Genomic DNA, 52,371 nt, shown 5'->3' with positions numbered 1-52,371 from the left:
CGACCGCCGACGGCGTGCGCGAGCCGCAGAACCGCCGCGTCGAGATCGTGCTGCGCTAAGCCGCATCACAGGACGGATGTTGAAGGGGCGCCGCGAGGCGCCCCTTTTCATTTCCCGCCGAAGCGGAGAGCGGTCCCGCCCTTGCGATCACATCCGGGCCGGCGGAGCGCCCGGTGGGTCCCCGATGGGTGGGATGTCGGGGGCATCCGGCGTCGGTCCATCGGGACCAGGCGGGTCCTGCACCGGTGGCTCCGGCAGGTCCGGTCCCGGTGGCTCCTGCGGCGGCGGCGGAATGGGCTGGGGCGGGTCGGCTGGCGGCAACGGCAACTGCGCGTGCCACGTTTCCACCGAAACGGAAAACTTGGATGGGCCGGCGCAAGACATCAGATCCTCCATGCTCGTCCTGCCTGTCCAACGGCCCCGCTTCCGGGCGGTTGCCGCAACCGAATGGCGCCACTGCCCGCCCAGCGCCCGTTATGTTGCATCGCACAATAAGCCGGGCCTATGCTGCCCTCGGAGGAAGCGGCTGGTCACGGACCGGATGTATGGGGTTCCGATGCAACGTCGAGCGATCTTGCGCCATCTTTCCACCAGCCTGCTGGCCATGCCGGCTCTGCTGCCTTCCCGCCCCGCCCATGCCTTGAGGCCTGTGGATGTGGAGCTGGTGCTGGCGGTGGATGTCAGCCGATCCGTGGATCCCGAGGAGCAGGAGCTTCAGTTCCGCGGCTATGCCGCCGCCTTTCGCGATTCCCGGCTGGTGGAGGGCATCCGCAACGGGCCGCTGGGCGCCATCGCCGTCAGCTTCTTCACCTGGTCCGACTGGAACATGCAGGAATTGCTGGTTCCGTGGATGGTCATCGATGGCCCGTCCAGCGCCGGCCGCTTTTCCGAGGCATTGGAGGCGGCGCCACGGCGGGCGCATCTCTACACCTCCATCTCCGGCGCGATCGACTACGCATCCGACTTGTTCGGCCAGGGCTACGAGGGAACCCGGCAGGTGGTGGACATCTCCGGCGACGGGGTGAACAATTCAGGCCGTCCCCTCGCCCAGGCCCGGGCTGATGCGTTGCGGCAGGGCATCGTACTGAATGGGCTGGCGGTGCTGGACCGCACCCCGCCGCCTCCGCAATTCGCGGCCCTGCAGCCGCCACTCGACGATTATTACCGGGACGAGGTGATCGGCGGCCCTGGCGCCTTCCTGATGGTTGCCGAGGGGTTCCGGGCCTTTGATGGCGCCGTCCGGCGCAAGATCATCCGGGAGATCGCCAGCCATCCCGGCCCGGGCCCCTTGGTGGAACGCGCTTTCGCCTGAGCGGAAGCGGCATGCGCCCGGCGGATCACCGCCACGCGGCGGATGGGAGCAAAAAACGCCAGGCCGCTCTGGCGTGATGCGCCAAGGCGGCGCAGTTTTGCCGCCCAAGGGCGGGAGAGCACGGCGCGGCATGCAGCAACACGACCAGGATGGATTGCCTCAGCCCCAGCGAAGGGGCGCCGTCATCGCCATCGCCGTGTCCATCGCTCTTTCCGTCATGGACAGTTCCATCGCCAACGTGGCCCTGCCGACGATTGCGGCGGATCTGCGCGTGGAGCCGGCAGAGGCCATCCTGGTGGTCAATGCCTATCAGATCGCCGTCATCATGTCCCTTCTGCCGCTGGCGTCGCTGGGGGAGAAGCTCGGCTATGAGCGCATCTATCGCTGCGGCCTGATGCTGTTCATCGCCAGCTCGTTCTTCTGCGCCATGGCCGGCTCCCTGACCGAGCTGACGTTGGCCCGCGTGGCTCAGGGCTTCGGGGCGGCCGGGCTGATGAGCGTGAACACGGCGCTGGTCCGGCTGATCTACCCGCAGCGGCTGCTCGGCCAGGGCATGGGCATCAACGCCCTGGTTGTGGCGACCTCATCGGTGCTGGGCCCCGGCGTGGCATCGGCCGTGCTCAGCGTGGCCCACTGGCCATGGATCTTCGCGCTGAACATCCCGATCGGCCTTGCGGCGCTGACCCTTGCCCTGCGCTTCCTGCCGGCCACGCCACGGGCTTCCAGGCGCTTCGATGCCGGCAGCGCGCTGCTCAGCGCCGGCACCTTCGGCATGCTGATGACAGGCGCGGAGCAACTGGCGCGCGGCGCCCCACCGGTTCGCGCGCTTCTTCTGCTGGCCGGCGGCGTTCTGTGCGGCATATTGCTTTGGCGCCGGCAAAGCGGCCGCGCCGCGCCGCTCCTGCCGGTGGACCTGTTGCGGATCCCGATCTTCGCCCTGTCCGTCGCCACCTCGGTGGGGTCCTTCATGGCGCAGATGATGACCTTTGTGGCCCTGCCCTTCTTTCTTCAGCACGACCTTGGCCGCACGCAGGTCGAGACCGGTCTGCTGATGATGCCCTGGCCGCTAGCGCTGATCGTGATGTCACCCCTGGCCGGCCGCGCCTCGGACCGTGTGCCGGCCGGACTGCTGGGGGGCGTGGGGCTGGCCTGCATGGCCGCGGGCCTGGCCTTGCTCGCGACCCTGCCCGCCGCCCCGAACACCTTCGATATCGGCTGGCGGATGGCCTTGTGCGGCCTCGGCTTCGGGCTTTTCCAGACACCCAACAACCGCACCCTGCTGACCGCCGCCCCGCGGGAACGCAGCGGCGGCGCCAGCGGCATGCTGTCCACCGCCCGGCTGACCGGGCAGACACTGGGCGCCGCGCTGGCGGCATTGTGCCTGCGCATGGTGGATGGCGGCCCGCAACTGGCCCTGCTGGGCGCCTCTTGCATTGCGGCCGCCGCCGCGCTGATCAGCTTCACGCGGCTGCGGGCTGCGCCCCGCTAAGCCCCGGCCCGTTTCTCAGGACCCTGCCCCATGACTGCCTCCTTCAAGACCCCGCCGCCCGAGACCCTGGCCGCGGAAATCCTGCGCCAGACCGCGAAGAGCGGCCCCGGCAAATCCATCTGCCCGAGCGAGGTCGCCCGCGCCCTGGCGCCCGAGGAACATTGGCGCAGCCTGATGACCCCTGTGCGGGACGCGGCCCTCGCCTTGCAACGTGACGGCCGCATCGAGATCCTGCGGAAGGGCAAGCCGGTGCCGCCCGAGGCGGTGCGCGGCGTGATCCGCCTGCGCCAGGCGCCGGAAGCCGGGCCGGACAGGTCGGCTGAGGAGTGACAGGCGATCCATCCCGCCGCCCCGGCCTGCGCGGGGTGGCGCCCTTTCTTCGCGATGCCTGGGCGTTGATCCGCCCTTACTGGAACAGCGAGGAACGATGGAAGGCGCGCGGCCTGCTGGCCGTCGTGGTGGTGCTGAACCTCGCGCTTGTCGGCATGGGCGTCCTGCTGACCTATTGGCAGCGGGCCTTCTACAACGCGCTGGAGGCCAAGGACTTCGCGGCCTTCACCGGCCTGATCCTTTGGGGGCATGGCGGCCCCGAGGGCTTCATGCCCGGCTTCACCCTGGTGGCCGCGCTCTACATCGTGGTGGGCGTGTATGCCCTTTATCTGCAGCAGGCGCTGCAGATCCGCTGGCGCCGCTGGCTCACGGAACGGTTCCTTTCGGGCTGGCTGGAAAGCCGCGTGTATTACCGCATGTCCCTGACCGACCTGGGCACCGACAATCCGGACCAGCGCATCGCGGATGACAGCCGGCTTTTTGTGGATGACACGCTCGGGCTGGGCCTTGGCCTCATGAACGCGGTCGTGACACTGGCCTCCTTCATCGTGGTGTTGTGGGGGCTGTCGGGACCGATGGAGGTCTTCGGCATCTCGGTCCCCGGCTACATGGTCTGGGTGGCGCTGATCTATTCGCTTCTTGGCACCTGGCTGGCGCACCGGATCGGCCGCAGGCTGATCGGGCTGAACTTCCTCCGCCAGCGCGTCGAGGCCGATTTCCGCTACGCGCTGGTGCGCTTCCGGGAAAACATGGAAGGCGTGGCCCTGCATGGCGGGGAAGCGCAGGAGAAGCGCGGCCTGCTCGACCGCTTCGGGGCGGTGATCCAGAATTGGTGGGACATCATGCGGGCCACCAAGCAGCTCACCTTCTTCACCTCCGGCTACGGGCAGCTGGCGGTGATCTTTCCCATCGTGGTGGCGGCGCCCGCCTTCTTCACCGGGCGGATCCAGCTGGGTGGCCTGATCCAGACCTCCACCGCGTTCGGCGAGGTGCAGGGCTCGCTGTCCTGGGTGGTCACCAATTATTCGAGGCTGACCGAATGGGGGGCCAGCGTGGAGCGGCTGACCGGCTTCCAGCGCGCCCTGGCCACGGCACAGGCATCGGCCGGCGAAGGCCTCCGGCGTCAGGCATCCGGAAGCGGCGAGTCCCTTCAGGCCGAGCACCTGGCGGTCTCCCTGCCGGATGGCCGCCCACTGACGGACAATGCCGAGCTGGAACTGCGTGCCGGAGAGGCGGTGGTGATCACCGGCGCCTCTGGCAGCGGCAAGTCGACCCTGTTCCGTGCCCTGGCAGGAATATGGCCTTTCGCCAGGGGCGAGTTGCAGATGCCGGAAGGCGAGGCCCTGTTCCTGCCGCAGCGGCCCTACTTGCCCCTGGGCAGCCTGCGCCGCGCGCTCTGCTATCCGCACGCCGCGGCGGACTATACCGATGAGCAGCTTCTGGCGGTGCTGAACAAGGTCGGGCTTGGCATGCTGGGCGGCCGCCTGGACCATGTCGATGCCTGGGAGCGCCGCCTTTCGGGAGGCGAGCAGCAGCGCCTGGCGATCGCCCGCGCCCTGCTGCTGAAGCCGCGCTGGCTGTTTCTGGATGAGGCGACGGCCAGCCTCGACCCCGAGGCGGAGGAAACCCTGTACAGGACCCTGCGCCGCGACCTGCCAGGCACCGCCATCCTGTCCATCGCCCACCGGCCGGCGGTGCTGCAATACCATGACCGGGTCCTGCGGCTGGCCGGCGGGAACCTGATCCCAGCCTGATGCCTAGGTGGCCTCCTCGGAGAAGTATCCGGGATTGGCCGCCTGGATCTCCTCGATCCGGGCCAGGGTATCGGCCAGGTGCCGGCGCAGCACCGCTTCCGCGCCGGCGCCATCGCCCGCCAGGATCGCTCGCGCCAGCTCCTCATGGTCGCGCAGGATGGCCGCCGCCTTGCCGGGCGTCGGCAGGTGCAGGCGGCGCAGGCGGTCCAAATGCCCGCTGCGGCTGCCGATCAGGGACCAAAGGCCGGTCATGCCGGCTGCCTCATAGAGCAGGCCATGGAACACGCCATCCGCGGCGGCCAGCCCGTCATGATCATCGGCTGCCACAAGCCGCCGCTGGTCCTCCACGCTGCCGCGCAAATCCCCTTCCAGCGCCGCGGAGGGCATTTCCGCCAGGTGGCGCACCACTTCCAGCTCCACCGCCCGGCGCAGGAACAGGGCTTCCCGGGCACTGCGCAGGTCGATCATCGCCACGCGTGTTGAAGCACTCGGAACCACCTCAACCAGCCCCTCCGCTTCCAGGCGGATCAAGGCTTCCCGCACGGGCGTCTGGCTGAGGCTCAGCCTTTGCGCCAAGGCGGAGCGCGACAAGGGCATGCCGGGTGCCAGCTCCAGCGCCAGGATGGCAGCGCGCAACGCCTCATAAGCGAAGCTGGCCGCGCTCTGGCGGCGCCCGAAAGGCTGCAACAGGGACGGATTGGAACTCGGGCTGGGGACAGGCATGGCAGGCTTGTAGCACCGCCACCTAAAATCCGAAATATCGGCTGCTTGTCAGATGACGCGACATGGCGTAGCGTCCGCTCCAACCGCCGCCACAGAAGCCGCGATGAGGAGGAATGCCAAAGGCTCCCTGCGCCTGCGGTTCTTCCCGCCGCGCGTTCGGAGAGTCCCTTGAGCGCTTCCCTGCCGCGAATCCTGGTCACCCGCCGCCTGACGCCCGCCGCCACGGAGCGCGCCCGCCGCGACTTCGATGCCGTGGTCGCCGAGCAGGACATGGACGCCGCGGCGGTGCTCGACGCCCTGCGCCGGCATCCGGCCGAGGCCATCCTGATCGGCCCCAAGGTGAAGCTCGATGCCGCCGCCGTGGCCCAGCTTCCGGCCTGCGTGAAGCTGATCGCCAATTCCTCCGTCGGCTATGACCACATGGACGCGCAGGCGGCGAAGGCACGGGGCCTGATCGTCACCAACACCCCGGACGTGCTGACCGACTGCACGGCCGATCTCGCCTTCCTGCTGCTGCTGGGCGCCTGCCGGCGCGCGCATGAATACGAGGCCATCATGCGGAGCGGCTGGCGGAAGGGCTTCGGCCTGCCGGACATGCTGGGCGTCCGCCCCAGCGGCAAGACGCTGGGCATCGTCGGCATGGGCCGCATCGGCCGGGCCATGGCGCAGCGGGCGCGCGGCTTCGGCATGCGCATCCTGTACCACAACCGCTCCCGCCTGCCCGCCGAGCTGGAGCAGGGTGCCGAATACTTCGCCGATCTGCACAGCATGCTGCCGCATTGCCAGATCCTGTCGCTGCACCTGCCGGGTGGCGAGGCAGGCACCCTGATGGACGCCGCCGCCTTCGCGGCGCTGCCGAAGGGCGCCGTGTTCGTCAACACCGCCCGCGGTTCGCTGGTGGACGAGGATGCGCTGATCGCCGCGCTGAAGTCTGGCCATCTTTTCGCCGCCGGGCTCGACGTGTTCCGCAGCGAGCCTGATTTCGACACGCGCTTCGCCGAACTGCCCAACGTGTTCCTGACGCCGCACGTAGCCAGCGCCACGCAGGAAACACGGGACGCCATGGCGATGCGCGCGCTCGACAACATCGCCGCCGTCACCGCCGGCCGCGGCCCCATCGATCCTGTTTGATCCGGAAACCCGTTCATGACCGCATCCCCCCTGCCCCGCGTCAAAACGGTTGAGGAATTCCGCAGCCGCCGCTGGTTCGGCCCGGCCGATCTGCGCTCCTTCGGCCACCGCTCCCGCGCCATGCAGATGGGCTACAGCCCGGAGGAATGGACCGGCAAGCCCGTCATCGCCATCATCAACACCTGGTCGGACCTGCAGCCCTGCCACTCGCATTTCAAGCAGCGGGTGGAGGATGTGAAGCGCGGCATCCTGATGGCTGGCGGCTTCCCGGTGGAACTGCCGGCGATCTCGGTGTCCGAGAGCTTCGTCAAGCCGACCACCATGATGTACCGCAACATGCTGGCCATGGAGACGGAGGAGCTGCTGCGCTCCCACCCCGTGGATGGCGCGGTGCTGATGGGCGGCTGCGACAAGACCACGCCGGGCCTGCTGCTGGGCGCCACCAGCATGAACATCCCGGCCATCTTCCTGCCCGCCGGGCCAATGCTGCGCGGCAACTGGCAGGGCAAGTTCCTCGGCTCCGGCTCGGATTCCTGGAAGTACTGGGATGAGCTGCGCGCCGGCAAGATCACGGACCAGGACTGGCTGGCGGTGGAAGGCGGCATCGCGCGTTCCTACGGCACCTGCATGACCATGGGCACGGCCTCCACCATGACGGCCATCGCGGAAGCGGTGGGCATGGTGCTGCCGGGCGGTTCCTCCATGCTGGCCGCCGATGCCGGGCATATCCGCCTAGCCAGCGAGAGCGGGCGCCGCATCGTGGACATGGTCTGGGAAGACCTGACGCCGCAGAAGATCCAGACCCGCCCGGCCTTCGAGAACGCCATCGCCGTCGCCATGGCGATGGGCTGCTCCACCAATGCCATCATCCACCTGATCGCCATGGCGCGCCGCGCCGGCCAGGATATCGGTCTGGATGACTTCGAGCGCTACAGCCGCAAGGTTCCCGTCATCGGCAATGTCCGGCCTTCGGGCAATGCCTATCTGATGGAGGATTTCTACTACGCCGGCGGCATCAAGGCGCTGATGAACCGCATCACGGAACATCTGGACCTATCCTGCCTGACCTGCACCGGCCGCACGCTGGGCGAGAACATCGAGGGCGCCAAGGTCCACAACGACGACGTCATCCGGACCACGGACAACCCGATCTACGGCGAAGGCTCGCTGGCCGTGCTGAAGGGCAACCTGGCGCCGGATGGCTGCGTCATCAAGCCTGCCGCGATGGACCAGCGCTTCCTGAAGCACAAGGGTCCGGCGGTGGTCTTCGACGATTACCCCAGCATGAAGAAGGCAGTGGACGACGAGTCCTATCCCTTCACGCCAGACACCGTGATGGTGCTGCGCAATGCCGGCCCGCAGGGCGGCCCGGGCATGCCGGAATGGGGCATGCTGCCCATGCCGAAGAAGCTGCTGAAGATGGGCCTGCGCGACATGCTGCGCATTTCCGATGCGCGCATGAGCGGCACCTCCTATGGCGCCTGCGTGCTGCATGTCGCGCCGGAAAGCTGGATCGGCGGCGCGCTGGCCCTGCTGAAGACCGGGGACATCGTCGAGATGGACGTTGATGCGCGCAGCATCAACATGCTCGTCTCCGATGAGGAGCTGGCGAAGCGCCGCGCCGAATGGAAGGCGCCGCCCGAGCGGTTCGGCCGTGGCTATGGCTGGATGTTCACCAAGCACATCCAGCAGGCCAATGAAGGCTGCGACTTCGATTTCCTTAAAACCGAATTCGGCCACCCGGTCGAAGAACCCGTGATCTATTGAGCCGGAAGCGAGAGATGAGCCTCAACCCCGAGACCCGCGCGAAGCTGAAGACCGTCAGCACCGCCACCCTCGCCACCGCGCTCTACAAGCGTGGCCTCCGCAACCAGATGATCCAGGGCGTCCAGCCCGTGGGCGGCCGTGCCCGCGCGGAGTCGATGGTCGGCGAGGCCTTCACGCTGCGCTATATGCCCGCGCGTGAGGACCTGAACCAGCTGACGGTGTTCCGCGACCGCGCGCACCCGCAGCGCAAGGCCGTCGAGGAATGCCCGCCGGGCGCGGTGATGGTGATGGACAGCCGCAAGGACCCGCGCGCGGCTTCCGCCGGCGGCATCCTGGTCACGCGGCTGCAGCAGCGCGGCGTGGCCGGCGTGGTCACCGATGGCGGCTTCCGCGACAGCGCAGAGATCGGCGCGCTCGACATGCCGGCCTACCACACACGCCCCTCGGCGCCGACCAACCTGACGCTGCACCAGGCCATCGACATCAACGTGCCCATCGGCTGCGGCGACGCGCCGGTTTTCCCCGGCGACGTGATCGTGGGCGATGCCGATGGCGTCATCGTCATCCCCGCCCATCTGGCCGACGAGATCGCGGCCGAAGCGGTGGAGATGACGGCCTTCGAGGATTTCGTCACCGAGGAAGTCCGTGGCGGCCGCTCGATCCTGGGCCTTTATCCGGCGACCGACGAGCAGACCCTGACCGACTTCGCCGCCTGGCGGCAGCGCAACGGGCGCTGAACCGACCCATCCGTCGATGATCCACGGCGCGGCGGCCCAGTCGCCGCGCCCAAAGGAACGCACAAGCATGAAGCTCACCAAGACCGTGGCCGCGGCTTGCCTGCTGTCGCTCGCCACCTTGCCCGCCATGGCGCAGGGCTATCCCAACCAGCCCATCCGCCTGATCGTGCCTTTTTCCGCTGGCACCTCGGACACAGTGGCGCGGCTTGTCGGGCAGGAGATGAGCAAGGCCATGGGCCAGCCCCTGGTGGTGGAGAACCGCGCGGGCGCCGGCGGCAATATCGGCAGCGAAGCCTGCGCCAAGGCGCCGGCCGATGGCTACACCATCTGTCTCGGCACCATCAGCAGCCATGCCATCAACCCGGCGATCTATCCGAAGATCCCCTACAACAACCTGCGCGACTTCGCGCCGATCTCGCAGCTTGCCTCGCAGCCCAATGCTCTGGTGGTGACGCAGGATTTCGCCGCCAAGGATGTGAAGGGATTGATTGACGCGCTGCGCGCCAAGCCGGGCACCTACAATTACGGAACCTCGGGCGTCGGCACATCCGTCCATCTCGCGGGCTCGCTGTTCGCGCAGCTGACCGGGACGGAGCTGGAGCATGTTCCGTATCGCGGCAGCGGCCAGGTCATGACGGCGCTGCTGACCGGCGAACTGCCGATCGCCTTCGACAATTTCTCCTCCGCCTGGCCCTTCGCCCGGGAAGGCAAGATGCGCATCCTGGGCGTCACCTCGCTGAAGCGCAGCGAAACGGCGCCCGACATCCCCGCCGTCGCCGAAACCGTGCCGGGCTTCGAAAGCCTGTCCTGGCATGGCCTGTTCGCGCCGGCCGGAACGCCGCCCGCCATCGTGGAGCGACTGCACAAGGAAGCGGCGGCCGCGCTGGCGCAGCCCTCGGTGCAGGCGCGCTTCAAGGATCTCGGCATCACGCCGGTCGGCAACACGCCGGAGCAGTTCGCGGCCTTCATCGCGAGCGAAACCAAGCGCTGGGGCGACGTCGCGGAGAAGGCGAAGATCCAGATCGACTGACGTCCCGGATCGCGGCAACCATCCGGGCACAAGGGAAGAACGACATGATGAAGCGACGCATTCTGCTGCAGGCCAGCACATTGGCCATGCCGGCCCTCCTGCTGGGCCGCGCGGCGTCGGCGCAATCCTGGCCAAGCCGTCCCATCACCATGATGGTGCCCTTCGCGCCTGGCGGCTCCTCCGACATCATCGGCCGCGCCGTGGCGCACCGGATGAGCGCGACGCTGCCGAGGCCGGTGGTGGTCGAGAACCGCCCCGGCGCGGCGGGCGAAGTCGGCGCCCGCCTGCTGGCCCGCGCCGAGCCCGACGGCCATCTGCTGATGGCGGCGCCGATCAGCACCTTCGCCATCAACAAGGCGCTGCGCCCGAAGCTGGGCTACGACCCGGTGACGGACTTCACCAACCTGACATTGTCCGTCACCACGCCGAATGTGCTGGTGGTCAACCCGGCGCAGGTGAAGGCCAACACGCTTCAGGAATTCATCGCCTGGCTGAAGCGCAGCGGCGCGCAGGATTCCTATTCCAGCAGCGGCGTCGGTTCCTCCGACCACCTGACGGCGGAATTGTTCAACCAGCGTGCCGGAACAAAGGTTGCCCATATCCCTTATGCAGGCGGTGCGCCGGCGACCACCGACCTGATCTCGGGCACCGTGCAGATGTCGTTCCAGAACCTGGGCTTCATCACGCCGTTCATCCGCGACAAGCAGGTGAAGCCGCTGATCGTCACCTCCGAAAAGCGCCACCCGCTTCTTCCGGACGTCCCGACCGCGGCAGAGGCCGGGCTGGAGGATTTCGTGGTGTATTCCTGGCAGGCCATGGCGGCGCCGCCGAAGATGGACCCTGCCCTGGTCCAGCAGGTGCATGGCTCCATCGTGGAGGCATTGCGGCACCCCGACGTGATGAAGCAGATGGACCTGATCGGCTTCAGCATCGTCGGCAACAGCCCGGAAGAGTTCCAGGTGTTCCAGAAAAAGGAAATCGAGCGCTGGACCCAGGTGGTCCAGACCGGCAACATCCGCGCGGAATGACGTGCGGCGGGCGCCAACCGGCGCCCGCCATCCTGATCAGTCGAAGCTGAGGAAGCCCGGCATCGCGCTGATCGGCTGCGCGGCCCTCAGCCTAGCGAGGTCCGGCACCGGCCGTGCCAGAGTCGCGTCGCCGGCCACCGCGGCCTCGATGGCGCCGGCCACCGCGATCACCAGCGCGTCGCCGCCGCGCGGCCCGACGATCTGCAGGCCGAACGGCATGCCGGCGCGATCCACGCCCAGCGGCAGGCTGATCGCCGGATGGCCCGGCAAGGTGGCCGCGTAGGCCAGGGCCAGCCAGTGGAAGTAGCTCTTGGTGGGCTGCCCGTCGATTTCCGCCGGATACAACTCGCTCCAGGGCCGCGGCGACAGCGTGATCGCGGGAGAGATCACCACATCGATGCCGCCCTCAAAGAAGGCCTGCCAGCGGCGGTACATCTGCGTCTGCAGCACCGCGGCGCGCGCCACGTCGGAGGCGCTGTAGTTCAGCCCCTCCTCCACATTGGCGCGCACATTCGGGCCGACCATGTCCGGCGTCCGCTTCACCTTTTCCTCATGCGAGGCCAGGAAGTTCAGCGCCCGCAGGATGGCGAAGGCTTCGTCGGCGCCGCTGCAATCCGGATGCGCCTCGTCCACGCCGCCGAACAGCGGCGACAGGGCGGCGACGCGCTCCGCGAACACCTCCCGGATATGCCGCTCGGTCGGCGCGAAGCCGAAATCTGCTGTCGCGGCGACCCGCAGCGTGGACAGGTCCACGCTTTCGTTGAAGGCGAGGCCGTGCCGCACATCGGCATCCGGCAGTGTGTAGGCCAGCGGGTCCAGCGCATGATCGGCCGCCATGGCGGACATCATCAGCGCGAGGTCGCTGACGTCGCGCGCCATCGGGCCGAGCACCGGAAGGTTGGACCAGCCCAGCAGGCGCCGTTCCGCCGGCACCATTCCGGGGCTGGGCCGGAAGCCGACAATGCCGTTGAAGGCCGCCGGGTTGCGCAGGCTGCCGCCGGTGTCGGAGCCGCTCGCCAGCGGCACCATGGAGCAGGCCAGCGCCACGCCCGAGCCGCCGGACGACCCGGCGGCCGACTTGCTCGGGTCGAACGGATTGCCTGTGGCGCCATAGACGGCGTTGCGCGTGTTGGCGCCCGCGCCGAATTCCGGCGTGTTGGTCTTGCCGAGCACGATGCCGCCTGCCGCGCGCAGATCGGCCACCATCTGGCTGTCGCGCTTGGGCACGTTGTCGCGGAACAGCGGGCTGCCGAAGGTCGTCACCAGCCCGGCAGTGTCATCCAGGTCCTTGATGCCGAGCGGCAGGCCGTGCAGCAGGCCCAGCGTTTCCCCGGCCATGACCTCCGCCTCGGCCTGGCGCGCGGCGGCACGCGCGCCCTCCTCGTCCATCGCCACCATCGCGTTGACCGCGTGGTTCACCTCGCCGATGCGCTTCATGCAGGAGTCGAGCAGCTCGACGGGCGACAGCTTCTTGGTGCCGATGAGGCGGCGCGCCTCGACGGCGGACAGATCGCAGGCTTCGGTCACGCTTGATGATCCCTTGAACACGATTCAGTAGCCCAGCGCGCAGCCATCCTTGCGCGGGTCGGACCCGCCCACCAGGACGCCGCGCTCATGATCGATGAAGATGGCCTGCCCGCCGCCATGCGGCTTGTCGATCAGCGTGCATTCGTGGCCCATGCGGCTCAGCTGGTCCACCACGGAGGACGGGATGCCCCGCTCCACCTGCACCTTGCCGCCATAGGGGAACAGGCGCGGAAAATCGAGCGCGGCCTGCACGTCCATGCCGAACTCGAAGTGGTTGCTCAGGAACATCGTCTGGCCCATCGGCTGGAAATGCCCGCCCATCACGCCATAGGGCATGATCGCGCGGCCATCCTTCACGACCATGCCGGGGATGATGGTGTGCATCGGGCGCTTGTTCGGCGCGATGCAGTTCGGATGGCCTTCCTGCAGGCGGAACCCGAAGCCGCGGTTCTGCAGCATCACGCCGCTCTTTTCCGCCAGGATGCCGGAGCCGAAGCCCTCGAACAGCGAATTGATGAAGGAGCAGACATTGCCGTCGGCATCGACGACGCAGAGATACACCGTGTCCTTGTGGCGCGCCCAGTCGGCCGTGCCAGCCTCCGGCATTTCCTTCATCGCTACGTCGTCGCGGATCAGCTTGCGCAGCGCATCGGCATATTCCGCGCTGGTCAGGCGGGCCACCGGCACATCCACCTGGGACGGGTCCGCCAGGAAGGCATCGCGGTCGCGATAGGCGAGGCGCGCCGTTTCCACATGGCGGTGCAGGCGCTGGGTCGAGAGCGGGCCGGCTTCCGGCGTCTCGAAGCCACCCAGCACGCCCAGCATGGACAGCACCAGCAGGCCCGAGCCGTTGGGCGGGCATTGGAAGACATCGAGGCCGCGCCAGCGCGTCTGGATCGGCGTCACGAACTCCGCGACATCGGCGCCGGCGGCGAAATCGGCCTCGGTATGGCTGCCGCCCGCCGCCTGCAGCGCGGCCACCATGTCGGCGGCGATCTCACCCTCGTAGAAGGCCTTGGCACCATGCTGGCCGATGGCGCGCAGGGTGCGGCCAAGCGCCGGCTGGCGGAAGATCTCGCCCACACCATAAGGCTTGCCGTCCTTCAGGAAGTGCCGCGCGGTGGCTTCCTGCAGGGACAGCTTGCGGACGCTGCTCGCCCAGTCATGCGCGACGCGGGCATGGACGGGGTGGCCTTCCTCGGCCACGCGGGCGGCGGGCTCCAGGATCTCGGCCAGGGACAGCTTGCCATGGGTGGCGTTCAGCTTCACCCAGGCCGAGATGGCGCCCGGCACGGTCACGGAATGGGCGGAGGTGTTCACCATCGCGGTCAGGCCATCGGCCCGCAGCCGCTCCGGCGTGCCCCCGGCCGGCGCGCGGCCGGAACCGTTCATCGCCACCACCTCGCCCCGGCCGCCCGGGGCGTAGAGGCAGAAGCAGTCGCCGCCGATGCCCGTGGATTGCGGCTCCACCACCGCCAGCATGGCGCAGGCCGCGATGGCGGCGTCCATGGCGTTGCCGCCGCGGCGCAGGATATCGATCGCCGTCATGGTGGCGATCGGCATGGAGGTCGCCGCCATGGCATGGGTGGCGTGAACGGCACTGCGGCCGGGAATGTGGAAATCGCGCATGGGAAAAGCCCTCCGCAGGCTGAATCGAGGCTGGCGACGCTGCCACGGACTCGCTCCCGTATCAATGCGCCCACTTCCGCCCCAGGCCCGGCTGCGCTATCCGGAACGGATGGAAGGCACCGCGACGATCGACGATTTCGACCGCCTCGACATCCGCGTCGGCACCGTGCTGGATGCCGAGCCGCTGGAAGGCGCCCGAAAGCCCTCGCTGAAGCTGGTGATCGATTTCGGCAAGGAGATCGGCACCCGCCAGTCCTCGGCGCAGATCACGGCGCATTACAAGCCGGACAAGCTGATCGGCCGGCAGGTGCTCTGCGTGGTGAACTTCCCCCCTCGCCGCATCGCCGGCTTCCAGAGCGAGGTCCTGACCCTGGGCCTGCCGGATGCCGATGGCGAGGTGGTCCTGATCCGACCCGATTTCGCCGTCCCGAATGGCGGCAGGATGTTCTGACGCCATGACGCAGCGCTACTACACCGTGAGCTGGGACCAGCTCCACCGCGACAGCAAGGCACTTGCCTGGCGGCTGGTGGAGAAAGGCCCCTGGAAGGGCATCGTCGCCATCACGCGCGGCGGCCTGATCCCGGCCGCGATCATCGCCCGCGAGCTGGACTGCCGGATAATCGAGAGCGTTTCCGTCATCACCTATGACGAGGAAAAGCTCGGTAAGCCGGAAGTCGCCAAGCCGCCCGCCGCCGCCGGCGATGGCGAGGGCTGGCTGGTGGTGGACGATCTGGTGGACACCGGCACCACCGCGAAGGTGGTGCGCGCCCTGCTCCCCAAGGCCCATATGGCGACCGTCTACGCCAAGCCCGCCGGCAATCCGCTGGTGGATACCTTTGTCATGGAAGTGAGCCAGGACACCTGGATCCTGTTTCCGTGGGACACGGAGCAGCAATTCGTCCCGCCCATCGCGCGCTCCGCCCAGGCGAAGTGAGGATCTGCCCGGCGCCAGGGCGCCGGGCCTTCGATCAATAGCCCAGTTCAGGCCGGACGCGGTTCGGCAACACCTGGCCGGCGCGCATGGCACGGATGTTGTTCAGCAGGATGTCGAGGCTGCTGTCATTGTAGGTATCCGGGTCGTCCGCCGACATGTGCGGCGTCACGAACAGGTTGGGCGTCCGCCACAGGCGGTGTTCCGGCGGCAGCGGCTCCGGCACCGCCACATCGGTCACGGCGGCGCCGAGATGTCCTGAATCCAGCAGGTCGCACAGCGCATCCTGGTCCCAGAGCGGGCCGCGGCCGATGTTGAACAGCATGGCGCCCTTGGGCAGCAGTTCGAAGCGGCGGCGGTCCATCAGCCCCTGCGTTTCCGGCGTCAGCGGGCAGGCCAGAACCAGGAACTCGGCTTCCGGCAGCACCTCATCCAGCCTCGCCTGCGGCACCACCACGTCACAGGCGGAATGCGGCGCCGTGCCATGCCGCACGCCGGTCACGTGCATCCCGAATTGCTTCGCGTGCTCGGCAATGGCGCCGCCCAGGGTGCCCAGCCCGACCACCACCACCTTGCGCCCGGCCAGGACGCGGCCGAAGCGCGGCTGCCACTGACCTTCCCGCTGGCGGTCGGCGAAGAACGGCACATGGTTGGCGAGCATCAGCAGCGCCATGATGCCGAACTCGCCGGCCTTGCGGGCATGGGTGCCACGGTTGTTCAGCAAGGCCGCGCCGGGCGGCAGCCAGTCCAGCGGCAACAGCCGGTCGATGCCGGCCGAGGTGCAGAACACCATGCGCAGCTTCGGCGCGCGGCGGGCGAGGTCGCCCTGCATCATCTGGGCATGGACGATCTTGGTCCAAGTCACCACCACCTCGGCCTCGGCCAGGGCGGGCTCCAGCCCGGCCGGGTCGTTGCTGAAGGTGATCTCGAGCCCGGTCAGATCGGGATGCCGCGCGAGGGCGGTGTCCCATTGCTCCGGTGTGATCGGGAAAAGAAGTTCGTCGGGCGGATTCTGAACATGGATACGCATGCGCTGGACCCTCGCATGGTTCCGATCTTCGTCAAGTCTCCCGCGACATGCGGGGCCCCGAAGGACGCGCCCCGGCACGTCTCCGCCGCCAGAGGGCGGCGGCCTCAGCCCTGACCCTTCATCCGCTCCCCGTTGCGATGCAACAGGAACTCGCGGCCCAGCTTAACCCGCGCCACGCCGTCATAGGCGACAATGTCGGCCGTGGCGTAGGTTTCGCTCCAGGTGTTGGGGATGAAGCTGCCGGTGCCAACCACGTCAATCGGCGCCTTGGCTTCCGCCATCACCCGGCACTTGCTCACCCCGAAGCCGGAGGAGGCCACGATGCGCACCTTGGGGAAGCCCGCCTCGTTCAGGGCTTCCCGCATGCGCCAGATGGCAGCCGCGGAAACGCCGGTGCCGACCAGATGCCGCAACTCGGTTTCCGAGCGGTAGCGGCGGATGGCGCCGGGGACATGGCGCTCCAGCACGGCATAGGATTCGGCCGGATCAAGCCCCTGCAGGAAGCGCCCGCCATGGGTGTCGAGCCGCACGGCCAGCCTGCCCGCAGCCGCCAGTTCCGGGAAACGCTGGCAAACGGCGAGGCTGTCCGTCACCTCCCGGCCGAAATAATCGACCAGAACGGTGAGAGGCTCGTCCGGATAGGTTTCGTGAAACATCTCCGCCGCCCGGACGGTGCTGCCGGCATAGCCGATCAGGGCGTGCGGCATGGTGCCGTAGCCATGGTCCTTGCCGAACCAACGCGCGGTGGCGTCGGTGGAGCCGCCGATGAAGCCCTTCGCCCCTTCCCTCTGCGCTGCCGCCCCGCCGACGGAGGCGGCATAGGCCATCATCTCCTGCATCTCGGCGCCCGCGCAATGCCGGGCATCCATGGCAAGGAAGGCGGCCTGCGGCAGTTCCAGGCACATCTGGAAGGCGTTATGCGCTGCCACGCAGGGCGGGCCGAGCTTCTGCAGGTAGAGCGTCTCAAGGTCCGTAAGCTGCGCGAAGGAGCCGGTCAGGTAGATGATGGGATCGCCGGCACCCACCCATTCCCCTTCCTTGTGCATCAGCTCGATGTCGAAGCGCGTGTCGCGGGCCTCGGCCACCTGCGCCAGCCAGTCCAGCATCAGCCGCGGCGCGGACACCACAGGCCGGCGCAGGAACACGGCATAGGTGACGCGGGCGTCACCGAAACGGTTCACGATGGCCTTGGTGCGGTTGAAATAGGCATCGGTCCGGCTGGCGATGACGGCGTCGCCAGCCGGGCGGCTTTTTTCCGCCGATCCGCTCATTGCGCGGCGATCAGCGGCGCGGTGGCGGGCTGGCGGCGGGCCTTGAGTTCCTCCGCCACCAGAAAGGCCAGTTCCAGCGCCTGTTCGGCGTTCAGCCGGGGGTCGCAGAAGGTGGCGTAGTTGGCGGAAAGGTCGGCTTCCGTCAGCTTGTGGGCGCCGCCAACGCATTCGGTGACGTTGGTGCCGGTCATCTCCACATGCACGCCGCCCGGCCAGGTGCCCTCGGCCGCGTGGGCGTCGAAGAAGCCGCGCAGCTCCGCCAGGATGGCGTCGAAAGAGCGCGTCTTGTAGCTGCCCGCCGTATGGGTGTTGCCGTGCATCGGGTCGGAGATCCAGACGACCTCCCGCCCCGCCTGCTTCACCGCACGCAGCAGGGGTGGAAGCTTCTCGGCGATCTTCTGCGCGCCCATGCGGCTGATCAGCGTCAGGCGGCCGGGCTGGTTCTCCGGGTTCAGGATCTCGGTCAGGCGCACCAGCTCGGCCGGGTCGGTGGTGGGGCCGACCTTGAGGCCCAGCGGATTCCTCACCCCGCGCAGGAACTCCACATGCGCGCCTTCGGGCTGGCGGGTCCGGTCGCCGATCCACAGGAAGTGGGCGGAACAGGCATACCAGTCGCCCGTGGTGGAATCGACCCGCGTCAGCGCCTGCTCATAGGGCAGCAGCAGCGCCTCGTGGCTGGTGTAGAAATCCGTCTCCCGCACCTGCGGCGCGTTGGACATGCCGCAGGCGCCCATGAAGCGCAGCGTCTCGTCGATGCGGGCCGCGAGATCCTGGTAGCGGTCTGCCAGGGGCGAGCGCGCTACAAAGCCCAGGTTCCAGCGATGCACCTCATGCAGGTCGGCATAGCCGCCGGTGGCGAAGGCGCGCAGCAGGTTCAGCGTGCCCGCCGATTGCATATAGGCGAATTCCATCCGCGCCGGGTCGGGCAGCCTTGCCTCCGGCGAGAATTCCGGCCCGTTGATGATATCCCCGCGATAGGAAGGCAGCGTCACCTCCCCTTGCGTTTCCGTGTCGGAGGAGCGGGGCTTGGCGAATTGTCCGGCCATGCGGCCGAGCTTCACCACGGGCAATGAGGAGCCGAAGGTCAGCACCACCGCCATCTGCAGCAGGACGCGGAAAGTGTCGCGGATCGGGTTGGGGCGGAAATCGGCAAAGCTTTCGGCGCAATCGCCGCCCTGCAACACGAAGCCCTGACCCTGGCCGGCCTGTGCCAGGGCCTTCTGCAAGCGCCTCGCCTCCCCAGCGAAGACCAGTGGGGGATAGCTCGCCAGCCGCGCTTCCATGGCTTCAAGCTTCGCCTGGTCGGGATAATCCGGCACTTGCCGAACCGGCATTTCCCGCCAGCTTCCGGGCTGCCAACCACGCACCGTCATGACACTCAGCGTCCTCAATACAGCTTTTAGCCGGACACATTAAACCCAGGCCGAGGCGAAGGGCTACGCCTCATCCGCCATCCAGCCGCATGGCAGGACCCCCCAAGCGAAATCTGGCCGGCTGGAGCAGCCGCCTGACGGCTCCGTTGGCGCTTCCGGGGGCGGCTGCCGCCGCGTTCCCCGGAAGCCGGGGCGCAGCGGCTACAGCGTGCGGTTGCGGGTCACCAGGCGCCCCGGCTTCTCGCCGGTTTCCTTGCCCTTGGCGAAGGTGGCGACGCCATTGGCCCAGACCTGCTCGATGCCGACGCTCATCTGGATCGGGTCCTCGAAGGTGGCGTTGTCGATCACGGTGGCGGGGTCGAACAGCACCAGGTCGGCGAAGGCCCCTTCGCGGATCACGCCGCGGTCGACCATGCCGAAGATCTGCGCGCAGCGGCCCGTCATCTTGTGGATGGCGGTTTCCATGTCGAACAGGCCCAGCTGGCGCGAATAATAGCCCAGCACGCGCGGGAAGGTGCCCCACAGGCGCGGATGCGGCTTCTCGTCATGCGGCAATCCGTCGGAGCCGATAATGGAAAGCGGATGGCGCATGATCCGGCGCACATCCTCCTCGTCCATCTGGAAGGTCACGGCGCCGGCCGGGGTCAGCCGCTCCGCCGCGGCCCGCAGGTCGGTGTTCCAGCTCCGCGCGATCTCGGACAGGTCGCGGCCGGCCATCTCCGGATAAGGCACGGACCAGGTGATCAGGCAGCGCAGCCCGTCGCGCACCTTGTCGGGCATCAGCACGGTGGAGCCGGCCGGATAGGGATACATGTCGAAGGCCACTTCCTGCATGGAAGCGGCGGCCTCGATCAGCGCCAGCGTCTGCACCGAGCGGCCGTAATTCTCTGGCATGGAGCATTTGTGGTGGCTGATATGCACCGGCAGGCCGAGCCGCGTGCCGATGCGTAGCGTTTCCTCGATCGAGGCAAGGATGTGGTCCGCCTCGTCGCGCATGTGGCTGGTGTAGAGGCCACCCGTGGTCTTCAGCGCCTCGCCGACGGCGATCACCTCCTCGGTCGTCGCGGCCTTGTTCAGCGGGTAGTACAGGCCGGTCGAGAAGCCGGACGCGCCTTCCATCAGCGACTGCTTCAGCCGCGTGTGCATGCGCTGGATCTCGCTGTCCTTGGCCGGGCGGTGCACGTCGCCGTTCATGGCCTCGACCCGCAGGGTCTGGTGGCCCACCAGGGCATAGGTGTTCACCTCGCTGCCACGCGTCTTCAGCGCGTGGGCGTAGTCGCCGAAGCTGTCGAAGGTCCACCATTGCTCGTCGCCCAGCAGGTCGAGCGGCGCCGGCGGGCGCTTGTCCGCGTGGCGCATGGGCGCGAGCGAGATGCCGCAATTGCCCACCACCACGGTGGTGACGCCCTGGCTGATCTTGCACAGCGTGCATTGCGGCCCGCACAGCACGGCGCGGTCGTCATGCGTGTGCGAATCGATGAAGCCGGGTGCGATCGCCTTGCCGGTGCCGATCACCTCGCGGTCGGCGCTGGCGCCGCCGAGGTCCCCGACCCCGACGATGCGGTCCCCCGTGACGCCGACATCGCCGATGCGGCGCGGCGCCCCCGTACCGTCGAAAATGGTGGCATCGCGGATGATCATATCGCAGCGCAGCGCCATGGTTCGGTTGTTCCTTCCGGGCAGGCAGACTTCCAACAAGGGGCGGATCATGCGCCGGCCACGCCGGAGGTTCCAGAGCATTGCGGCCAGTTTCCCCGCCATGGCGCCCCGAACCCGCCACATTGCGGCGCATCCTCGCCGCCCCTAGCTTCCCTGCCCAGCGAACCGGAAGAAGGCCGCATCGATGACCCAGACCGTTCCCCGCGACGAAGCCATGGTTGTGGAGGGGCTCCAACAGCCAGCCTCGATCCATATCGACCGCTGGGGCATCGCGCATCTCCGGGCAGAGGGAGAACAGGACCTGTTCTTCGTCCAGGGCTTCAACGCGGCGCGGGACCGGCTCTGGCAGATCGACCTGTGGCGCAAGCGCGGACTGGGGCTGCTGGCGGCGGATTTCGGCCCTGGCTACCTGGCGCAGGACCACGCCTCACGCCTGTTCCTGTACCGCGGCGACATGCAGGCGGAGTTCGACGCCTACGCGCCCGATGCGCGCGCCATCTGCGAGGCGTTCGTGGCGGGCATCAACGCCTATGTCACCCTGGTCGAGGCGGAGCCGGAGCGCCTGCCGCCGGAATTCGTGGCGCTCGGCACCCGCCCGGCACGCTGGGCGGCGGAGGATGTGGTGCGCATCCGCAGCCATTCCCTGACGCGGAACGCCCTGTCCGAAGTGCTGCGCGCCGTAGTGCTGTCCCGCGCGGACCTCGCCACCGACCTGCTGCGCAAGAACCTGGAGCCGATGCGCGAGCCGGTGCGGCCGGAAGGCCTCGACCTTTCGGCCCTGACCACCGAATGCCTGGCCACCTTCAAGCTCGCCACCGCCGCCGTCACCTTCTCGCCGGAACGGCTAGCCGCGCCCCTCGCCGAGTGGCGCCGCTGGTCGCAACTGGATGACCTGGGCAGCGTGGTGCTGGGGGCGGAGATGGAAGGCTCCAACAACTGGGCCATCCATGGCAGCCGGACCGAAAGCGGCCGCCCCATCCTGGCGAGCGATCCGCATCGCGCCCATGCGGCGCCGTCGCTGCGCTACCTCGTGCATCTGGACAGCCCGGGCTTCAACGCCATCGGCGCCGGGGAGCCGGCCGTGCCCGGCATCTCCATCGGCCATAACGGCACCGCGGCCTTCGCGCTGACGATCCACGGCGCCGACCAGGAAGACGTCTATGTCTATCAGGCGGAAGGCGATTCCTACCTCTATGGCGACGGCTTCGAGGCGATGTCGGTGATCGAGGAGGAGTTCGCGGTGAAGGGCCATCCCCCGCAGACCCTTCCCCTGCGCTTCACCCGGCACGGCCCCGTCATCGCCCGCGACATCGCGGCCCGCCGCGCCGTGGCGATCCGCAGCGTCTGGTCGCAGCCCGGCGCCGCGCCCTATCTCGCCAGCCTCAGCACCATGCGGGCGCGTTCGCTGGATGAGTTCCGCCAGGCCGTGCGCCGCTGGGGAACGCCGTCGGTGAACAAGGTCTACGCCGATGTGGGCGGCACGGTGGCCTGGACCCCAGCGGGCTATGCGCCGCAGCGGCCGAACTGGGACGGGCTGCTGCCGGTGCCGGGCGATGGCCGCTACGAATGGTCGGGCCTGCTCGACCCCGCGGAGCATCCCTGGCGTGTCGACCCCCTCCAGGGCTTCGTGCACAGCGCCAATGAGCAGAACCTGCCCGAGGACTGGCCGCATGAGCAGAAGACCTATGGCTATGAATGGACCGAATCCTCACGATCCCTTCGCATCCGCGAGGCGCTGACCCGTGGCCCGCTGCTGACCCTGGCCGATTGCACGGCGCTGCAGACGGATGTCACCTCCCTGCCCGCCCGCCGCCTTTGCGCCCTGATCCAGGCCCTGCCGCGCGGCGGCGAGCCGGAGCTCTGGGCGGCGCAGACCTTGCTGGAGGAGTGGGACCATCGGCTGGAGGCCGACAGCGCCGCAGCCGCCCTGTTCGAGGTGTTCCTCACCAAGCACCTGAAGCCGCGCCTGCTGACAGCGCTGGCGACCGATGCCTCGCTGCGTCCGCTGCTGCTGCCGCAGGACACCGAGAGCCTGCTGCGGGTGATGGAGCAGCCGGATTCCCGCCTCGGCCCCGACCCGGCTGGCGCGCGGGATGCGCTGCTGGCCGGATGCCTCGTCGCCGCCTTCCGCGATTGCGGGGAACGGATGGGGCTGTCGCCATCGGAATGGTCCTGGGGCCGCCTGCATCGGGGGTACTTCTCCCACGCCCTTTCGGCGCTTGGCGCGGATCAGGGAAAGCTCGACGTGGGCAGCTTTCCCCTGGGTGGCAGCGCCAGCACGCCAATGCACACCGGCTACCGCCCCTCGGACTTCCGCTGCAATTACGGCGCCTCGGTCCGGCTGGTGATGGATGTGGGGGAATGGGACCGGAGCCTGTGCATGAACGCGCCGGGACAGTCCGGCGATCCTGCCTCTCCGCACTACGCCGACCTCGCGCCGCTCTGGGCCAGGGGGGAGTATGTGCCGCTGCTCTACTCGCGCGGGGCGGTTGATGCCATGGTGACGCATCGCATCCGGCTGCAGCCGGCGGCCTGAACCGGGCAACCCGGCGCCGCGCCGCGCATCCAGGACACGCCACCAGCAGAATGGGGAGACGATCCATGGCAGAGAAGCGCTTCGCCCCGCCCGGGCCGCTCGGTTTCGGCGGCGCGCCGCTGGGCGACATGTTCGCCAAGGTGACCGAGGCCGAGGCCGCCGCCACCTTGGCCGCCGCCTGGGACAGCGGCATCCGTTACTTCGACACGGCGCCGCATTACGGCGCCGGCCTGTCGGAACACCGCTTCGGCGCCGCGCTGCGCGATCGTCCGCGCGACGAATACGTGCTGTCCACCAAGGTGGGCCGCGTGCTGGCACCGGAACTGCCCGGCGAGATCGCCCATCCCTTCCTGAGCGCCCTGCCCTTCCGCCGGGTGCAGGATTATTCCGCCGCCGGCGCCCGCCGTTCGGTGGAAGACAGCCTGCAGCGCATGGCCATCGGCCGCATCGACATCGTTTATGTTCATGACCTCGCCGCCGACCATCTGGGCGATGCGTGGGAGGACGCCTTCGCCACCGCCCGCGAAGGCGCCTTCCGCGAATTGATCCGGATGCGGGAGGAAGGGTTGATCGGCGCCTGGGGCCTCGGCGTGAACCTGACCGAGCCCTGCATCCGCGCCCTGAAGGAATCCGACCCGGACGTGTTCCTGCTCGCCGGGCGCTACAGCCTTCTGGACCTCGCGGGGCTGGAGGAGCTGTTTCCGCTCTGCGCCGGGCGCGGCGCCCATGTGGTGATTGGCGGGCCCTATAATTCTGGCCTTCTCGCCGGCGGCAATACCTTCGACTACGTGGACGCGCCGGCGGAGCTGGTGAAGAAGCGCGATGCCCTGGCTGGCATTGCCCAGCGCCACGGCGTGGACCTGAAGGCGGCGGCGCTGCAATTCTGCGCGGCGCATCCTGTAGTGGCCTCGGTCATCCCCGGCGCCAAGCATCCCCAGCGAGTAAGGCAGAACGTGGCGCTGATGGCGCAGCCCATTCCGGCCGGGTTCTGGGAGGAACTGAAATCGGCCGGCCACCTCCCGGCGGACGTGCCGGTGCCTGGCTGAAGCGTCGGGCGTTCATGGCGCTCCAGCCTGTTGGCATGAGCGTCTTCACCCGACCGGGCGATTCTCCCCCGACCGGAAGCCCGCTTCAATCCTCCAGCGGCCGCCACAGCCGGATCACCGGCGCCGTGGCGGCCCGGATCGCGGACTGCACCTCGGCTTCCAGCGCGGACAGGAAGCGCGAGCGGTCGGCGCCTCCCATGGGCGCGGGGCCGCGTGTGGTGGCACCGATCTCGCGCAGGTGCCGCGCGACCTCGCGGCCGGCCAGGGCGCTGCCGATGTTGTCGGTGGTCCAGACCCGGCCATTCGGCGCCAGCGCCCGCGCTTCCCGCTGCAGGCAGCGCGCGGCCAGGGGAATGTCGGCGGTGATGCACACATCGTGGCGCCGGATATGCTCGGCGATCCAGTCATCGGCGGCATCAGGCCCCTCCGGCACGATGACGCGGCGGATCCAGTCAGCGGCCGGAAGGCGGATGCCACGCGCGCCGTTCGACACCACATGCACCACCAGCGACAGTCTTTCGGCGACGCGGAAGACCTCATCCCTCACCGGGCAGGCATCGGCGTCGATCCAGAGTTCGGGGCGGTTCTCGGTCATGCGCCCGAGATAGGCCATCATAGCCGGCCTGCCCAGCGTCTGCCGGGGAGGCCGGAGCCTCCCCGGAGCATGGCTACGCGGCCACCTGTGACAGCCAGCGTGTCATCACCGCGCAGGCCGCGGCGAAGTCTTCCATCCGCATCGCCTCATGCGGATTGTGGCTGCCATTCTGGTTGCGCACGAACAGCATGGCGGAAGGGATGCCGGCCGCGGCGAAGGCCGCCGCGTCATGCCCGCCGCCCGAGGCCATTTCGAGATGCGCGATGCCGAGGGCCTCGGCGGAAGCGGCGAGGCCCTGCCGGATCTCCGTATCCATCGGGGCCGCGACCGAGCCGGTCTCCGCCCCGAGTTCGAAGCGCACGCCGCGCCGTGCCTCGATCTCCGGCACCTGCCGCGCCAGCTCGGCGAAGATGGCGTCGACGCTGGCCGGACTCACGCTGCGCACGTCCAGCATGAAGGTGGCCTCGCCGGGGATCTTGGTGAAGCCGGCTTCGGCCGTTGTCGCCAGGGTGCAGAAGGTGCAGACCAGCCGGTGACCGAGCGCTTCCAGCCGCGCCCATTCCTCGTCGAGCGCCACCGCCAGCTCGGCCAGCGCGATGGCGGCGTCGCGGCGATAGCGGCGGGGCGTGCCGCCGGAATGGTTGTATTCGCCCAGCACCCGCCCCTGCCGCAACCGGCGGCTGCCAGGGATGCCAGTCACGATGCCAACAGGCACCGCTTCGGAATCCAACACCGGCCCCTGCTCGATATGCAGTTCCAGGAAGGCGGCGGTGTTGGCGGGCGTGACCCAGGCTTCGCCGCGCGCGACGAAGTCGGGGTCGAACCCTTCCTCCCGCATGTGGTCAGCCAGGCTGCGCCCGCTATCCTGCCGCCTGACCTGGAGTTCCTCAGGCTTGAGGCGGCCCAGGGCGGCGCGGCTGCCGGGATAGGAGGTCGGGAACCAAGCCCCTGCCTCCTCGGCACGGGTGGCGATCACGGTGATGTCGCGGGCGGGCGCGAAGCCCGCCTTCTTCAATCCCGCCACCGCCGCCAGCCCCGCGAGCACCCCGGCCGCGCCATCGAAATTCCCGCCTTCCGGCACCGAATCGAGATGGCTGCCCAGCAGCACCCGCTTCGCGGTGCGGTCCAGGCCCGGCAGGGTCATGTGCAAATTGCCCGCGGGATCGGCGCTGACCTCCAGGCCCAGCGCCTCGGCCTCGCGCCGGGCGAGCGCATGGGCCATGCGCTCGCCCGGCCCATAGGCCTCGCGGGTGATGCCGACGCCGTCGAAGCTCCGCTCCCGCAGCTCGTCGAACAGACGCTCCGCGAGGGCGGTGTCGGGCTGCAGGTTCGGCTTGATCCCGGTGGCCTCAGACGCCACGGACGACGCCGCCATCGATCAGATGCACCCGCCCCGTGGTGTAGGCCGCCTTGTCGGACGCCAGGAAGGCGGCCATCGGTCCGAACTCGCGCGGCTCGCCATAGCGGCCGACCGGGATCGCGGCGGAACGCTCGGCCACCAGCGCCTCGATGCTCTTGCCGGTCTTCTGCGACGCGGCCGCCAGGGTTTCCTTGGTGCGGTCCGTGTTGAAGGCACCGGGTCCCATGATGTTGCAGGTGATGCCCTGCCCGGCCACTTCGCTGGCCAGCGTCTTGTTCCAGCCGACAATGGCGGAGCGCAGGGTGTTGGACAGCGCCAGCCCGGGCAGCGGCTGCGCCACGCCGGTGGAGGCGATGGTGATCAGACGGCCCCATTGCTGCTGCTGCATCGCCGGCAGCAGCTTGTTGGCGATGCGGATCGGCGACAGCACGATTCGCTGGAACCAGGTGACCAGGTCTTCCTGCTTCATCTCCAGCGCCGTGCAGGTCGGCGGGCCGCCATGGTTCAGCACCAGGATGTCCACGCCGCCCAGCGCCGCGACGGCGGCATCGGCCAGGCGGTCCATCTGCGCGCCTTCCGCCACGTCGGCGACGATGCCGACGGCCTTGGGCGCGCCGAGCGCCTCCAGCTCGGCCGCGGCGCGGTCCAGCGTGTCCTGGTTGCGGCCGGAAATCGCCAGCGCGACGCCTTCCTCGGCCAGCGCATCCGCCACCGAGCGGCCCAGCCCCTTGGAGGCACCCATTACCAGGGCGCGGCGCCCCTTCAAACCCAGATCCATGTGTCTTGTTCCCTTGGCCGTTCTGCCTTGGCGGAAGGTGATCCGAACCATCCCCTCTGGCAAGCTGGCCAGAGCGGGATAAGCTGCCTGCCAATGCCGGGGAGGAACAGGCCGCGCGGGCGCAACCCGCTCCGGGTCGCCTTCCCCTTTCGCCATGACCCGCCGGCCCCGGAGTTGTTCTCACATGCCGAAGCCCACCCTGCTGCTGACCCGCCGCTTCCCGGATGCCGTCGAGGCCCGTGCGCAGCGCGATTACGTTACGATGCCGAATCCGAGCGACAAGCCCATGGATGGCCTGGCGCTGGCGGCGGCGGCGGCGCGAGGGGAAGCGCGCGGCATCCTGTGCGCCGCCGGCGATGCCCTGGATTCGGGCACCATCGCCGCCCTGCCCGACAGCGTGAAGATCATCGCCACCTTCAGCGTCGGCACCGACCATATCGATCTCGGCGCCGCCCGGGAGCGCGGCATCATCGTGACCAACACCCCGGACGTGCTGAGCGTGGCGACCGCCGAGATCGCCATGCTGCTGATCCTGACTGCGGCCCGGCGCGGCGGCGAGGCGGAGCGCATGCTGCGCGCCCGGGAATGGACGGGCTGGGCGCCGACCCAGCTCATGGGCGTGACGCTGGAGAACAAGGCGCTCGGCATCCTCGGCATGGGCCGCATCGGCCAGGCGCTGGCCCAAATGGCCCGTGGCTTCGGCATGCAGATCCACTACCGCAACCGCAACCGCCTGCCGCCTGCCGAGGAGGCCGGCGCGACCTACCACGACAATGACACGGATTTCCTCGGCGCCATCGACGTGCTGTCCATGCACATTCCCGGCGGCGCCGCCACGCGACACTGGCTCGATGCCCGGCGCATCGCCCAGCTCCGCAAGGGCGCCATCGTGGTGAACACCGGGCGCGGCACCACGGTGGACGACACGGCGCTCTGCGCGGCGCTGCAAGGCGGGCATCTGCGCGCCGCCGGCCTCGACGTCTTTGCGGGGGAGCCCAACATCTTCGAAGGCTACCACAGCACCCCCAACCTCGTGCTGCTGCCGCATCTGGGCAGCGCCACGGTGGAAACGCGGGATGCGATGGGCTTCCGCTGCCTTGATAACCTGGATGCCGTTCTGATCCGGGGCGAGGCCCCGCTGCATCCGGCGGGCTGACCAGCCCTTCAGCCCGCTTGCCGATGCGCCCGGATCAGGCGCCGCGCGGCCCCGGCCACCTTTCCGGTCGGGCCGCCGGCGCCGAAGATCTGGCCGGCGGCGAAGCAGCCCTCGATCAGCAGCAGCAACGCATCGCCCAGATCCTCGGGGTCCGCTGCGCCCATCTCGCGCGCCATGGCATGCAGGCGGTCGCGCAGGGCGCGCTTATGCGCCTCCGAGACCTGGCGTGCCGGATGCCCCGGGGCAGGATACTCCACCACCGCATTGGTCAGCCCGCAGCCACGGTAGTCCGGACGCGAGGAACGCTCGCCCAGACCTTCAAGGAAGAGCAGGATCTGCTTCTCCGGATCGCCCCGATGCGCGGCCATGGCCGCCTCGAAGCGGCTCCAGAACAGCGCCTCGTAGTCGCGCAGGTAGCAGGCGGCCAGTTCATCCTTGGAGGAGAAGCTGCGATACAGGCTCGGCTTGGTGACGCCTGCCCGCGCGACGATCTCATCCACCCCCACGGCGCGGATGCCCCGCCTGTAGAACAGGTCCCGCGCCGTTTCGCGGATGCGGGTGGCGGCGCGGGGTGGAGCGGTGTTGTCCGCAGCGGCCATGAATGATGCCTCTTGACCATGTTACTGACTGGTACGTAAATTTGCAGCCGAAACGTACCGGTCAGTAACATGAACATAACGCGATCCCGGCCGTTTGGCCAGAATTACGCCTTTGTCGTGGTGGCGGCGATCTTCCTGGCCCTTCTGGCGGCGGCCGGCGCGCGGTCAGCGCCCGGGGTGCTCATCCTCCCGCTGGAGGAGCATTTCGGCTGGGGCCGGAGCGTCACCGCCCTGTCGGCCGGCGTCGGCATTTTTCTTTACGGCATGGTCGGGCCTTTCGCGGCGGCGCTGATGAACACGCTCGGCCTGCGGCGGACGGTGCTTGGCGCCCTCGCCCTGATGTCGCTCTCGGCCGCGGCCAGCTCCTTCATGACGCAGCCCTGGCACCTGTTGCTGAGCTGGGGCGTCTTTTCCGGGCTGGGCTCCGGCGCGGTGGCGCTGGTGCTGGGCGCGACCATCGTGAACCGCTGGTTCGTCCGCAACCGCAGCCTGATGATGGGCCTGCTGACGGCCAGCACCGCGACCGGCACCCTGGTCTTCCTGCCGGTGCTGGCTTGGCTCGCCCAGGAAGGCGGCTGGCGCCCGGTGGTGATCGCGGTCGCCGTGGTCCTGGCGGCGATGATCCCGGTGATCTGGCTGCTGGTGCCGGAACGCCCCGCCAGCATCGGCCAACTGCCCTATGGCGCCACCGCCGCCACTGTCGAGGCGCCGCACAAAGGCATGGTGACGGCGGCCCTGGGCACGCTCCGGCGCGCGGCCGCCACGCGCACCTTCTGGTACCTGTTCGCCACCTTCTTCATCTGCGGCTTCACCACCAACGGGCTGGTGGGCACCCACCTGATCGCCATGTGCGGCGACATGGGCATCCCCGAGGTGCAGGCGGCCGGGCTGCTGATGCTGATGGGGATCTTCGACCTGGTCGGGACCACCCTTTCAGGCTGGCTGACCGACCGCTACGACCCGCGCAAACTGTTGTTCGTGTATTACGGGCTTCGCGGCCTCTCGCTGATCTACCTGCCCTTCTCCGACTTCTCCTATTACAGCCTGGTTCTGTTCGCCGTGTTCTACGGGCTGGACTGGATCGCCACCGTGCCACCCACCTTGCGGCTGGCCACGGAAGCCTTCGGGGAGCGGGATGCGCCGGTGGTGTTCGGCTGGATCGCCGCCGGGCACCAGATGGGCGCGGCCAGTGCCGCCTTCCTGGGCGGCGTGCTGCGCGACACGCAGGGCGACTACCTGACCATGTTTCTGCTGGCCGGCAGCACCGGGCTGGTGGCGGCGGGCCTGTCCGTGATGATGCGGCGCGGGCACGCCGTGGCGCAGGCGGCCTGACCGGACGAACCGGCATGAAAAAGCCGCCCTGGATTTGGTCCAGGGCGGCTAAATCTCCGCAAAAGCCTGTCTTAGCGCGCCACGGCCCGGAGTTGCGGCTTACCGTTGCTGGCCACCAGCTCCTCATAAACGGAGACGTAATCCTCGGCCATGCGGCGCGCGGTGAAGCGCTGCTCGAACTGGGCGCGGACCTTGGCGCGGTCGAGGCTCGGGATGCGCGCCACCGCGGCCACCGCCTCATCCTCGTTATCGACCACGAAGCCGGTCAGGCCATCCTCCATCACCTCCGGCACGGAGCCGCGCTTGAAGGCGATCACCGGCGTGCCGCAGGCCATGGCCTCGATCATCACCAGGCCGAAGGGCTCGGGCCAGTCGATGGGAAACAGCAGCGCATGGGCGCCGGACAGGAACTCCGGCTTCTGGCTGTCGCTGATCTCGCCGATGAACTCCACATGCCCCTGGCTCATCAGCGGCGCGATCTCGCGGTCGTAATAGGCGCGGTCGGCACTGTCGATCTTGGCAGCGACCTTCAACTTCACGCCGGCGCGGGCCGCGATGCGGATCGCCTTGTCCAGCCCCTTCTCCGGCGAAACGCGGCCCAGGAAGGCGAAATAGGCCTGCTCCACCGGCTGCGGGGTCAGGCGGTCCTGCGGCATGCCGTGCAGCACGGTGCGCACCCAGTTCAGGGCCGGGATCGGCAGGCGCTGATGATCGGAGATCGAGACAAAGGGCGTCCGCCCATAGGTCTCGTAGATCATCTTGAACTCGGGCAGGTCGAGCCGGCCATGCAGCGTGGTGAGGAAGGGCGTGGACTGCCGCTCCAGCAGCCCGAGGGGGAAATAGTCGATATGCGAGTGGATGATGTCGAACTCGCCGGCGCGACGGGCCACCATCTCGACCATGCGATGGTAATGCGCCACCCAGTCCTTGACCGTGGGATCGAGGCGCAGCGCCTGATCCCGCATGGCGGCCAGCCTTGCCGAGGTGATGGAATCGCCGCTCGCGAACAGCGTGACTTCGTGGCCCATCGCCACGAGTTCCTCGGTCAGGGAGGACACCACGCGCTCGGTCCCGCCATACAACTTCGGTGGAACAGCTTCAAACAAAGGCGCGATTTGCGCGATACGCATCAAGGCGATCCCTCTTCACAACCAGGCTGGTGCCACTACTTGCGAGGAGCCGTCACCAAGCGCGGCTCGACTTGTTTCCGCCTGTATCGGTCAACAAGATAGGAATTGAATATGGCGAAAGCGAGGCTGGCATGACTGCGAAAGGCGCGGCCCCGCTATCACCCTGGCGTTTCCTTTTCCGGCATGTTCGCCCCCGCCTGCTTGGCCACTTGCTGGTGTTCGCCGCGGTGCTGGCCGCGGTGTTGTGCAGCATCGCCGCGCAGTTCGGCCTCAAGCAGTTGATCGACCTCATCGCCGCCGGGCCAGGTGGTCCCGCCGCATCCGCCGTGTGGCGGGCTTTCGCCGTCCTGTGCCTGCTGATCGCGGCCGACAACCTGCTGTGGCGCGTCGCGGGCTACGCGGCCACACACAGCTTCACGGCGACGGCGGGCCGCATCCGCGAGGCGCTGTTCGCGCATCTTCTCGGCCACAGCCCTTCCTTCTTCGCCGACCGCCTGCCCGGCGCCCTGGCGGCCCGCGTTTCGGCGACCGCGGTATCCGCCTTCGGCACCGGCAATGTGCTGGCCTGGGGCGTGCTGCCCCCCGCCGCCGCGGCATTCGGCGCGATCATTGTCACGGCCCATGTGCATCTCGGCCTGGCCGCCGGCCTGGCGGGGTGCGCCCTGTGCATCGGGCTGGTGTTGTTCCGCATGGCGCGCCGCACCACCCCGCTGCACCGCCTGCATGCCCAGCGCGTCGCCGCCCTGGATGGGGAGATGGTGGATGTGGTCGGCAACATCGCCACCGTCCGGGCCTTCGGCGCGGCATGGCGGGAACAAGGCCGGATCGGCATGGCGGTGGAGGAGGAAGTCGCCTCCCACCGCCGGAGCCTGTGGTCGATGGAATGGCTGCGGCTGCTGCATGCCGGGATGACCGTCATCCTGGTGGCCGCCACCCTCGCGGCCGGATTGTGGCTGTGGCAGCAGGGCCGCGCCTCCGTGGGGGATGTGGCGCTCCTGGCCACCTTGTCGCTGACCATCCTGAACGCCACGCGGGACCTGGCCGTGGGGCTGGTGGAGCTGACGCAGCTTTCCGCCCGGCTTGACGAGGCCCTGCGGGCCCTCCTGGTGCCGCATGCGCTGCGCGACCGTCCGGATGCCAAGCCGCTGCGGCCGGGTGCGGGCAGCATCCGGCTGGAAGGTGTCCGCTTCGCCTATCCGGGGCGCGGAACCGTGCTGGATGGGCTGGACCTGGTGGTGCCGGCCGGCCAGAAGCTCGGGATCATCGGTCCTTCCGGCTGCGGCAAGTCGACGCTGCTGGCCCTGTTGCAGCGTTTCCATGAGCCCGATTCCGGGCGCATCCTGATCGACGGCCAGGAACTCGGCGCCGTGACGCTGGACAGCCTGCACCACGCCCTTGCCGTGGTGCCGCAGGACACCGCCATGTTCCACCGCTCCGTGGCCGACAACATCCGGTATGGCCGTCCGGACGCGCAAATGGCCGAGATCCGCCGCGCGGCCGCCATGGCACATTGCGCCGACATGATCGCCGACCTGCCGGAAGGCTTCGACACGGTGGTGGGCAACCGGGGCGTCAAGCTGTCGGGGGGACAAAGGCAGCGCCTCGCCATTGCCCGGGCGCTGCTCAGCCCCGCGCCGGTGCTGCTGCTGGACGAGGCGACCAGCGCCCTCGACAGCGACAGCGAAAGGGCGGTCCGGGACGGGCTGGAGGAGCTGATCCGGGACCGCACCGTGATCGCCGTGGCGCATCGCCTTTCGACCCTGCAAAATTTCGACAGAATCATCGTGCTGGATCGGGGCCGGATCGTGGATGACGGCACTCCGTCCGAGCTGGCCCTCCGCCACGGCCCGTATCGCGAAATGCTGCAACAGCAGCAGGGCGGCCTGGTGCCGGACCTGCCGGAGGCAGCCTAGAAGGAACGGCGTCGATGTCGCGACTGGTGGTGGTGTCCAATCGCGTCGCCCCGATCAATGAGGGCGAAGCGACGGCAGGCGGCCTCGCCGCCGGGGTGATGGATGCGCTGCGCCATTCCGGCGGGCTGTGGTTCGGCTGGTCCGGCCAGACCGTGCCGGATGCGGTGGTGCCGCCCGACAGCCTGGCACCGGGCCTGCCGCCGGCCGTGGCCCGCAGCGGGCCGGTGACGCTCTACACCACCGACCTGACGCAGCGCGATTATGACGATTATTACCGTGGCTTCGCCAACGGCACGCTGTGGCCGACTATGCACTACCAGACCGGCCTCGCCCGTTTCGAGCGGCGCGAGTTCGAGGGCTATCGCCGTGTTAATCGTCATTTCGCCCGGCATCTCGCCGCCCTTGTGACGCCCGGGGACGTCATCTGGGCCCATGACTACCACCTGATGGAGCTCGCGGCCGGCCTGCGGGAACTCGGGATGCGCAACCGGATGGGGCTGTTCCTGCACATCCCCTTCCCCGCGCCCGCCGTGCTGGCCACGATCCCCGTCCATGCCGAACTGGTACGGGCATTGTGCCAGTACGACCTGATCGGCTTCCAGACCGAGCCCGATCGCCGCGCCTTCGCCGACTATCTGCGGCAGGAGGCGGATGGGCAGGAACTGCCTGACGGGACGCTGCTGGCTTTTGGGCGCACCGTCCGCACGGGCGTTTACCCCATCGGCGTCGATGTGGATGCGTTGCGCGGCGAGGCGGCGCATGCCGATGCGCCGGAACTGACCGCGCTGCGCGCCGGGCTGGGCGACCGCGCCCTGGTGATGAGCGTCGAGCGGCTCGACTACTCCAAGGGCCTGCGGCAGCGCTTCGCGGCCTATGAGCGCTTTCTGGCCGAAAGCCCCGAATGGCGGCGGCGCGTGGAATATGTGCAGATCGCACCCCCTTCCCGTTCCGACATCGAGGCCTACCAGGCCATCCGGCGCGAACTGGAAGGCGAGGCGGGCCGCATCAATGGCCGTTTCGCCGAGCTGGATTGGATGCCCCTGCGCTACCTCAACCGCTCCTTCCCGCGGCGGCGGCTGATGCCGCTTTATGCCGCGGCGCGGGTTGGGCTGGTCACGCCCCTGCGCGATGGCATGAACCTAGTGGCCAAGGAATATGTGGCGGCGCAGGACCCGGCCGATCCCGGCGTGCTGGTGTTGTCGCAATTCGCCGGGGCCGCGCGTGAGCTCGACACGGCCTTGAGGGTCAATCCGCATGACGAGGCCGGCGTGGCGGCCGCGCTGCGCCAGGCGCTCGCCATGCCTCTCGCGGAGCGGCGGGAACGCCACGGGGCCATGCTGCGGGTGATGCGGCACAACAGCCTTGAACGCTGGCGCGACCGGTTCGTGGGGGATCTGCGCGCCCTGGAGGCGGGTGCGGCAAGCGCGGCCTGAAGGCGGCGAAGCTAGGCATCCGCGAAGCGACGGGGCAGATTGGGGGCATGCGCATCTATCTTGCCGGCCCTGATGTCTTTCTGCCCGATGCCGCCCGCGCCTCGGCGGCCAAGAAGGCGATCTGCGCCCGCCATGGCACCGTGGGCGTCTTTCCGACGGACCCCATCGAGGACGCCGCGGCCGATGCCGCGCCCGAGCGCTTCCTGGAAATCTATCTCCGTAATGAGGCGCATATCCGCGCCTGCGATGCCATGATCGCCAACCTGACCCCGTTTCGCGGGCCCTCGGCGGATGCCGGCACCGTGTATGAGGTCGGCTTCATGCGCGGCCTGGGGCGGCCGGTCGCCGGCTACACCAATGATGCCCGCGATTTCGCCGCCCGGACACGCGCCTTCCTGGGTTCCGCCGCCCGCCAGGGCGCCGGGGGCTGGACCGATGCGGAGGGGCTTAGCCTTGAGGATTTCGGGCGGCATGATAACCTCATGATCGATGGCGGCATCCTGGCCGCCGATGGCCTGCTGGTGGCGCGAACCGTTCCGCCCGGCGCCCGCTGGACGGACCTGGAAGGGTTCGAGGCCTGCGTCGCGGCCCTGATGCGCGGCGGGGCTTGACCATGCCGGGCCTTCGCTAGCCCATCCGGCGAAGTCACGCTCATGGTGAAACCGGCCGGAAGGCCGTGCGCTAATCCACCACTGTCGGCATGTCGCGGCTTCGGCCGATTGCGATGTGCGCTGCGAATATCGTCCTGAGGAGATAAAAGATGAGCCTGCACCCCAACCGGAATGATCTGGGCGAGAACGCGAAGAAGGTGTCGATTTCCGTGCTGAACGGCACGTTGGTGGATGCGCTTGACCTCACCAATGCCGTGCGCATGGCGCATTGGACGATGCGGGGCCCGAACTTCATCGGCCTGCACGAGATGCTCGAAACCTTCTACAACGAACTCTTCGCCACCACCGACGACGTGGCCGAGCGCCTGGTGCAGCTGGGTGGCACGCCGTCCGGCACCAGCCAGCTCGTGGCCGAGAAGAGCCGCCTCGCCCCTTATTCCCAGGAAACGGTTCACACGATGGATCATGTCCGGGAACTGGCCGATCGCTTCGCCAGCCTCGCCAAGACGGTGCGCGAAGGCATCAGCAGCACGGATGATGCCGGCGACGCCGACACTGCCGACCTGCTGACCGGTCTGTCCCGCGATCTCGACAAGAAGCTGTGGATGCTGGAGTCGCATCTCGAAAACTGATCGGAACCGCGCCGCGACCCTTCCCCAGGGTTGCGGTGCGGGCACTGCCTTGGCTAGTTTGCACCCTGAAGGTGTGAACAAGACATGAACGATCTGTTTGGGGGCCGCGGCGCCAAGGCGCAGGCCGGCAAGACGGAGGCCGCGGCCTCCTACTCCGCCAAGGACATCGAAGTTCTGGAAGGGCTGGAGCCCGTCCGCCGCCGTCCCGGCATGTATATCGGCGGCACGGACGAGAATGCCCTGCACCACCTGGCGGCCGAAGTCCTGGACAATGCCATGGACGAGGCGGTGGCAGGCCATGCCGACCGCATCGAGGTCACGCTGGAGCCCGACAACTGGCTCACCATCCGCGACAATGGCCGCGGCATCCCGACCGACCCCCACCCCAAATTCCCGAAGCTGTCGGCCCTTGAGGTGATCCTCACCACCCTGCATTCGGGCGGCAAGTTCTCGGGCAAGGCCTATGACACCTCCGGCGGCCTGCATGGCGTCGGCTCCTCCGTGGTGAACGCGCTGTCGGAGCGGTTGGAGGTGGAGGTGGCGCGCGACCGCACCCTGTTCACCCAGGCCTATTCGCGCGGCAAGCCCCTGGGCAAGCTCAAGAATGCCGGCGCGGTGCACAACCGGCGCGGCACCACGATCCGCTTCCGCCCGGATGACGAGATCTTCGCCGGGCTGCGCTTCTCGGCGGCGCGGCTGTTCCGCCTTTGCCGCTCCAAGGCCTATCTGTTCCGGGGGGTCGAGATCCGCTGGTCCTGCGACCCGGCGCTGGTGCCGAAGGGACAGGAAGCCGAGATCCCGTCCCAGGCGGTGCTCCACTTCCCGGGAGGCCTGTCGGACTTCCTGGCGGTGGCGATCGAGGGCCGCGGCACCGTTATTCCCACTCCCTGGGCCGGCGAGGCCACCTTTCCGCAAGGGGCCGGCCGCGCCGAATGGGCGGTGACCTGGCTGGAGCACGGGGATGGCTTCCTCCACACCTATGCCAACACCATCCCGACGCCGCAGGGCGGCACGCATGAGGCCGGCCTGCGCAACGCGCTGGTCAAGGGGCTGCGGGCCTATGGTGAGCTGAAGAAGGAACGCCGGGCCGGCAACATCACGGCGGATGACGTTTTTGGCGGCGTGGCCGGCATGCTGTCGGTCTTTGTCCGCGATCCGCAGTTCCAGGGCCAGACCAAGGACAAGCTGACCAGCCCTGAGGCGTCCCGCCTCGTCGAGGCCGGCTTGCGGGACCAGTTCGACCATTGGCTGGCCGGCGATCCGGCCACGGCCGACAACCTGCTGGCCTATGCGGTGGAGCGCGCGGAGGACCGGATCCGTCGCCGCGAGCAGAAGGACACGCCCCGCAAGACCGCGACCCGCCGGCTCCGCCTGCCAGGCAAGCTCGCCGATTGTTCACGCGAATCGGCCGAGGGTACCGAGCTGTTCCTGGTGGAGGGCGATTCGGCCGGCGGTTCCGCCAAGCAGGCCCGCGACCGGGAAACCCAGGCGGTTCTTCCTCTGCGCGGCAAGATCCTGAACGTCGCTTCCGCCTCGGCCGACAAGCTGCGGCAGAACCAGGAATTGAAGGACCTGATCGAGGCGCTGGGCTGCGGCGCCGGGGACAGGTTCGACATGAAGCGGCTTCGCTATGGGCGGGTCGTCATCATGACCGATGCGGATGTGGATGGTGCCCATATTGCCGCCTTGCTGATGACCTTCTTCTACAAGGAACTGCCGGAGCTGGTGCGGCAAGGCCGTGTTTACCTGGCCCAGCCGCCGCTGTACCGGTTGGCCACAGCGGGCAAGACGCTCTACGCGATGGATGATGTGGAGCGCGAGAAGCTGTTGAAGCGCGCCTTCAAGCCCAACCAGAAGGTGGAAGTCAGCCGCTTCAAGGGCCTCGGGGAGATGCCGCCGGCGTCCCTCAAGGAAACAACCATGGACCCGCGCAAGCGGACCCTGCTCAGGGTCGTGCTGCCTCCAGAAGAGCGCGCGGCCACCTCGGAACTGATCGAGGCGCTGATGGGCCGGAAGCCGGAACTGCGCTTCCGCTTCATCCAGGACAATGCGGCGCGCCTTGAGGTGGAAGCGCTGGACGCCTGACGCCGAACGGCGTCAGGCCGCGCTCATCGAAGGCTCAGGTGCCGGCGGCCATGTGTGCGCCTTGTTCAGGCGCCGCCGCAGTGACAGCCGCAACTGGCATTGGCAGCCCGATGGCCGGCACCAGGACCGGCCGCTTCATCATCTGGTCGGTGATCACGCTACGGCCGGTGGCCTGGGCCAGGCGGTGCGCCAGGTATCGTCCGGCCACGCCGGCCCCCGGCAGGCCCAGAAGATGAATCCTGGCTTCCAGAGCCAGGGACGCTGCCAAACAGCCCAGAATGTGCGATGCATTGTCCAGGGCTGTGCCATCCAGCACGGTCTGGCCCAGAAGAAGCAGGCCCGGGCTGCCATGGCCGAGCAGGGTAAGCCCAGCCAGAGGCGCGTAATCCGCAGCCACCTCGGCGATCTGCGCCAGCCTATCCTTTCCCGCGTCCAGGATCAACACGGCGGCATCTGGCCCCGCGGCGATCAGATGGGACGGCCAGCCGGTGACACGGGAATCGATCACCAGCAGATGGTCAGGACGTGGCGCAATGTCGGACATCGGGGGAAGCATTCCTTCTGGATGCCTCATTCTGCGCTGCCACCGCTGAATAAACGGTTGACGCACTCCCCTTCATGCTTTGCGCGGAACGACAATCCTTTTCCGTGGGGCTGTGTAACGGCATACCCGGGCAATCGATGGCGACAAGCCTGCTGAATCCACCGTGCGAAAGCGCCCTGCCGCCTGGGTCGCGCCGTCAGCGGGCGCGCCCTAAATTCGCAGGCTTACGGGTTTTCCAGCAGGGCGTGCACGCGGATCGTCAGGTCATCCATGGCGAAGGGCTTCACCACCATCTCCATGCCTGGCGCCAGGAAGCCTTCGCCGCGTGCCGCCGCCTCCGCATAGCCGGTCATGAACAGGACCCGCACATCCGGCTGGCGCTGCCGCAGCATTTCGGCCAGCTGCCGCCCATCCGGCCCCGGCAGGCCGATGTCGGTAACCAGCAGGTCGATCCGCGACAGCTTCTCGATCAGGCGCTGCCCCGAATGGCCATCCTCCGCCTGAAGCACGGCATAGCCATGCTCGGAAAGCACTTCCACCACCAGCTGCCGCACCACCGGATCGTCCTCGACCACCAGCACCACCTCGCCGCCGGACGTCGGCGGCGGTCCGGAAAGCGATGAGGCTGCGGGCGGCTCCACCGGCATGCGGTCATGCCGCGGCAGGTAAAGTTCCACCATCGTGCCCTCGCCCGGACGCGACAGGATGCGCACCGTTCCCTTCGACTGTCGCGTGAAGCCGTAGATCATGGACAGCCCGAGCCCGGTGCCCTGCCCCAGTGGCTTGGTGGTGAAAAAGGGCTCGAAGGCGCGCTCCACCACCTCGGGCGGCATGCCGCAGCCGCTGTCGATGACGCGGATGCACACGTAATCCCCTGGCTCCAGGTCGCGCAGCGAAGGGATGCCACCTTCATGGCGGGTGCTGGACGTGGCGATGGTCAGGGTGCCGCCATCGGGCATGGCATCGCGGGCATTGATGGCCAGGTTCAGCAGCGCGTTCTCCAGCTGATTGGAGTCGCACAGCGTGTTCCAGAGGCCATCCTCAAGCGCCAGCTCCAGCCGGATCGCTTCCCCGCAACTCCGGCGCAGCAGGCTGCGCAGGCTTGCGATCAACTCGTTCGGCTGCACCGGACGGGGATCGATCGGCTGCCGCCTCGCGAAGGCCAGCAGCCGGTGGGTCAAAGCCGTGGCACGGCTGGCGGAGGCCGATGCACTCTTCAGAAAGGGCCCGACCGCCGCCAGGCGCCCCTGGGCGATGCGCGTCTGGATCAGGTCCAGGGAGCCGCTGATGCCTTGAAGCAGGTTGTTGAAGTCATGCGCGATCCCGCCCGTCAGCTGGCCGATCGCTTCCATCTTCTGGGCCTGGCGCAGCGCGTCCTCGGCACGCTCCAGCTCCGCCGTCCGGTGCGCCATGCGGGTCCGCAACGCCGCTTCCTCGGCCTGCCGCTCCTCGGCGTTCCGCAATTGCCGGCCGACATCCTGGGCCAGGGCGATGTCTCCACCGCTCCAGCTTCGTGGCGCCTCTGAGTGCAGGAACAGGATGGTGCGCAGGTCCTCGGTGCTGCCCAGCGCCACCGTCAGCGTGGCCCCCGGCATGCCAGGGGTGTCTGAGCCGGTGTCATGGACCGCCAGCACGAAGCCGTCAGGCGCTGTCCTGAGATGGTCGCCGAACGAGGCGAGATCCTGCCTGCCGGCGAGGCTCGGCATCGACCCCAGGGTCCAGTCCTGGGTGATCTCGACCTGCCGGCCATCTTCCAGCATGCGCCCGAGGCCGATGCGCCCCGCTCCCAGCAGGGTGCCGAGCCGCGGCGCCACCGCCTGCAAAGCCATGTCGGGGGGATCGAAGGTCAGGAGCTGCGCCAGATCCAGCAGCAGCGCCATGCGCTGCTCGCGCAGGCTTCGCGCGGTGCATTCGAGGCAGGAGCCCAGAACGCCCAGCACGGCGCCATCGGCCGCCATGATCGGCGCCAGCGCCACCATCACATACCGGGGCGCGGCGCCGGGCAAGGTTGCCAGCGCCACCTCCGGAAGCAGCACCGTCTGGCCCCCATAGGCGCGGGCGAGCGCCGCCGCATCCGGGCCGGGGTCCTGGCCGAAACGGAAGCTCGCGCCCGGCAAGGGCACGGTGCCGCTGTCGAACAAGGCCAGATAGGCCTCGTTGCAAAGCAGCCTGTGCTCATCTCCCCAGATCACAAAGCCGGGCCCCGGGGTGGCCAGCATCGCGCGCACCGCGTTCTGCAGGGGGATCGACCATTGCGGCGTGACCTTCAACAGGTCGCGCCAGTCCTGTCCGCTGCCGAAAAACAGGGGATCGGATGCGTGCCCAGAGACTGCAGGAAGGATCAGGCCCGATTGGCCCATTGCGAGGTCCACGGATGAAAGCGTCGTTTCTGCCGGCGCTGAGGTGGTGTCCGGTTGCCGCCGGGGGCGCAGCGAACCGAGGCCTTGATCGCGAAGCCCTGCCCCTCACGAGATTGTGCCTAAAGTCTTGATCAAAAGATAGTGTTAACCCTCAGACCGCCGACTTCTTTTTGCCTGCCGAATGCCCCACGGCATGGCCTGTTGCGGCCAGCGCCTCCAACCTTGGGGTCAGGGCGGCCAGGATGGCTCCCCGGTATTCCGGGACCTTCTTCCAGCTTTTCTTTTCGGGCTTCGTCATGCCGCAGCCCAGGCACCAGCCGGTGCAGTCCTCGTAGCGGCAGATCTTGATGCAAGGTCGTTCCATGGAACCGTAGATAGGCCGAGGCCCAGCCCTGCCCAGGGACCACGGCCGATGCCGGCGCCACTGGACGCGGTGGATCACGGAACACACCATTCGGGCCATGGAGTCGCAGATCCCTTTATCCGTCCCCCGGACGGCACTGGTCACCGGAGCCTCGCGCCGGCTCGGCCGAGCCATCGCTCTTGAACTGGCCGCCGCCGGCTTCGACCTCGCCCTGCATCATGGGCACAGCGCCGCCGAGGCCGAGATTGTGGCGGAGGAGGTTCGCCAACTCGGCCGCCGCGCGGCCGTCCTGCAGGCCGATTTGGAGCAGGAGGCCGAGACCGGGTGCCTGGTTCCCGAGGCGATCTCGGCGCTGGGCTCGGTGGGAGTGCTGGTGAACAACGCTGCCACCTTCAGGCGGGATGAGTGGCACGACGCCAGCCGCGCCAGCTGGGATCATCACCTGGAGCCCAATCTCCGCGCCCCCTTCGTGCTGACCCAGGCCATGGCCCAGGCCTTGCCGCCGGACGCCCAGGGCGTGGTGATCAACATGCTGGACCAGCGCGTCTGGTCGCTGACGCCGCATTTCGTCAGCTACAGCGTCTCCAAGGCGGGATTGTGGGCCCTGACACAGAGCCTCGCCTTGGCACTCGCTCCCCGGATCCGCGTCAACGGCATCGGGCCGGGACCCGCCTTGCCCAGCCCAGGCCAGACTGCCAGCCAATTCGCGGCGCAGGCCGCTTCCACGCCCTTAGGCCGTGGCACCAGCCCGGAGGAGGTGGCGCGCGCCGTCATGGCCATTCTGTCCCTGCCGGCCATGACCGGCCAAATGATCGCCCTGGATGGCGGGCAGCATCTGCAATGGTCGCCGCAACGCCGCCAGGAGGCCCCCTGATGCCGCATTCCGGAAGCGAGGCAGGCTTGCGGCGGGTCTTCATCCGCCGCCTGTCCGTGGCGGCCCGCCTGGGCATCTATCCGCAGGAACAGCAGCTTGCCCAGCGGGTTTTCATTGATCTGGAACTGCTTGTCACCGAGGGCGACTCCGCCGGCGGCATCGGCGCTGACCGGCTGGACCGGGTGGTGGATTACGCCGCGGCCGCGGAACTCGCCCGGCAGGAGGCGACCAGGGGACATACCGCGCTGGCGGAAACCCTGGCCGAGCGCATTGCTGCCAGGCTGCTGGAAAGCGATCCGCGCATCCGGCAGGTAGAGGTCACCGTGGAAAAGCCGGACATCCTCGCGGATGCTGCCGGGGTTGGGGTCACGGTGACCCGCTGCGCCATGTGAGCCTGGAAGCTCCGCCTGCCCGTTGTTTCAGCATCTCGCCTGGAGGCATGGCTCGCAGGCGCCCCGCCATGGCCCTGTGCGTGGCGAGGTTCACCTTCAACACGATTGCGGTAGTCATGTCAGGCATTCCAGAGATGCATATCAGATAGGCTTTTTGCGCATGACTGCTGACCAATATCGGAAGCCGTGTTTCCATGTGGCGCGGCCGAAATGGCGTGGTCCAAGTTACATGTCATCCAGGGCTCTGTGCCACATTCTTCATAAGGCAGAACGGGCAGCGGCATCTTCGTTGCGGCCCTGGCTCCACCTCGGACCAAATGGAAAGCGTCAAGCTACAGATTTATTATCACGCATTCGTGATGCTTGATTTGGGATGAGAGCCGGAAATCATCCACCGCTTCATGCCACTCCAGAGCAGCACCGCAGCGTCAACCGGATTGTTGATCTTGACGTTGTTTCCACAAGCATTATGGCGTCATATCGAGATATATCAATTACTTAGAAATTTGCCCAAGGCTTGGGCAAGATGACGTAAACCCTGTATGACAGCGATTTAGCGGAGTTACTCCCCGCGTCATCCACAAGGTTATCCACAGCTTCGGTGGACAACGCCTGCGCCGCCCGCCATCTGCCCAAGCCAGCGCTTGAGATGGTCGATGCGGCATGGTTGATCCCTCCGCATGACCGAAGACGCCGCGCCCGCCGCCACTGACCCGAGCCCTGTCATGGAAGGCGTCGCGGTGATCGAGGCAGCGCTTGCCACCATGCCCTTCGCGCCGGGCGTGTACCGCATGCTCGATACGAAGGGTGACGCCCTCTATGTCGGCAAGGCGCGCAGCCTGAAGAAACGGGTCGTGTCCTATACCCAGATCGCCCGCCTGCCGGAGCGGCTGCGGCGTATGGTGCATGCGACCCGGCGGATGGAGATCATCACCACCGGCAGCGAGGCCGAGGCCCTGCTGCTGGAAGCCAACCTGATCAAGAAGCTCCGGCCCCGCTTCAACATCGTCCTGCGCGACGACAAATCCTATCCCTGGCTTGTGCTGACGGAGGATCACGACTTCCCCCAGATCGGCAAGCATCGCGGCGAGCGGCGCAAGGGCGCCAGCTATTGGGGGCCTTTCGCCAGCGCCTGGGCGGTGAACCAGACCATCACGGCGCTGGAGAAGGTGTTCCTGCTCCGGTCCTGCCGCGACACGGTGTTCGAGAGCCGGGACCGTCCCTGCCTGCTGCACCAGATCAAGCGCTGCTCGGCCCCCTGCGTCGAGCGCATCAGCCGCGAGGACTATGCCGGGCTGGTCAAGGACGCCAAGAAGTTCCTGTCCGGCGAGACGCCCACCATCCAGAAGCGCCTGGCGCGGGAGATGGAGGAAGCCTCCATGGCGCTGGAATTCGAGCGCGCCGCCGCCATCCGCGACCGCATCCGCGGGCTGACCCATATCCAGGGCCAGAACAGCATCAACCTGGAAGGCGTCGGCGATGCCGATGTCGTCGCGCTGCACCAGATCGCCGGGCAGTCCTGCGTGCAGGTGTTTTTCTTCCGGGGCGGCCGCAACAATGGCAACCGGTCCTTCTTTCCGTCGCATCTCAAGGATGATGCGGCGGCGGAGGAAGTGCTTTCGGCCTTTCTCACCCAGCTTTACGACGACCTGCCGCCGCCGCCACTGGTTCTGCTGTCCCACGACCTTCCCGATGCCGGGCTGATCGCCGAAGCGCTGAGCCTGAAGGCCGGCCGGAAGGTGGAGTTGCACCGTCCGCAGCGTGGCGAGAAGCGCTCCGCCATCGACCACGCCGCCACCAATGCCCGCGAGGCGCTGGAGCGCCGCCTGGCGGAAGGAACGGCCCAGGCGGCGCTGCTGGAAGGCGTGGCGCAGCTGTTCGACCTCCCGGAGCCGCCGCGGCGGATCGAGGTCTATGACAACAGCCACATCCAGGGCAGCCATGCCTATGGCGTCATGGTGGTGGCCGGGCCGGAAGGCTTCACGAAGAACGCCTACCGCAAATACGCCATCCAGGGCGCCGGCGCGCACGGTGCCGCGTCCGAGCCGGCCGCAGCCGCAGCCGGTGCCGGCGCAACGCTAATCCCGCCCTCCATCGCAGCCGAGGTTCCGGGTGGCCTGCGGGAAACCCGGCGCGCTGGCGGTGGCAACCGCGTGGCGAGCGGCGGCGGCGACGATTTCGCCATGATGCGGGAGGTTTTCGAACGGCGTTTCGGCCGCGCCCTGAAGGAAGATCCCGAACGGCAAAAGGAAGGCTGGCCGGATCTGGTGCTGATCGATGGCGGCGCCGGCCAGCTTTCCGCCGCACGGGAGGTGATGGCGGAACTCGGCCTTGGCGACCTGCCGCTGGTGGCGGTGGCCAAGGGGCCCGACCGCGATGCCGGCCGGGAATGGTTCCATCGCGCCGGCGCCGAGCCCTTCCAGCTGCCGCCGCGCGATCCCGTCCTGTACTACCTCCAGCGGCTGCGCGACGAGGCGCACCGCTTCGCCATCACCACCCACCGGGCCGGCCGCTCGAAGGCCATCACCCGCTCGGAGCTGGATGAGATTCCCGGCGTCGGCTCGGCCATCAAGCGGCGCCTGCTGCACCATTTCGGCTCTGCCCGGGGCGTGCGGCAGGCGGGGTTGGAGGATCTGCGCAACTGCCCGGGCATTGGTCCTTCCATGGCCGCGCGCATCCATGAGCATTTCCACCCTGGCGTCGGCGGAGGTAATTTGGGAAAGGGTTGATCCCGCCGCCGGGAAGAAGCCGCATTGCCAACTGACCTGCCCAACCTCCTGACCCTGTCCCGCATCGCAGCCGTGCCGCTGCTGGTGGTGCTGGCCATGCTGCAACTGCCCTGGGGGGACGTGGCGGCCTGCGCGCTGTTCTCGGCCGCCGCGATCACCGATTATTTCGATGGCAAGATCGCGCGCGACCGCAAGCTGGTTTCCGCCTTCGGCCGCATGCTGGACCCGATCGCCGACAAGCTCCTGGTGGGCGCGGCGCTGATGCTGCTGGCCGGGCTGGGGCGGCTTTCCTTGTGGGGCCTGCTGCCCGCCATCGTCATCCTGCTGCGCGAGATCCTGGTTTCCGGCCTGCGCGAATACCTGGCCAGCCTCGCCGTGGGCCTGCCGGTGACGCGCCTGGCGAAGTGGAAGACCGGCGTGCAGATGACGGCGCTCGGCGTGCTGCTGGCGGGCGATACCGGCGCCGCCGCGCTGGGCCTGTCGATCCTGCCGATCGGCGCCCTTGGGGAGCTGCTGCTGTGGCTCGCCGCCGCGCTGACGCTGGTGACGGGCTGGGACTATCTGACAGCCGGCCTCCGCCATGCCGAAGCGCAGGACACCGCCCGTTCCGCCGATCCCTCCCCCAAGACGCTTTCCAGCCCTTGAGCCATGGCTGAGCCGGCCGCATCTTGGATGCAGCCACACGCGGGAGCATCGCCATGAGCCGGTTTCACCAAAGCACCCTGCCCTGTCGCATGCAGCGGGCGGCAGGGATTGCCGCGCTGCTGGCGCTGGGCGCCTGTGCCTCCGCCCTGACCGGGCCGCGCTCCGAGGAACCGCCGGACAGCCTGACGGTGCAGCGAATCCAGGGCCGGGCGGCCGAGGTGCGGCCCCTGCTGCCGGCCGAGGGCAATGTCTGGCCGGCCGCGGAACTCGAATCGCCGCGCGCCACCCTGGGCAGCCCCGACCTGATGGACCGGCAAAGCCCTGACAACCCGCCGCCCGCCAACCGCCCGATCCCCCGCGGCAGCTCGACCCCTCCGGACCTGCTTGACCGCCGCACCAATGATGATTTCTCCGGCCGGCCGCAGAGCCCACCGCCGTCCCTGTCCCCGCTGCCGCAGAGCCAGGATTTCAGCCGCCCCGGGCGGGTGATCCCGACACCGGATGGAAGCGTTGTCACCACCGGGGGCAACCAGGGCTATTCCACCTATTCCGGCCCGAATGGCCGCAGCGGCACCGCGATCCAGCAGGGCAACACCATGATCCTCATGGATGCGGACGGGCGGGTGCAGCAGGTGCCGGTGCCACGATGAACGGCATGCGGGTTCTGTATTTCGCGTGGGTCCGCCACAAGATCGGCCACAGCCAGGAAGACATCTCGCCGCCGGCCGAGGTCAAGGACATCGCTTCCCTGATGCGCTGGCTCGCCACCCGCTCGCCGGGTCATGCGCAGGCCTTCGTGCAGCCCGCCCATGTCCGGGCCGCGGTGAACCATGTCTTCTGCCAGCCGGACCATCCGGTGCGGCCCGGGGATGAGGTCGCCTTCTTCCCGCCCGTGACCGGGGGCTGACGCCATGGCCACGATCAGGGTGCAGGAGGACGTCTTCGACCCTCAGGCCGAGCAGGTGGCGCTGACGGCGGGCCGCGCCGATATTGGCGGCGTCGCCGCCTTCACGGGTCTTTGCCGCGCGGATGACGGGCTGGCCGCGCTGGTGCTGGAGCATTACCCCGGCATGACGGAGCGTGCCCTGGCCGAGATCGCCGCCGAGGCGGAACGGCGCTGGCCGCTCACCGGCTGCACCGTGATCCACCGCGTGGGCCGCATCCTGCCCGGGGAGCCGATCGTGCTGGTGATGACCGCCAGCGCGCATCGCCAGGCGGCCCTAGAATCCTGCGCTTTCCTGATCGACTGGCTGAAGACCCGCGCCCCGTTCTGGAAGCGCGAGGAATTTCCTGACGGCACCGGGCGCTGGGTGGAAGCCAGGGCCGAGGATGACGCGGCGGCGGAGCGCTGGCGTTCCCCCTGAAACAGGCTCGTGGCGGGCCTGGTTGCGCGGTGGCGGGGAGCGCGGCGCCCGGCCCCTCACCTTCAACCCTGCCCGAACGTCGCGGCCAGCCCCTGCTCCAGCGGTCTCGGCGCCACGCCCAGGCGCTGGCGCATGGGGGCGATGTCGAAGGCCTTGTCTTCCGTCAGCCGGCGGATCTCATCGGCGCCGATGGTGGGCAGGCCCGGCAGCCAGCGGGTCAGCGGCGCCAGCAGGCGCAAGGGCCCGGCGGGCACCGGCAGCACCGGAGGCGCCCGCAGCCCGGCCGCCCGCGCGACGGCGGCCAGGAAATCGCGATAGCGCAGGGCTTCCGGCCCGGCCACGACCATGGTCTCGGGCTCCCTCCAGTCCAGGTCGAGCGCGGCCAGCAGCGACGCGGTGACATCGTCCTGGTGGATCGGCTGCACCAGCGCTTGACCGCCACCGGGCAGCGGCGCCACCGGCAGGCGCCGCATCAGCGCGGCGAGCCGCTGCACGTTGTTCTCGCCCTCAGCGCCATAGATCATGGTCGGGTGCAGCATCACGCCGGGATGGCCGCCGCCCAGGAACGCCGCTTCCCCGGCCCGCACCCCATCACCATGCGCGTCCGGCCAGCGGGAAAAGCGGCGGGTCGATCCCATCAGCACCAGCATCGCGCCCGGCTCGGCGGCGTCCAGGATGGCGGGCGCCCAGCGTGCATGGGCGCAGGACACCACGCGGGAAGCGCCTGCCAGGGCGCGCCGCAGGGCCGCGCCGTCCTGAAGGTCGGCCAGGCGCGGGACGCCGGGTAGGCCCTGCGCCGCCCAGGCCTCGGGCCGACGCAGCACGGGAATGTAGTGGCGGCCCCGCGCCGCCAGCGCCCGGCAAAGGGCCGCGCCGGAGCGTCCGGAGGCGCCGATGACGGCCAGTTCGCTCATGCGCCGGCGGCGCGGGCCAGCCTGTCCGCCGCGCGGGCCCGGCCGATCTGCGGCAGGAACAGGCGCATCTCCGGGCCGTGATCCTCGCCGGTCAGGGCCAGGCGCAGGGGCAGGAACAAGGCCTTGCCCTTGCGGCCGGTGGCGGCACCAAGCGGCTTGACCCAGGCATTCCAGCTTTCCTCGCCCCAGGGCTCGGGCGGCAGGGCGTCCAGCGCGGCGCGCAGGAACCCGGCATCCTCCGGCTGCGGCGCCACGGTGATGTCGCCGCGGGCGATGTCCCACCAGTCCCGCGCCTCGGCCAGCAGATCCAGGTTGCCGCGCACGGACAGCCAGAACGCCTCGTCGGCCCCTTCCGGCAGGCGGTCGCGCACCGTGGCGAAATCCAGCCCGTGCAGATAGCGGCGGTTCAGCCCGAGCAGTTGCGCCGGATCGAAGCGCGCGGCGCTGCGCGACACATGGCCCAGGTCGTAGACCGGCGCCAGCTCGGCCGGGGTCGCCGCCGCCGGATCGCGCGAGGAGCCGAGTGCCGACAGGTAGCCGACCAGCGCCGCCGGCTCGATCCCGTCCCGCCGCAATTGCCGCAGCCCCATGGAGCCGAGGCGCTTGGACAACTGCCCGCCATCGGCGTCGGTCAGCAGCGGAAGGTGGGCGAAGCGGATCGCGCCGGGCCGCCCCTGGGGCCGGCCGCCCAGGGCCTCCAGGATGTCGATCTGCACGCCGGTGTTGGTGACGTGGTCCTCGCCCCGGACAATGTCGGTGATGCCGGTTTCCAGGTCGTCCACCACCGAGGTGAAGGTGTACAGGAAGGAGCCGTCGGCGCGGATCAGCACCGGGTCGGAGATGGGCGGCAGCTTCACCTGCCGGCGCCCCAGCACGCCATCCTGCCATTCCACCGTTCGCGTCGAAAGCTTGAAGCGCCAATAGGGCTGCTTGCCATTGTCGAGGGCGCGCTGCAGCTGCTCTGGCGTCATCTTCAGGGCCGCGCGGTCATAGACCGGCGGGCGGCCCTGCTTCTGGCGCTGCTCGCGCTTGAAGCGAAGCTCCTCCTCGCTCTCAAGGCAGGGATATAAGTGGCCGCTTTTCTTCAATTTCTCAGCCGCGGCCTCGTAGCGCTCCAGCCGGTCCGACTGTTTGAAGCTTTCATCCCAGTCGAGGCCCAGCCAGCGCAGATCCTCCTCGATCCCTTCAGCGAACTCAGCGCGGGAGCGGGCAGCGTCGGTGTCGTCGAAGCGCAGGATGAAGCGGCCGCCATGACGGCGGGCGATCAGCCAGTTGGCCACCGCGACACGCGCATTGCCGACATGCAGGTAGCCGGTGGGGCTAGGCGCGAAGCGGAGCCTCATGCCGCATCCTCCGGATCAACGGCGCCGTCTTCTTCCTCCTCGTCGTCATCCTCCTGGCGCCGGGGATCGAGGACCCGCCAGTTGCGCTCCTCCCCGTCGCGGCAAGGGCGGTCGGCGAAGTCGCGGATCTCGTTGGCGCTGCGCCAGCCCTGCTCCACCGCCGCGCCATCCGGCCCGACAACCTCGGCATCCTCGCCAAAGGCGAACCAGGCGTTGAGCACCTCCTCCGGCGCCAGGCGCGGCGCGCGGCAGCGCTCCAGGCTGTCCCGCACATAGCGGCGGGCGAAGGCGTTGGCCTGCACCAGCGTCGGGAAGCCGCGCACCGTTTCCAGCGGCTCGGAGCCATTGGCGCCCGACAGGTCGCGCAGTTGCACCTGGAAGCCGCCCTGGGGCGCGAAGATGGTCTCGTCGGGATCGCCGCTCATGGCCGGTCGCTCACCATTCCAGTGACAAAGGGGAGTCCAGTGACAGGAAGCGCGCCAGGCGCCGCTCCGCCCGGCCTCCTAGCCCCGTGGAGCCGGAGCGTCCACCACCGCCGGCACCCGCCGCCATGGCGCGGCGACCCCGAAGGCCATGCCGAGCGACACCAGCAGCGCCCCCAGCATCCCGCCCCATCCCAGCCATTCCCCCAGCACCGGGCCGGCCGCCAGGGTGACCATGGCCGGGGTCAGGGCGGTGATGGTGGTGGTCTGGGCGCTGCCCAGGGCGTTCACCGCGCGGGCGAACAGGAAGCCGGCCACCACCATGGCCAGCACGCCCTGATAGATCAGCTGGTGCAGGATGGCGCCGGTGGAAGCGGCAGCCATGCTGGATGGCAGGGCCAGCCACCAGACGGGCAGGTAAAGCAGGGGCGGATACACCGCCAGCACCACCGTGGCCGCCGCTGCCGGCACCTGCCAGAGCCGCAGCATCACGGTGAAGCCCGCCCAGGACAGGCTGCCCAGCAGAAACAGCAGGTCGCCGCGCCAGGCACCCGGCGCGGCTTCCACGCTGCCGGCCGCCAGCAGCAGGATGCCCAGGGCCACAATGCCGAGGGAGATCCAGCGGCGCGGCGGAAACGGCTCCCGCAGGAACAACAGGCCGAGCAGCGCGGCCATGAAGGGCAAGGTGCCGGTCAGGAACACGACGCCATGCGCCGCCGGGGCGAGCTGGAAGCCCGCATAGGCGCAAAGCGGAAAGCCGAAGGCCGCCGTCGCCATCAACCCCAGGCTGCGCCCAACCGGCAATCGCGGCCAGCCGGTCCAGGCGCCGAGCGCCAGGCCCAGGGGAAAGGAGCCGAGGTAACGGAGCGCCGCCACATCCCACGGCGTCAGCGCCTGATGCGTGGCGAAGCGGGATGACAAGGAAAAGCCGGTCCAGATCGCCACCACCGCGATGGCGCAGGCCAGGCCGACAAGGCGCTCACGCGCGGGGTTGAAGGCAGCGGCGGCCGGACTGGATTCGGTGGGCATGGCAGCCAGCCTAGCCCCCGGCCGCGCCCCCGCCCATGCCCTCCGCAGCGGATGCGACAACGTGGTTAAAAAGCCACATGCCCTGTGACAGACTCGGGCCTTGGCTCTTGCGGTGGGATTTGCCCCCGCGATATGCCAGGACTGGTGGTGGGGGCATTCGGCTACACCCAAGATCTGGGTGGCTCTGTCCCCCGTAGGGAAGGAGGTGCCGCGATGTCCGGCCTGCAAATTGCCGAGCGCGAGCGTTCCGCCAATCCGCTCGACGTGCTGGAGCAGATCGTGGCCGCCAATGAATGGGTGTTCGACCGCCGCTCCGATGGCGAGATGGCGGTGGAAGTCCCTGGCAAGTGGTGCGACTACGGGTTGTTCTTTTCCTGGTCTTCCGAGATCAGCGCCATGCATTTCACCTGCGCCTTCGACCTGAAGGTGCCGGCCGGGAAGCGCGGGCCGCTTTACGAGTTGCTGGCCCTCGCCAATGAAAAGCTCTGGATCGGCCATTTCGGCATCGACAGCGAGGATGGCGCCCCGGTTTACCGCCATGCCGTGCTGCTGCGCGGCGCCCCTGGCGCCAGCGCCGAAAGCCTGGAAGACATGGTGGACATCGCCATCACCGAGTGCGAGCGCTTCTTTCCGGCCTTCCAGTTCGTCCTCTGGGGCGGCAAGCCACCGGCCGAGGCGCTGGCGGCGGCCATGCTCGATTGCGTGGGGGAGGCGTGAGCCAGGCTGACACGGCGGAGGCAACCCTGCCCCCGCTCCTGCTTGTCGGCTGCGGTAAGATGGGCGGCGCCATGCTGGAAGGCTGGCTGGAGCGCGGCGCGCGCGAGGTCGTGGTGGTGGAGCCGCATGCCGAAGCGACCCGCCCTTTTTCCGGCCGCGTCACCGTTTGCGCGGATGCTGCCACGCTTCCATCCGGCTTCCACCCGGCCGCCATCGTGCTGGCAACCAAGCCGCAGCAGGCCGAGGCCGCGCTGCCCGCCTTCGGAGCGCTGGCCGGGGCCGGTGCGCTGGTGCTGTCCATCATGGCGGGAAAGACCACCACCGGCGTCGCCGCCATGCTTGGCGGCGCCGCACGCGTGGTGCGGGCCATGCCGAACACCCCCGCCGCCGTCCGCCAGGGCTTCACCTGCGCCTTTGCCGGCCCTGGCGTCGAGCCCGGACAGCGCGACCTGGCCGACGCCCTGCTCACCGCCATCGGCGAGGTCGCCTGGGTGGAGGATGAAGGGCTGATCGACCCGGTGACGGCCGTGTCGGGCGGTGGCCCCGCCTATGTGTTCCTGCTCGCCGAATTGCTGGAACAAGCGGCGGTCGAGCAGGGCCTGCCGCCCGATCTGGCGCGACGCATGGCGCGGCGCACGGTGGCGGGCTCCGGCGCCTTGCTGGCGGCCAGCGACCTGGACACCGCGCAGCTTCGGCGGAACGTGACCAGCCCCAAGGGCACCACGGAACAGGCGCTCAAGGTGCTG

General features: G+C 68.7%; 48 protein-coding genes (1 of these 48 only partly in view). 29 read left to right on the top strand and 19 right to left on the bottom strand.

What is annotated here, in order from left to right; translation table 11 throughout:
- Positions 1 to 574 precede the first annotated feature (574 nt).
- The 4 genes from F0Q34_RS15990 to F0Q34_RS15975 all read left to right on the top strand — a co-directional run bounded on the left by F0Q34_RS15990 (position 575) and on the right by F0Q34_RS15975 (position 4,885).
- Positions 575 to 1,312, top strand: coding sequence for a DUF1194 domain-containing protein (locus F0Q34_RS15990; RefSeq protein ID WP_241665524.1), 738 nt, complete (start codon positions 575 to 577; stop codon positions 1,310 to 1,312).
- 130 nt (positions 1,313 to 1,442) lie between these two features.
- Entirely contained in the window at positions 1,443 to 2,801 is a 1,359-nt protein-coding gene (locus tag F0Q34_RS15985; RefSeq protein ID WP_149813237.1) for an MFS transporter, read from the top strand.
- Between the two features lie 30 nt (positions 2,802 to 2,831).
- Positions 2,832 to 3,131 carry a DUF3253 domain-containing protein gene (locus F0Q34_RS15980; protein WP_149813236.1) on the top strand — a complete coding sequence of 100 codons (300 nt, stop codon included), beginning with the start codon at positions 2,832 to 2,834 and terminating at the stop codon, positions 3,129 to 3,131.
- A complete protein-coding gene (locus tag F0Q34_RS15975) occupies positions 3,128 to 4,885 on the top strand; it encodes an ABC transporter ATP-binding protein/permease (protein WP_241665523.1) in 1,758 nt (585 codons plus the stop codon). Before F0Q34_RS15980 ends, F0Q34_RS15975 begins: the two co-directional genes overlap by 4 nt.
- A gap of 3 nt (positions 4,886 to 4,888) precedes the next feature.
- Here the strand turns inward: F0Q34_RS15975 and F0Q34_RS15970 are convergent, their stop codons facing one another.
- Complete coding sequence (locus F0Q34_RS15970; RefSeq protein WP_149813235.1) at positions 4,889 to 5,608, bottom strand: GntR family transcriptional regulator; 720 nt, start codon at positions 5,606 to 5,608, stop codon at positions 4,889 to 4,891.
- 168 nt (positions 5,609 to 5,776) lie between these two features.
- Here F0Q34_RS15970 and F0Q34_RS15965 point away from each other — a divergent pair, with 168 nt between their 5' ends.
- From F0Q34_RS15965 to F0Q34_RS15945, 5 genes are all read left to right on the top strand, one after another.
- Positions 5,777 to 6,739 carry a 2-hydroxyacid dehydrogenase gene (locus F0Q34_RS15965; protein ID WP_149813234.1) on the top strand — a complete coding sequence of 321 codons (963 nt, stop codon included), beginning with the start codon at positions 5,777 to 5,779 and terminating at the stop codon, positions 6,737 to 6,739.
- A gap of 15 nt (positions 6,740 to 6,754) precedes the next feature.
- Complete coding sequence (gene araD, locus F0Q34_RS15960) at positions 6,755 to 8,506, top strand: L-arabinonate dehydratase (RefSeq protein ID WP_149813233.1); 1,752 nt, start codon at positions 6,755 to 6,757, stop codon at positions 8,504 to 8,506.
- Between the two features lie 14 nt (positions 8,507 to 8,520).
- Positions 8,521 to 9,243 (top strand): ribonuclease activity regulator RraA, encoded by a 723-nt coding sequence (locus F0Q34_RS15955; protein WP_149813232.1) that lies wholly within the window; start codon positions 8,521 to 8,523, stop codon positions 9,241 to 9,243.
- A gap of 67 nt (positions 9,244 to 9,310) precedes the next feature.
- Complete coding sequence (locus tag F0Q34_RS15950) at positions 9,311 to 10,273, top strand: Bug family tripartite tricarboxylate transporter substrate binding protein (protein WP_149813231.1); 963 nt, start codon at positions 9,311 to 9,313, stop codon at positions 10,271 to 10,273.
- 47 nt (positions 10,274 to 10,320) lie between these two features.
- On the top strand, positions 10,321 to 11,301 hold the full coding sequence (locus F0Q34_RS15945) for a Bug family tripartite tricarboxylate transporter substrate binding protein (RefSeq protein WP_149813230.1): 981 nt from the start codon (positions 10,321 to 10,323) through the stop codon (positions 11,299 to 11,301).
- Between the two features lie 36 nt (positions 11,302 to 11,337).
- Here F0Q34_RS15945 and F0Q34_RS15940 read toward each other — a convergent pair whose 3' ends face one another.
- Together F0Q34_RS15940 and ggt are read right to left on the bottom strand one after the other, a co-directional pair.
- On the bottom strand, positions 11,338 to 12,828 hold the full coding sequence (locus tag F0Q34_RS15940; protein WP_149813229.1) for an amidase: 1,491 nt from the start codon (positions 12,826 to 12,828) through the stop codon (positions 11,338 to 11,340).
- A gap of 24 nt (positions 12,829 to 12,852) precedes the next feature.
- Positions 12,853 to 14,457 carry a gamma-glutamyltransferase gene (gene ggt / locus F0Q34_RS15935; protein WP_149813228.1) on the bottom strand — a complete coding sequence of 535 codons (1,605 nt, stop codon included), beginning with the start codon at positions 14,455 to 14,457 and terminating at the stop codon, positions 12,853 to 12,855.
- A 109-nt stretch (positions 14,458 to 14,566) separates the two neighbouring features.
- On the opposite strand from ggt, the gene F0Q34_RS15930 reads away from it, so the two are divergent.
- Together F0Q34_RS15930 and gpt are read left to right on the top strand one after the other, a co-directional pair.
- Positions 14,567 to 14,908 (top strand): tRNA-binding protein, encoded by a 342-nt coding sequence (locus F0Q34_RS15930; protein WP_149813250.1) that lies wholly within the window; start codon positions 14,567 to 14,569, stop codon positions 14,906 to 14,908.
- 4 nt (positions 14,909 to 14,912) lie between these two features.
- Positions 14,913 to 15,392: a xanthine phosphoribosyltransferase gene (gene gpt / locus F0Q34_RS15925; RefSeq protein ID WP_149813227.1), complete on the top strand. Its 480-nt coding sequence runs from the start codon at positions 14,913 to 14,915 to the stop codon at positions 15,390 to 15,392.
- Between the two features lie 34 nt (positions 15,393 to 15,426).
- On the opposite strand, the gene F0Q34_RS15920 is transcribed toward gpt, so the two are convergent.
- From F0Q34_RS15920 to F0Q34_RS15905, 4 genes are all read right to left on the bottom strand, one after another.
- A complete protein-coding gene (locus F0Q34_RS15920; RefSeq protein ID WP_149813226.1) occupies positions 15,427 to 16,419 on the bottom strand; it encodes a D-2-hydroxyacid dehydrogenase in 993 nt (330 codons plus the stop codon).
- Positions 16,420 to 16,523: 104 nt separating this feature from the next.
- Complete coding sequence (locus tag F0Q34_RS15915) at positions 16,524 to 17,690, bottom strand: nicotinate phosphoribosyltransferase (RefSeq protein ID WP_149813225.1); 1,167 nt, start codon at positions 17,688 to 17,690, stop codon at positions 16,524 to 16,526.
- Positions 17,687 to 19,063, bottom strand: coding sequence for a class II 3-deoxy-7-phosphoheptulonate synthase (locus F0Q34_RS15910; protein ID WP_149813224.1), 1,377 nt, complete (start codon positions 19,061 to 19,063; stop codon positions 17,687 to 17,689). The genes F0Q34_RS15915 and F0Q34_RS15910 overlap by 4 nt, the downstream gene beginning before the upstream one ends.
- A 201-nt stretch (positions 19,064 to 19,264) precedes the next feature.
- The gene (locus F0Q34_RS15905) at positions 19,265 to 20,722 is read right to left on the bottom strand and encodes an N-acyl-D-amino-acid deacylase family protein (protein WP_149813223.1); all 1,458 of its coding nucleotides are present in this window, start codon (positions 20,720 to 20,722) and stop codon (positions 19,265 to 19,267) included.
- A 184-nt stretch (positions 20,723 to 20,906) separates the two neighbouring features.
- On the opposite strand from F0Q34_RS15905, the gene F0Q34_RS15900 reads away from it, so the two are divergent.
- Positions 20,907 to 23,258 carry a penicillin acylase family protein gene (locus F0Q34_RS15900; RefSeq protein WP_149813222.1) on the top strand — a complete coding sequence of 784 codons (2,352 nt, stop codon included), beginning with the start codon at positions 20,907 to 20,909 and terminating at the stop codon, positions 23,256 to 23,258.
- 65 nt (positions 23,259 to 23,323) lie between these two features.
- On the top strand, positions 23,324 to 24,304 hold the full coding sequence (locus F0Q34_RS15895) for an aldo/keto reductase (RefSeq protein WP_149813221.1): 981 nt from the start codon (positions 23,324 to 23,326) through the stop codon (positions 24,302 to 24,304).
- An 85-nt stretch (positions 24,305 to 24,389) separates the two neighbouring features.
- Here the strand turns inward: F0Q34_RS15895 and F0Q34_RS15890 are convergent, their stop codons facing one another.
- From F0Q34_RS15890 to F0Q34_RS15880, 3 genes are read right to left on the bottom strand one after another with little or no spacing between them, the layout of a single operon-like run.
- Positions 24,390 to 24,917 carry a YaiI/YqxD family protein gene (locus F0Q34_RS15890; RefSeq protein ID WP_456316250.1) on the bottom strand — a complete coding sequence of 176 codons (528 nt, stop codon included), beginning with the start codon at positions 24,915 to 24,917 and terminating at the stop codon, positions 24,390 to 24,392.
- 55 nt (positions 24,918 to 24,972) lie between these two features.
- The gene (locus F0Q34_RS15885; protein WP_241665522.1) at positions 24,973 to 26,259 is read right to left on the bottom strand and encodes a Zn-dependent hydrolase; all 1,287 of its coding nucleotides are present in this window, start codon (positions 26,257 to 26,259) and stop codon (positions 24,973 to 24,975) included.
- Positions 26,249 to 27,037, bottom strand: a complete 789-nt coding sequence (locus F0Q34_RS15880; RefSeq protein WP_149813219.1) for an SDR family oxidoreductase — start codon at positions 27,035 to 27,037, stop codon at positions 26,249 to 26,251. Before F0Q34_RS15880 ends, F0Q34_RS15885 begins: the two co-directional genes overlap by 11 nt.
- 184 nt (positions 27,038 to 27,221) lie before the next feature.
- Between F0Q34_RS15880 and F0Q34_RS15875 the strand changes: the two genes are divergently transcribed.
- Positions 27,222 to 28,193: a 2-hydroxyacid dehydrogenase gene (locus F0Q34_RS15875; RefSeq protein WP_149813218.1), complete on the top strand. Its 972-nt coding sequence runs from the start codon at positions 27,222 to 27,224 to the stop codon at positions 28,191 to 28,193.
- An 8-nt stretch (positions 28,194 to 28,201) separates the two neighbouring features.
- Here the strand turns inward: F0Q34_RS15875 and F0Q34_RS15870 are convergent, their stop codons facing one another.
- Positions 28,202 to 28,792 carry a TetR/AcrR family transcriptional regulator gene (locus F0Q34_RS15870; RefSeq protein ID WP_149813217.1) on the bottom strand — a complete coding sequence of 197 codons (591 nt, stop codon included), beginning with the start codon at positions 28,790 to 28,792 and terminating at the stop codon, positions 28,202 to 28,204.
- A gap of 69 nt (positions 28,793 to 28,861) precedes the next feature.
- Here F0Q34_RS15870 and F0Q34_RS15865 point away from each other — a divergent pair, with 69 nt between their 5' ends.
- Entirely contained in the window at positions 28,862 to 30,124 is a 1,263-nt protein-coding gene (locus tag F0Q34_RS15865) for an MFS transporter (RefSeq protein ID WP_149813216.1), read from the top strand.
- A 71-nt stretch (positions 30,125 to 30,195) separates the two neighbouring features.
- Here the strand turns inward: F0Q34_RS15865 and F0Q34_RS15860 are convergent, their stop codons facing one another.
- Positions 30,196 to 31,254 (bottom strand): glycosyltransferase family 4 protein, encoded by a 1,059-nt coding sequence (locus F0Q34_RS15860; protein ID WP_149813215.1) that lies wholly within the window; start codon positions 31,252 to 31,254, stop codon positions 30,196 to 30,198.
- 215 nt (positions 31,255 to 31,469) lie between these two features.
- On the opposite strand from F0Q34_RS15860, the gene F0Q34_RS15855 reads away from it, so the two are divergent.
- The 5 genes from F0Q34_RS15855 (at position 31,470) to parE (ending at position 37,928) form a co-directional block, all read left to right on the top strand.
- Complete coding sequence (locus F0Q34_RS15855) at positions 31,470 to 33,167, top strand: ABC transporter ATP-binding protein (RefSeq protein WP_241665527.1); 1,698 nt, start codon at positions 31,470 to 31,472, stop codon at positions 33,165 to 33,167.
- 14 nt (positions 33,168 to 33,181) lie between these two features.
- The gene (locus F0Q34_RS15850; protein ID WP_149813213.1) at positions 33,182 to 34,600 is read left to right on the top strand and encodes an alpha,alpha-trehalose-phosphate synthase (UDP-forming); all 1,419 of its coding nucleotides are present in this window, start codon (positions 33,182 to 33,184) and stop codon (positions 34,598 to 34,600) included.
- A 47-nt stretch (positions 34,601 to 34,647) separates the two neighbouring features.
- Positions 34,648 to 35,211 (top strand): nucleoside 2-deoxyribosyltransferase, encoded by a 564-nt coding sequence (locus F0Q34_RS15845; protein ID WP_149813212.1) that lies wholly within the window; start codon positions 34,648 to 34,650, stop codon positions 35,209 to 35,211.
- A gap of 149 nt (positions 35,212 to 35,360) precedes the next feature.
- Complete coding sequence (gene dps / locus F0Q34_RS15840; RefSeq protein ID WP_149813211.1) at positions 35,361 to 35,843, top strand: DNA starvation/stationary phase protection protein Dps; 483 nt, start codon at positions 35,361 to 35,363, stop codon at positions 35,841 to 35,843.
- An 84-nt stretch (positions 35,844 to 35,927) separates the two neighbouring features.
- Positions 35,928 to 37,928, top strand: coding sequence for a DNA topoisomerase IV subunit B (parE, locus tag F0Q34_RS15835; protein ID WP_149813210.1), 2,001 nt, complete (start codon positions 35,928 to 35,930; stop codon positions 37,926 to 37,928).
- A 34-nt stretch (positions 37,929 to 37,962) separates the two neighbouring features.
- Here the strand turns inward: parE and F0Q34_RS15830 are convergent, their stop codons facing one another.
- The 3 genes from F0Q34_RS15830 to F0Q34_RS22365 form a co-directional block, all read right to left on the bottom strand.
- Entirely contained in the window at positions 37,963 to 38,472 is a 510-nt protein-coding gene (locus F0Q34_RS15830) for a DUF4347 domain-containing protein (protein WP_161600899.1), read from the bottom strand.
- 224 nt (positions 38,473 to 38,696) lie between these two features.
- A complete protein-coding gene (locus F0Q34_RS15825; protein ID WP_206668048.1) occupies positions 38,697 to 40,742 on the bottom strand; it encodes a response regulator in 2,046 nt (681 codons plus the stop codon).
- A 241-nt stretch (positions 40,743 to 40,983) separates the two neighbouring features.
- Entirely contained in the window at positions 40,984 to 41,196 is a 213-nt protein-coding gene (locus F0Q34_RS22365) for a DUF1289 domain-containing protein (protein WP_277755289.1), read from the bottom strand.
- 97 nt (positions 41,197 to 41,293) lie between these two features.
- Here F0Q34_RS22365 and F0Q34_RS15815 point away from each other — a divergent pair, with 97 nt between their 5' ends.
- The 7 genes from F0Q34_RS15815 (at position 41,294) to F0Q34_RS15785 (ending at position 47,200) form a co-directional block, all read left to right on the top strand.
- The gene (locus F0Q34_RS15815; RefSeq protein ID WP_149813206.1) at positions 41,294 to 42,070 is read left to right on the top strand and encodes an SDR family oxidoreductase; all 777 of its coding nucleotides are present in this window, start codon (positions 41,294 to 41,296) and stop codon (positions 42,068 to 42,070) included.
- Positions 42,070 to 42,462: a dihydroneopterin aldolase gene (gene folB, locus F0Q34_RS15810; RefSeq protein WP_241665520.1), complete on the top strand. Its 393-nt coding sequence runs from the start codon at positions 42,070 to 42,072 to the stop codon at positions 42,460 to 42,462. The genes F0Q34_RS15815 and folB overlap by 1 nt, the downstream gene beginning before the upstream one ends.
- A gap of 680 nt (positions 42,463 to 43,142) precedes the next feature.
- A complete protein-coding gene (gene uvrC, locus F0Q34_RS15805) occupies positions 43,143 to 45,191 on the top strand; it encodes an excinuclease ABC subunit UvrC (protein ID WP_174242062.1) in 2,049 nt (682 codons plus the stop codon).
- Positions 45,192 to 45,215: 24 nt separating this feature from the next.
- Entirely contained in the window at positions 45,216 to 45,836 is a 621-nt protein-coding gene (pgsA, locus tag F0Q34_RS15800) for a CDP-diacylglycerol--glycerol-3-phosphate 3-phosphatidyltransferase (RefSeq protein WP_149813204.1), read from the top strand.
- Positions 45,837 to 45,889: 53 nt separating this feature from the next.
- Positions 45,890 to 46,486 (top strand): hypothetical protein, encoded by a 597-nt coding sequence (locus tag F0Q34_RS15795; RefSeq protein WP_149813203.1) that lies wholly within the window; start codon positions 45,890 to 45,892, stop codon positions 46,484 to 46,486.
- Positions 46,483 to 46,743, top strand: a complete 261-nt coding sequence (gene moaD / locus F0Q34_RS15790) for a molybdopterin converting factor subunit 1 (protein WP_456316247.1) — start codon at positions 46,483 to 46,485, stop codon at positions 46,741 to 46,743. Before F0Q34_RS15795 ends, moaD begins: the two co-directional genes overlap by 4 nt.
- 4 nt (positions 46,744 to 46,747) lie before the next feature.
- Entirely contained in the window at positions 46,748 to 47,200 is a 453-nt protein-coding gene (locus tag F0Q34_RS15785) for a molybdenum cofactor biosynthesis protein MoaE (RefSeq protein ID WP_149813202.1), read from the top strand.
- Positions 47,201 to 47,262: 62 nt separating this feature from the next.
- On the opposite strand, the gene F0Q34_RS15780 is transcribed toward F0Q34_RS15785, so the two are convergent.
- The 4 genes from F0Q34_RS15780 to F0Q34_RS15765 all read right to left on the bottom strand — a co-directional run bounded on the left by F0Q34_RS15780 (position 47,263) and on the right by F0Q34_RS15765 (position 50,908).
- Entirely contained in the window at positions 47,263 to 48,114 is an 852-nt protein-coding gene (locus F0Q34_RS15780; RefSeq protein ID WP_149813201.1) for an NAD(P)H-binding protein, read from the bottom strand.
- Positions 48,111 to 49,457 carry a glutamate--tRNA ligase gene (gene gltX / locus F0Q34_RS15775; RefSeq protein ID WP_149813200.1) on the bottom strand — a complete coding sequence of 449 codons (1,347 nt, stop codon included), beginning with the start codon at positions 49,455 to 49,457 and terminating at the stop codon, positions 48,111 to 48,113. The genes F0Q34_RS15780 and gltX overlap by 4 nt, the downstream gene beginning before the upstream one ends.
- On the bottom strand, positions 49,454 to 49,882 hold the full coding sequence (locus F0Q34_RS15770; RefSeq protein WP_149813199.1) for a hypothetical protein: 429 nt from the start codon (positions 49,880 to 49,882) through the stop codon (positions 49,454 to 49,456). Before F0Q34_RS15770 ends, gltX begins: the two co-directional genes overlap by 4 nt.
- A 78-nt stretch (positions 49,883 to 49,960) precedes the next feature.
- Positions 49,961 to 50,908, bottom strand: coding sequence for a DMT family transporter (locus F0Q34_RS15765; protein ID WP_149813198.1), 948 nt, complete (start codon positions 50,906 to 50,908; stop codon positions 49,961 to 49,963).
- A gap of 213 nt (positions 50,909 to 51,121) precedes the next feature.
- On the opposite strand from F0Q34_RS15765, the gene F0Q34_RS15760 reads away from it, so the two are divergent.
- Positions 51,122 to 51,625, top strand: a complete 504-nt coding sequence (locus tag F0Q34_RS15760; RefSeq protein WP_149813197.1) for a type III secretion system chaperone family protein — start codon at positions 51,122 to 51,124, stop codon at positions 51,623 to 51,625.
- Positions 51,622 to 52,371 carry the 5' portion of a pyrroline-5-carboxylate reductase gene (proC, locus tag F0Q34_RS15755; RefSeq protein WP_277755286.1) on the top strand. 81 nt of this gene lie beyond the right edge of the window, so the window shows 750 of its 831 coding nt (coding positions 1-750); its start codon is at positions 51,622 to 51,624; its stop codon lies beyond the right edge, outside the window. Before F0Q34_RS15760 ends, proC begins: the two co-directional genes overlap by 4 nt.

It is taken from the genome of Teichococcus oryzae, assembly GCF_008386565.1.
GTDB lineage: Bacteria > Pseudomonadota > Alphaproteobacteria > Acetobacterales > Acetobacteraceae > Pseudoroseomonas > Pseudoroseomonas oryzae.
This window is presented reverse-complemented; position numbering and strand designations above follow the sequence as displayed.

Bases quoted from the DNA above. Each gene is read 5' to 3' on its own strand.
- F0Q34_RS15765 (WP_149813198.1), bottom strand. From the start codon at position 50,908: ATGCCCACCGAATCCAGTCCGGCCGCCGCTGCCTTCAACCCCGCGCGT.
- F0Q34_RS15870 (WP_149813217.1), bottom strand. From the start codon at position 28,792: ATGGCCGCTGCGGACAACACCGCTCCACCCCGCGCCGCCACCCGCATC.
- gltX (WP_149813200.1), bottom strand. From the start codon at position 49,457: ATGAGGCTCCGCTTCGCGCCTAGCCCCACCGGCTACCTGCATGTCGGC.
- F0Q34_RS22365 (WP_277755289.1), bottom strand. From the start codon at position 41,196: ATGGAACGACCTTGCATCAAGATCTGCCGCTACGAGGACTGCACCGGC.
- uvrC (WP_174242062.1), top strand. From the start codon at position 43,143: ATGACCGAAGACGCCGCGCCCGCCGCCACTGACCCGAGCCCTGTCATG.
- F0Q34_RS15780 (WP_149813201.1), bottom strand. From the start codon at position 48,114: ATGAGCGAACTGGCCGTCATCGGCGCCTCCGGACGCTCCGGCGCGGCC.
- F0Q34_RS15865 (WP_149813216.1), top strand. From the start codon at position 28,862: ATGAACATAACGCGATCCCGGCCGTTTGGCCAGAATTACGCCTTTGTC.
- F0Q34_RS15875 (WP_149813218.1), top strand. From the start codon at position 27,222: ATGCCGAAGCCCACCCTGCTGCTGACCCGCCGCTTCCCGGATGCCGTC.
- F0Q34_RS15845 (WP_149813212.1), top strand. From the start codon at position 34,648: ATGCGCATCTATCTTGCCGGCCCTGATGTCTTTCTGCCCGATGCCGCC.
- F0Q34_RS15895 (WP_149813221.1), top strand. From the start codon at position 23,324: ATGGCAGAGAAGCGCTTCGCCCCGCCCGGGCCGCTCGGTTTCGGCGGC.
- F0Q34_RS15945 (WP_149813230.1), top strand. From the start codon at position 10,321: ATGAAGCGACGCATTCTGCTGCAGGCCAGCACATTGGCCATGCCGGCC.
- F0Q34_RS15770 (WP_149813199.1), bottom strand. From the start codon at position 49,882: ATGAGCGGCGATCCCGACGAGACCATCTTCGCGCCCCAGGGCGGCTTC.
- parE (WP_149813210.1), top strand. From the start codon at position 35,928: ATGAACGATCTGTTTGGGGGCCGCGGCGCCAAGGCGCAGGCCGGCAAG.
- F0Q34_RS15880 (WP_149813219.1), bottom strand. From the start codon at position 27,037: ATGGATCTGGGTTTGAAGGGGCGCCGCGCCCTGGTAATGGGTGCCTCC.
- moaD (WP_456316247.1), top strand. From the start codon at position 46,483: ATGAACGGCATGCGGGTTCTGTATTTCGCGTGGGTCCGCCACAAGATC.
- dps (WP_149813211.1), top strand. From the start codon at position 35,361: ATGAGCCTGCACCCCAACCGGAATGATCTGGGCGAGAACGCGAAGAAG.
- F0Q34_RS15900 (WP_149813222.1), top strand. From the start codon at position 20,907: ATGACCCAGACCGTTCCCCGCGACGAAGCCATGGTTGTGGAGGGGCTC.
- F0Q34_RS15920 (WP_149813226.1), bottom strand. From the start codon at position 16,419: ATGCGTATCCATGTTCAGAATCCGCCCGACGAACTTCTTTTCCCGATC.
- ggt (WP_149813228.1), bottom strand. From the start codon at position 14,457: ATGCGCGATTTCCACATTCCCGGCCGCAGTGCCGTTCACGCCACCCAT.
- F0Q34_RS15890 (WP_456316250.1), bottom strand. From the start codon at position 24,917: ATGGCCTATCTCGGGCGCATGACCGAGAACCGCCCCGAACTCTGGATC.
- F0Q34_RS15795 (WP_149813203.1), top strand. From the start codon at position 45,890: ATGAGCCGGTTTCACCAAAGCACCCTGCCCTGTCGCATGCAGCGGGCG.
- F0Q34_RS15785 (WP_149813202.1), top strand. From the start codon at position 46,748: ATGGCCACGATCAGGGTGCAGGAGGACGTCTTCGACCCTCAGGCCGAG.
- F0Q34_RS15905 (WP_149813223.1), bottom strand. From the start codon at position 20,722: ATGGCGCTGCGCTGCGATATGATCATCCGCGATGCCACCATTTTCGAC.
- F0Q34_RS15985 (WP_149813237.1), top strand. From the start codon at position 1,443: ATGCAGCAACACGACCAGGATGGATTGCCTCAGCCCCAGCGAAGGGGC.
- araD (WP_149813233.1), top strand. From the start codon at position 6,755: ATGACCGCATCCCCCCTGCCCCGCGTCAAAACGGTTGAGGAATTCCGC.
- F0Q34_RS15830 (WP_161600899.1), bottom strand. From the start codon at position 38,472: ATGTCCGACATTGCGCCACGTCCTGACCATCTGCTGGTGATCGATTCC.
- F0Q34_RS15815 (WP_149813206.1), top strand. From the start codon at position 41,294: ATGGAGTCGCAGATCCCTTTATCCGTCCCCCGGACGGCACTGGTCACC.
- gpt (WP_149813227.1), top strand. From the start codon at position 14,913: ATGACGCAGCGCTACTACACCGTGAGCTGGGACCAGCTCCACCGCGAC.
- F0Q34_RS15910 (WP_149813224.1), bottom strand. From the start codon at position 19,063: ATGACGGTGCGTGGTTGGCAGCCCGGAAGCTGGCGGGAAATGCCGGTT.
- folB (WP_241665520.1), top strand. From the start codon at position 42,070: ATGCCGCATTCCGGAAGCGAGGCAGGCTTGCGGCGGGTCTTCATCCGC.
- F0Q34_RS15930 (WP_149813250.1), top strand. From the start codon at position 14,567: ATGGAAGGCACCGCGACGATCGACGATTTCGACCGCCTCGACATCCGC.
- F0Q34_RS15950 (WP_149813231.1), top strand. From the start codon at position 9,311: ATGAAGCTCACCAAGACCGTGGCCGCGGCTTGCCTGCTGTCGCTCGCC.
- F0Q34_RS15850 (WP_149813213.1), top strand. From the start codon at position 33,182: ATGTCGCGACTGGTGGTGGTGTCCAATCGCGTCGCCCCGATCAATGAG.
- F0Q34_RS15970 (WP_149813235.1), bottom strand. From the start codon at position 5,608: ATGCCTGTCCCCAGCCCGAGTTCCAATCCGTCCCTGTTGCAGCCTTTC.
- F0Q34_RS15980 (WP_149813236.1), top strand. From the start codon at position 2,832: ATGACTGCCTCCTTCAAGACCCCGCCGCCCGAGACCCTGGCCGCGGAA.
- F0Q34_RS15915 (WP_149813225.1), bottom strand. From the start codon at position 17,690: ATGAGCGGATCGGCGGAAAAAAGCCGCCCGGCTGGCGACGCCGTCATC.
- F0Q34_RS15955 (WP_149813232.1), top strand. From the start codon at position 8,521: ATGAGCCTCAACCCCGAGACCCGCGCGAAGCTGAAGACCGTCAGCACC.
- F0Q34_RS15860 (WP_149813215.1), bottom strand. From the start codon at position 31,254: ATGCGTATCGCGCAAATCGCGCCTTTGTTTGAAGCTGTTCCACCGAAG.
- F0Q34_RS15760 (WP_149813197.1), top strand. From the start codon at position 51,122: ATGTCCGGCCTGCAAATTGCCGAGCGCGAGCGTTCCGCCAATCCGCTC.